This window comes from Kurthia huakuii LAM0618 (genome assembly GCF_000505545.1).
In the GTDB taxonomy this organism is placed as follows: domain Bacteria; phylum Bacillota; class Bacilli; order Bacillales_A; family Planococcaceae; genus Kurthia; species Kurthia huakuii.
In genome coordinates this window covers 115,343-173,013 of record NZ_AYTB01000007.1, presented here as the reverse complement: position 1 = coordinate 173,013, position 57,671 = coordinate 115,343, and the positions used below count along the sequence as shown (strand labels likewise).

At 40.9% G+C, this 57,671-nt stretch carries 61 protein-coding genes (2 of these 61 running past the window's edge); 16 read left to right on the top strand and 45 right to left on the bottom strand.

Annotation, left to right across the window (positions count from 1 at the left end):
* The 8 genes from V514_RS0102655 to V514_RS0102620 all read right to left on the bottom strand — a co-directional run.
* Positions 1–1,288: the 5' portion of a penicillin-binding protein gene (locus tag V514_RS0102655; protein WP_029498149.1), read on the bottom strand. Its footprint begins 917 nt before the window's first position; only the first 1,288 of its 2,205 coding nucleotides appear in the window; the start codon lies at positions 1,286–1,288; its stop codon lies off the left edge, out of view.
* Positions 1,285–1,671 (bottom strand): cell division protein FtsL, encoded by a 387-nt coding sequence (gene ftsL2 / locus V514_RS0102650; RefSeq protein WP_029498148.1) that lies wholly within the window; start codon positions 1,669–1,671, stop codon positions 1,285–1,287. The genes V514_RS0102655 and ftsL2 overlap by 4 nt, the downstream gene beginning before the upstream one ends.
* 15 nt (positions 1,672–1,686) lie before the next feature.
* Complete coding sequence (rsmH, locus tag V514_RS0102645) at positions 1,687–2,625, bottom strand: 16S rRNA (cytosine(1402)-N(4))-methyltransferase RsmH (RefSeq protein ID WP_029498147.1); 939 nt, start codon at positions 2,623–2,625, stop codon at positions 1,687–1,689.
* A 403-nt stretch (positions 2,626–3,028) separates the two neighbouring features.
* Complete coding sequence (gene bshC, locus V514_RS0102640) at positions 3,029–4,627, bottom strand: bacillithiol biosynthesis cysteine-adding enzyme BshC (RefSeq protein WP_029498146.1); 1,599 nt, start codon at positions 4,625–4,627, stop codon at positions 3,029–3,031.
* Positions 4,628–4,707: 80 nt separating this feature from the next.
* Positions 4,708–5,073, bottom strand: coding sequence for a DUF3397 domain-containing protein (locus V514_RS0102635; protein WP_029498145.1), 366 nt, complete (start codon positions 5,071–5,073; stop codon positions 4,708–4,710).
* Positions 5,074–5,218: 145 nt separating this feature from the next.
* Entirely contained in the window at positions 5,219–5,989 is a 771-nt protein-coding gene (locus tag V514_RS0102630; protein ID WP_029498144.1) for an enoyl-CoA hydratase/isomerase family protein, read from the bottom strand.
* A 254-nt stretch (positions 5,990–6,243) separates the two neighbouring features.
* A complete protein-coding gene (gene rpmF, locus V514_RS0102625) occupies positions 6,244–6,417 on the bottom strand; it encodes a 50S ribosomal protein L32 (RefSeq protein WP_029498143.1) in 174 nt (57 codons plus the stop codon).
* A gap of 23 nt (positions 6,418–6,440) precedes the next feature.
* Positions 6,441–6,971 carry a YceD family protein gene (locus tag V514_RS0102620; protein ID WP_029498142.1) on the bottom strand — a complete coding sequence of 177 codons (531 nt, stop codon included), beginning with the start codon at positions 6,969–6,971 and terminating at the stop codon, positions 6,441–6,443.
* 129 nt (positions 6,972–7,100) lie between these two features.
* On the opposite strand from V514_RS0102620, the gene V514_RS0102615 reads away from it, so the two are divergent.
* Positions 7,101–8,279 (top strand): nucleotidyltransferase, encoded by a 1,179-nt coding sequence (locus V514_RS0102615; protein ID WP_029498141.1) that lies wholly within the window; start codon positions 7,101–7,103, stop codon positions 8,277–8,279.
* 138 nt (positions 8,280–8,417) lie between these two features.
* Here V514_RS0102615 and V514_RS0102610 read toward each other — a convergent pair whose 3' ends face one another.
* The 4 genes from V514_RS0102610 to V514_RS0102595 all read right to left on the bottom strand — a co-directional run bounded on the left by V514_RS0102610 (position 8,418) and on the right by V514_RS0102595 (position 12,084).
* Complete coding sequence (locus V514_RS0102610) at positions 8,418–9,470, bottom strand: SepM family pheromone-processing serine protease (protein WP_029498140.1); 1,053 nt, start codon at positions 9,468–9,470, stop codon at positions 8,418–8,420.
* 114 nt (positions 9,471–9,584) lie between these two features.
* Complete coding sequence (gene coaD, locus V514_RS0102605) at positions 9,585–10,073, bottom strand: pantetheine-phosphate adenylyltransferase (RefSeq protein ID WP_029498139.1); 489 nt, start codon at positions 10,071–10,073, stop codon at positions 9,585–9,587.
* A 1-nt stretch (position 10,074) separates the two neighbouring features.
* The gene (gene rsmD, locus V514_RS0102600; protein WP_029498138.1) at positions 10,075–10,638 is read right to left on the bottom strand and encodes a 16S rRNA (guanine(966)-N(2))-methyltransferase RsmD; all 564 of its coding nucleotides are present in this window, start codon (positions 10,636–10,638) and stop codon (positions 10,075–10,077) included.
* Positions 10,639–10,653: 15 nt separating this feature from the next.
* The gene (locus V514_RS0102595; RefSeq protein WP_029498137.1) at positions 10,654–12,084 is read right to left on the bottom strand and encodes a hypothetical protein; all 1,431 of its coding nucleotides are present in this window, start codon (positions 12,082–12,084) and stop codon (positions 10,654–10,656) included.
* Between the two features lie 54 nt (positions 12,085–12,138).
* Between V514_RS0102595 and V514_RS0102590 the strand changes: the two genes are divergently transcribed.
* Positions 12,139–12,528, top strand: coding sequence for a DUF7147 family protein (locus V514_RS0102590; protein WP_029498135.1), 390 nt, complete (start codon positions 12,139–12,141; stop codon positions 12,526–12,528).
* Positions 12,529–12,719: 191 nt separating this feature from the next.
* Here V514_RS0102590 and V514_RS0102585 read toward each other — a convergent pair whose 3' ends face one another.
* Positions 12,720–12,992, bottom strand: a complete 273-nt coding sequence (locus V514_RS0102585) for a YlbG family protein (RefSeq protein WP_029498134.1) — start codon at positions 12,990–12,992, stop codon at positions 12,720–12,722.
* Between the two features lie 134 nt (positions 12,993–13,126).
* Here V514_RS0102585 and V514_RS0102580 point away from each other — a divergent pair, with 134 nt between their 5' ends.
* Positions 13,127–14,032, top strand: a complete 906-nt coding sequence (locus V514_RS0102580) for a glycerophosphodiester phosphodiesterase (RefSeq protein WP_029498133.1) — start codon at positions 13,127–13,129, stop codon at positions 14,030–14,032.
* 50 nt (positions 14,033–14,082) lie between these two features.
* Here V514_RS0102580 and V514_RS0102575 read toward each other — a convergent pair whose 3' ends face one another.
* The 7 genes from V514_RS0102575 to V514_RS0102545 all read right to left on the bottom strand — a co-directional run bounded on the left by V514_RS0102575 (position 14,083) and on the right by V514_RS0102545 (position 22,760).
* Positions 14,083–15,447 (bottom strand): diguanylate cyclase domain-containing protein, encoded by a 1,365-nt coding sequence (locus V514_RS0102575; protein ID WP_029498132.1) that lies wholly within the window; start codon positions 15,445–15,447, stop codon positions 14,083–14,085.
* Between the two features lie 126 nt (positions 15,448–15,573).
* A complete protein-coding gene (locus tag V514_RS0102570; RefSeq protein ID WP_029498131.1) occupies positions 15,574–16,023 on the bottom strand; it encodes a YlbF family regulator in 450 nt (149 codons plus the stop codon).
* Between the two features lie 36 nt (positions 16,024–16,059).
* On the bottom strand, positions 16,060–17,127 hold the full coding sequence (locus V514_RS0102565) for a CAP domain-containing protein (RefSeq protein WP_235073052.1): 1,068 nt from the start codon (positions 17,125–17,127) through the stop codon (positions 16,060–16,062).
* A gap of 69 nt (positions 17,128–17,196) precedes the next feature.
* Positions 17,197–17,658 carry a DUF420 domain-containing protein gene (locus V514_RS0102560; RefSeq protein ID WP_029498129.1) on the bottom strand — a complete coding sequence of 154 codons (462 nt, stop codon included), beginning with the start codon at positions 17,656–17,658 and terminating at the stop codon, positions 17,197–17,199.
* A gap of 131 nt (positions 17,659–17,789) precedes the next feature.
* A complete protein-coding gene (pyc, locus tag V514_RS0102555) occupies positions 17,790–21,227 on the bottom strand; it encodes a pyruvate carboxylase (RefSeq protein ID WP_029498128.1) in 3,438 nt (1,145 codons plus the stop codon).
* A 13-nt stretch (positions 21,228–21,240) separates the two neighbouring features.
* Positions 21,241–22,416 (bottom strand): putative lipid II flippase FtsW, encoded by a 1,176-nt coding sequence (gene ftsW / locus V514_RS0102550; RefSeq protein ID WP_029498127.1) that lies wholly within the window; start codon positions 22,414–22,416, stop codon positions 21,241–21,243.
* A gap of 62 nt (positions 22,417–22,478) precedes the next feature.
* A complete protein-coding gene (locus tag V514_RS0102545; protein ID WP_010286615.1) occupies positions 22,479–22,760 on the bottom strand; it encodes a YlaN family protein in 282 nt (93 codons plus the stop codon).
* Positions 22,761–22,937: 177 nt separating this feature from the next.
* On the opposite strand from V514_RS0102545, the gene V514_RS0102540 reads away from it, so the two are divergent.
* Positions 22,938–23,429, top strand: coding sequence for a hypothetical protein (locus V514_RS0102540; RefSeq protein WP_029498126.1), 492 nt, complete (start codon positions 22,938–22,940; stop codon positions 23,427–23,429).
* Between the two features lie 11 nt (positions 23,430–23,440).
* The gene (locus V514_RS0102535) at positions 23,441–23,644 is read left to right on the top strand and encodes a YlaI family protein (RefSeq protein ID WP_029498125.1); all 204 of its coding nucleotides are present in this window, start codon (positions 23,441–23,443) and stop codon (positions 23,642–23,644) included.
* 84 nt (positions 23,645–23,728) lie between these two features.
* On the opposite strand, the gene typA is transcribed toward V514_RS0102535, so the two are convergent.
* On the bottom strand, positions 23,729–25,573 hold the full coding sequence (gene typA / locus V514_RS0102530; protein WP_029498124.1) for a translational GTPase TypA: 1,845 nt from the start codon (positions 25,571–25,573) through the stop codon (positions 23,729–23,731).
* Positions 25,574–25,754: 181 nt separating this feature from the next.
* On the opposite strand from typA, the gene V514_RS0102525 reads away from it, so the two are divergent.
* Positions 25,755–25,940: a DUF5325 family protein gene (locus V514_RS0102525; RefSeq protein ID WP_029498122.1), complete on the top strand. Its 186-nt coding sequence runs from the start codon at positions 25,755–25,757 to the stop codon at positions 25,938–25,940.
* 185 nt (positions 25,941–26,125) lie between these two features.
* Here V514_RS0102525 and V514_RS0102520 read toward each other — a convergent pair whose 3' ends face one another.
* Positions 26,126–26,920: an inositol monophosphatase family protein gene (locus tag V514_RS0102520; RefSeq protein WP_029498121.1), complete on the bottom strand. Its 795-nt coding sequence runs from the start codon at positions 26,918–26,920 to the stop codon at positions 26,126–26,128.
* Between the two features lie 103 nt (positions 26,921–27,023).
* The gene (locus tag V514_RS0102515) at positions 27,024–27,221 is read right to left on the bottom strand and encodes a hypothetical protein (protein WP_029498120.1); all 198 of its coding nucleotides are present in this window, start codon (positions 27,219–27,221) and stop codon (positions 27,024–27,026) included.
* A 142-nt stretch (positions 27,222–27,363) separates the two neighbouring features.
* Between V514_RS0102515 and V514_RS0102510 the strand changes: the two genes are divergently transcribed.
* Positions 27,364–27,993, top strand: a complete 630-nt coding sequence (locus V514_RS0102510) for a YktB family protein (protein ID WP_029498119.1) — start codon at positions 27,364–27,366, stop codon at positions 27,991–27,993.
* Positions 27,994–28,690: 697 nt separating this feature from the next.
* Here the strand turns inward: V514_RS0102510 and V514_RS0102505 are convergent.
* The 4 genes from V514_RS0102505 to V514_RS0102490 form a co-directional block, all read right to left on the bottom strand.
* Positions 28,691–28,984: a UPF0223 family protein gene (locus V514_RS0102505; protein WP_029498118.1), complete on the bottom strand. Its 294-nt coding sequence runs from the start codon at positions 28,982–28,984 to the stop codon at positions 28,691–28,693.
* A 43-nt stretch (positions 28,985–29,027) separates the two neighbouring features.
* On the bottom strand, positions 29,028–29,705 hold the full coding sequence (locus tag V514_RS0102500; RefSeq protein ID WP_029498117.1) for an LrgB family protein: 678 nt from the start codon (positions 29,703–29,705) through the stop codon (positions 29,028–29,030).
* Positions 29,692–30,057, bottom strand: coding sequence for a CidA/LrgA family protein (locus V514_RS0102495; protein ID WP_029498116.1), 366 nt, complete (start codon positions 30,055–30,057; stop codon positions 29,692–29,694). The genes V514_RS0102500 and V514_RS0102495 overlap by 14 nt, the downstream gene beginning before the upstream one ends.
* 94 nt (positions 30,058–30,151) lie before the next feature.
* On the bottom strand, positions 30,152–33,286 hold the full coding sequence (locus V514_RS0102490; RefSeq protein ID WP_029498115.1) for an efflux RND transporter permease subunit: 3,135 nt from the start codon (positions 33,284–33,286) through the stop codon (positions 30,152–30,154).
* A gap of 132 nt (positions 33,287–33,418) precedes the next feature.
* Between V514_RS0102490 and V514_RS0102485 the strand changes: the two genes are divergently transcribed.
* Positions 33,419–34,261, top strand: coding sequence for a TetR/AcrR family transcriptional regulator (locus V514_RS0102485; protein WP_029498114.1), 843 nt, complete (start codon positions 33,419–33,421; stop codon positions 34,259–34,261).
* A 41-nt stretch (positions 34,262–34,302) separates the two neighbouring features.
* Here V514_RS0102485 and V514_RS20310 read toward each other — a convergent pair whose 3' ends face one another.
* The 7 genes from V514_RS20310 to pdhA form a co-directional block, all read right to left on the bottom strand.
* The gene (locus V514_RS20310; protein WP_161630161.1) at positions 34,303–34,467 is read right to left on the bottom strand and encodes a DUF4175 domain-containing protein; all 165 of its coding nucleotides are present in this window, start codon (positions 34,465–34,467) and stop codon (positions 34,303–34,305) included.
* Positions 34,468–34,478: 11 nt separating this feature from the next.
* Complete coding sequence (locus V514_RS0102475; protein ID WP_029498113.1) at positions 34,479–35,258, bottom strand: SDR family NAD(P)-dependent oxidoreductase; 780 nt, start codon at positions 35,256–35,258, stop codon at positions 34,479–34,481.
* Between the two features lie 84 nt (positions 35,259–35,342).
* On the bottom strand, positions 35,343–35,879 hold the full coding sequence (locus tag V514_RS0102470) for a TetR family transcriptional regulator (RefSeq protein WP_029498112.1): 537 nt from the start codon (positions 35,877–35,879) through the stop codon (positions 35,343–35,345).
* A 79-nt stretch (positions 35,880–35,958) separates the two neighbouring features.
* Positions 35,959–37,374: a dihydrolipoyl dehydrogenase gene (gene lpdA, locus V514_RS0102465; protein WP_029498111.1), complete on the bottom strand. Its 1,416-nt coding sequence runs from the start codon at positions 37,372–37,374 to the stop codon at positions 35,959–35,961.
* 5 nt (positions 37,375–37,379) lie between these two features.
* Complete coding sequence (locus tag V514_RS0102460; protein ID WP_029498110.1) at positions 37,380–38,684, bottom strand: dihydrolipoamide acetyltransferase family protein; 1,305 nt, start codon at positions 38,682–38,684, stop codon at positions 37,380–37,382.
* Between the two features lie 102 nt (positions 38,685–38,786).
* A complete protein-coding gene (locus V514_RS0102455) occupies positions 38,787–39,764 on the bottom strand; it encodes an alpha-ketoacid dehydrogenase subunit beta (RefSeq protein ID WP_029498109.1) in 978 nt (325 codons plus the stop codon).
* 3 nt (positions 39,765–39,767) lie between these two features.
* Positions 39,768–40,883: a pyruvate dehydrogenase (acetyl-transferring) E1 component subunit alpha gene (gene pdhA, locus V514_RS0102450; RefSeq protein ID WP_029498108.1), complete on the bottom strand. Its 1,116-nt coding sequence runs from the start codon at positions 40,881–40,883 to the stop codon at positions 39,768–39,770.
* A 323-nt stretch (positions 40,884–41,206) separates the two neighbouring features.
* On the opposite strand from pdhA, the gene def reads away from it, so the two are divergent.
* Positions 41,207–41,758: a peptide deformylase gene (gene def / locus V514_RS0102445; RefSeq protein ID WP_029498107.1), complete on the top strand. Its 552-nt coding sequence runs from the start codon at positions 41,207–41,209 to the stop codon at positions 41,756–41,758.
* A 152-nt stretch (positions 41,759–41,910) separates the two neighbouring features.
* Here def and V514_RS0102440 read toward each other — a convergent pair whose 3' ends face one another.
* A complete protein-coding gene (locus tag V514_RS0102440; RefSeq protein ID WP_029498106.1) occupies positions 41,911–42,690 on the bottom strand; it encodes a Cof-type HAD-IIB family hydrolase in 780 nt (259 codons plus the stop codon).
* Between the two features lie 220 nt (positions 42,691–42,910).
* On the opposite strand from V514_RS0102440, the gene V514_RS0102435 reads away from it, so the two are divergent.
* Positions 42,911–43,123: a DNA-dependent RNA polymerase subunit epsilon gene (locus V514_RS0102435; RefSeq protein ID WP_020189322.1), complete on the top strand. Its 213-nt coding sequence runs from the start codon at positions 42,911–42,913 to the stop codon at positions 43,121–43,123.
* A complete protein-coding gene (gene rnjA, locus V514_RS0102430; protein WP_029498105.1) occupies positions 43,124–44,791 on the top strand; it encodes a ribonuclease J1 in 1,668 nt (555 codons plus the stop codon).
* A 128-nt stretch (positions 44,792–44,919) separates the two neighbouring features.
* On the opposite strand, the gene ssuE is transcribed toward rnjA, so the two are convergent.
* The 10 genes from ssuE to aceA all read right to left on the bottom strand — a co-directional run bounded on the left by ssuE (position 44,920) and on the right by aceA (position 54,105).
* Positions 44,920–45,462 (bottom strand): NADPH-dependent FMN reductase, encoded by a 543-nt coding sequence (ssuE, locus tag V514_RS0102425; protein WP_029498104.1) that lies wholly within the window; start codon positions 45,460–45,462, stop codon positions 44,920–44,922.
* Positions 45,463–45,473: 11 nt separating this feature from the next.
* Positions 45,474–46,814 (bottom strand): LLM class flavin-dependent oxidoreductase, encoded by a 1,341-nt coding sequence (locus V514_RS0102420; RefSeq protein ID WP_029498103.1) that lies wholly within the window; start codon positions 46,812–46,814, stop codon positions 45,474–45,476.
* Positions 46,815–46,855: 41 nt separating this feature from the next.
* Positions 46,856–47,863 carry an ABC transporter substrate-binding protein gene (locus tag V514_RS0102415; protein WP_029498101.1) on the bottom strand — a complete coding sequence of 336 codons (1,008 nt, stop codon included), beginning with the start codon at positions 47,861–47,863 and terminating at the stop codon, positions 46,856–46,858.
* Positions 47,864–47,875: 12 nt separating this feature from the next.
* The gene (locus tag V514_RS0102410; RefSeq protein WP_020189314.1) at positions 47,876–48,688 is read right to left on the bottom strand and encodes an ABC transporter permease; all 813 of its coding nucleotides are present in this window, start codon (positions 48,686–48,688) and stop codon (positions 47,876–47,878) included.
* Between the two features lie 12 nt (positions 48,689–48,700).
* On the bottom strand, positions 48,701–49,489 hold the full coding sequence (locus V514_RS0102405) for an ABC transporter ATP-binding protein (protein ID WP_020189313.1): 789 nt from the start codon (positions 49,487–49,489) through the stop codon (positions 48,701–48,703).
* A 353-nt stretch (positions 49,490–49,842) separates the two neighbouring features.
* On the bottom strand, positions 49,843–50,502 hold the full coding sequence (locus tag V514_RS0102395; RefSeq protein WP_029498099.1) for a potassium channel family protein: 660 nt from the start codon (positions 50,500–50,502) through the stop codon (positions 49,843–49,845).
* 41 nt (positions 50,503–50,543) lie between these two features.
* On the bottom strand, positions 50,544–50,798 hold the full coding sequence (locus V514_RS0102390; protein WP_029498098.1) for a hypothetical protein: 255 nt from the start codon (positions 50,796–50,798) through the stop codon (positions 50,544–50,546).
* Between the two features lie 133 nt (positions 50,799–50,931).
* Positions 50,932–51,057 carry a hypothetical protein gene (locus V514_RS20190; protein ID WP_152528931.1) on the bottom strand — a complete coding sequence of 42 codons (126 nt, stop codon included), beginning with the start codon at positions 51,055–51,057 and terminating at the stop codon, positions 50,932–50,934.
* 20 nt (positions 51,058–51,077) lie between these two features.
* Entirely contained in the window at positions 51,078–52,673 is a 1,596-nt protein-coding gene (gene aceB, locus V514_RS0102380) for a malate synthase A (protein WP_029498097.1), read from the bottom strand.
* 160 nt (positions 52,674–52,833) lie between these two features.
* Positions 52,834–54,105, bottom strand: coding sequence for an isocitrate lyase (aceA, locus tag V514_RS0102375; RefSeq protein ID WP_029498096.1), 1,272 nt, complete (start codon positions 54,103–54,105; stop codon positions 52,834–52,836).
* A 201-nt stretch (positions 54,106–54,306) separates the two neighbouring features.
* Between aceA and V514_RS0102370 the strand changes: the two genes are divergently transcribed.
* From V514_RS0102370 to V514_RS0102350, 5 genes are all read left to right on the top strand, one after another.
* Positions 54,307–54,975: a LytR/AlgR family response regulator transcription factor gene (locus V514_RS0102370; protein ID WP_029498095.1), complete on the top strand. Its 669-nt coding sequence runs from the start codon at positions 54,307–54,309 to the stop codon at positions 54,973–54,975.
* 207 nt (positions 54,976–55,182) lie between these two features.
* Positions 55,183–55,725 (top strand): helix-turn-helix domain-containing protein, encoded by a 543-nt coding sequence (locus V514_RS0102365; protein ID WP_029498094.1) that lies wholly within the window; start codon positions 55,183–55,185, stop codon positions 55,723–55,725.
* A gap of 13 nt (positions 55,726–55,738) precedes the next feature.
* Positions 55,739–56,839, top strand: coding sequence for an ABC transporter ATP-binding protein (locus V514_RS0102360; RefSeq protein ID WP_029498093.1), 1,101 nt, complete (start codon positions 55,739–55,741; stop codon positions 56,837–56,839).
* Entirely contained in the window at positions 56,829–57,653 is an 825-nt protein-coding gene (locus tag V514_RS0102355) for an ABC transporter permease (protein ID WP_029498091.1), read from the top strand. The genes V514_RS0102360 and V514_RS0102355 overlap by 11 nt, the downstream gene beginning before the upstream one ends.
* Positions 57,640–57,671 carry the 5' portion of an ABC transporter permease gene (locus V514_RS0102350; protein WP_029498090.1) on the top strand. 760 nt of this gene lie beyond the right edge of the window, so 32 of the gene's 792 nt are visible here — the first part of the coding sequence; its start codon is at positions 57,640–57,642; its stop codon lies off the right edge, out of view. Before V514_RS0102355 ends, V514_RS0102350 begins: the two co-directional genes overlap by 14 nt.

The following is a 57,671-nucleotide window of genomic DNA, read 5'->3' as shown; positions in this document are numbered from 1 at the left end:
TAATTGGGTATTGGTTTAACAGCTTCCCAGCTACTTCACCCGGTAAATCAATGCCTGTTTTTGTACCGAATCCGAATGTTTTGAGCGAATCCATAAACGTTTCCGGTCCAATTTGTTTTAACAGATTGGCCATGCCGACGTTAGATGAGCGTTGAATCCCTTCTAAATACGTGATGCGTCCCCAACCTTGCTGATTGCTATCACGAATCGTCGCGTCATACACTTTGTATTGCCCTGATTGGAATGTCGCATTAGGTTCCCATTTACCTTGTTCAATCGCCGTTGCTAACGTGAACGTTTTCATTGTTGAGCCCGGTTCAATCGTTTGTTCTGTTAAATAGTTTGCCCAACTATTCTCCAACCCTTCGCGCGTTTTTAAGTTAAACGTTGGGCGCTGTGACATCGCTAAAATACGCCCCGTCTTCGGATCAGCAACAACGGCCATCATCGACTCCGGTTTGTATTTTTTTTGCACTTGCGACATCGAATCTTCTAAAAAGCTTTGAATCGTTTTATCGAGCGTCAAATAGATGTCTTGACCATCCTTTGCGGGGACGATTGTTTCATCTTTCATTGGCAATAAACGGCCCCAGAAATCACTTTGATATTCAAGTTTTCCGTTTGTGCCAGACAATTCATCGTTATACGTTCGTTCAATGCCCATCTCACCGCTTACTTTGCGCGTAAATAGCTGCGTTTCTTTATCGCGCACTTCCTCCTCTTTGACAATTCCTACAAGATTTGATGCAAAGATGCCATTTGGATAAAAGCGCACAAGCTGTGTTTCAAAATTAATACCTGGCAGTTTTTCCGCTTCAATTTGCTTTTTCACACTGTTCGGTAAATTGCGCCCGGCCTTATTAAATTCAACTTGATACTTATCTTCTTTTTGAGCTTTCACAATAATTTTACGAATTTCAGATTGTGATAAATCAATATATTTAGCAAGCACGCGTGCCGTCTTGTCAACGTCTACTACATGATAATTTTCTTTTAAGCCTTCTGAAATTTTTGGCGTAATAATCGCATAAACCTTGTAGCGTTGCTCATCCTCGGCAATAACTGAACCATTGTGGTCTAAAATCTTTCCACGCGTAGCGGTCAAGCTTTCTTGCTTCGTATGTTTTTCGGCTACAGTGGCTGCTAAGTTGCGCCCTTCCGCTGAACCAGTTGCTTGAATTAAGGCGATGCGTACAAACATCAATAGAAAAAGGAGCCCAAAAATGCCTAGCATTAAAAAGGCTCCCCATCGATTTCCGAATACACTTTGTCGTTTACGTTTTGTCATTCTCCTGACACTACCTTCACTTTCGAATCAGATGTTAGGCCTAACTCTTTTGCCTTCTTCATAATACGCTCAGGTGTTGACAAGCTGCTTACCTCATTTGATAATTCGCTATTTTCGAGTTTGATTGTGTCAATTTGTGCTTCTGTTTGACCAATCTTTACTGACGTCTCTTGAATCGATGATAGAGTGTTTAAATTCATCACAGCAAAAATCGCGATAATACTCATCATCACTACAAAACTCAACTTTTCTGCTTTTGACCATTTGAAAATTGAAATCTTTCGGCGGGCCGGTTGCTGTTTTTTCGGTTGCGGATTAAACGCTGGTTGTTGTTCAATATACGGTTGCTGTATGTAATCCTGCTTTGGTTTTGCTAATGCCATCTAAACGACTCCTCTCTAACCTTTAATACGTTCTATAATTCGCAATTTCGCTGAACGTGAGCGATTGTTCGCTTCTAGTTCCTCATCACTCGGCAAAATAGGTTTGCGCGTCACCAGTTTAAAGTCCGGCTGTAAATGCTCTGGAATTACTGGTAAACCTGGTGGTAAGTCTGGTAGCGATGACTTTTCTTTAAACAATGTCTTACATAGACGGTCTTCTAATGAGTGGAAAGTAATCACACTCACGCGACCACCAACATCGATTAAATCAAGTGCTTGTTGCAGCGAATCTTCGGCTGCACCTAATTCATCATTAACTGCAATACGGATTGCTTGGAATACGCGTTTTGCTGGGTGGCCACCTTTACGGCGCGCCGCGGCTGGAATGCCATTTTTGATTAATTCAACAAGCTCGCTCGTCGTTTCGATTGGAGCGTTTGCACGCGCTTCCTCAATTTTACGAGCGATTTGTTTTGAAAATTTTTCTTCGCCATAACGATAGAAAATACGAACAAGGTCCGAATAATCCCAGTCGTTCACAACGTGGAATGCTGTTAGTTCAGCGGTTTGGTCCATACGCATATCTAGCGGCGCATCTTGATGATAACTAAAGCCGCGCTCCGCCACATCAAGTTGTGGTGAAGATACTCCTAAGTCATATAGAATGCCGTCAACCTTCGTGATGCCGAGTGCTAACAATTCCTGCTGAATAAAGCGGAAATTGGCGTGCACAAACGTCACGCGGTCTAAATATGGTGCCAGTCTTTCTTTCGCATTGTCGATTGCAATTTGGTCTTGGTCAAAACAAATTAACCTACCTTCGTCCGACAGCTGACTTACGAGATATTCACTGTGTCCAGCGCCGCCGAGCGTACAATCTACATAAATGCCATCAGGACGAATGTTCAAACCATCGACTGTTTCTTTTAATAATACGGTTGTGTGATTGAACATCTTAAGTCCTCCAAAGTCAAAATATCTTTGTTATACGCATTTACTAAGCTAGTACCGCACGTACTGAAAAAGTAAACGCGTATAACAGGAAGTGGCAGCGTATACATGAACGTTTATTCCCTAATAATCTTCTTTTCAAAAGTTATTGTTAAAAAATATACCGTTAACCCTATAAACTATCCCACTTTATACAGTAAATGTACCACATTCACCGTTTTTACTCTACAAAATCCTGTATAATTGTCCAAAACGCCAAAAAAATAAGCATTTATTCCCTAGCAAATTCTTCAAATATAACAATTTTCACAGTCAGTCACTAAAAAAGTAATTGTTTCTACTACTTTTATGATTTATAGGACGCCGAAAACACAAAAAAGATGCCTTCTCAGACATCTTTTTTATATTATAAATAAACAATTTGATGGCGGCCATCAAGTATATATGGCAACGCTACTAAATCGTCAATCAATGTCATACCGTAATTATTCAAGTAAGGATATGGCGTATACGTGCGCTCTTGGAAGCTGCCAAGCGGTAATAAATCACGTTCAACATCACCAAAACGGCGCATCGCCACCTCATGTTTCGTCAATACTTCTTGTTCAATTTTACGCATCATAAAATCAAGCTGCGATTTATGGAAATTTAAATTTTTATCGACAAGCGCATTGACGTGTAAATCATGCGCAATTAAATGTTCATGTAATTCCGCATATTGTTGTTCAATTAGACGTTTTGTCGTTTCAAGCGTTTGCTGCGCTTCCTTGTCATACACTTGTGCTTTAAACGCCTCGCGCAGGTCATCGACTTTGCCTTCTAACGCTTCTTTTACCGTCAACTGCAAGCCATCAAGCAACGCTTGCGTATGCGATGTTACCATCGTAATGTTTAAGCGCGGTGTAAATACCGGCACTTTCATACCCAACACTTCAAAGCCTTCTTTTAGCGTTGACCAATAAGCGAGTTCACCAGGACCGCCAACAAATGACAATACCGGGAATACCATATCTTGCATCATCGGACGCGTCACGACGTTATTACTCAAGTGACCGGCTCGCGCCTCTGCTTTCATTTCTTCAATTGTGAAATGAACATTTGCCGCATGATTTAAAAATTTACCGTCTTTATGCACTAATAAGTAACGTGCACCGTCTTCTGTATAAAATAAATTTGCCGCATCCTCAGTCGCGCCAATTGGCATTGCATAGCCTAGCTCGACTAAATGTGTTTCGCGTGCGGTCACGACGTTGGCAATTTCCGCTGCATGATCGATTAATGCCTCAAAATAAGGTGCTTCATACAAACGTAACTTTTCGTCTGCCGCATCGATCATCAATAAGCCATGCTCTTTAAATAAGCCATGCATTAAGCGCACAAAGAAATCGGTAAACGTTGTCGCGCGCTCCACTTCAGCTAATACACCTGCTAATAACTCTTTCGTATAAGCCGTTTCGCCAAATGACGTAAAAATGTCTGTTACCCATGCAGCTAATGCGACGCGGTCAAGCGCGGTATACGATGCTTGTTTTTTATGTTTCGTTTTTTCGCCAAACGTCACTTTCTGTAACTCGCTCGTAAACGTATGGTTGATTTCATCGATGTCATGGTCTTCACCGGCAATCCAAAATACCGGTACAACGGGTACAGCTAATTTTTGACGCTGTTCATTCGCTAATGCGATGACCGTAATCGCTTTATGTACAGAATAAAGCGGTCCTGTTAATAGACCTGCTTGCTGTCCACCAACAACGGCTACGGCATTTTTTGCTAGCTCTGCTAAATGCTGCTCATCTTTTTGTGATAAGCCATATGGTGCCATAAAGTCGCGAATAATGTTTGATAGCTGTTCGCGGCGTACCGGATGTTGTTTTAAATCGTTAAGACGTTGCTCAAACGCTTGTTGTGTTTGTTCATAATGAAAAAAGGACACTAACTCCCCTTGCTGTTGATAGCTATTTAATAAAGGGTTCGCTGCCTTTAACTCAACTTGTTCCAATCTCATAGTCAATCTTACTCCTCTTCGAATGTTTCACGCATAGTAGCAGTATATCATTTCCTCGTTTGTGAAATATATAAATGTGCTTACGGCTTAAATAACTGAACTCCCCATAGCACAATGTAAATCAAGCTATATAATAAAAAGACGATGCGCCACGTGCGCTTTAATACGCCGGAAAATTTCAATTCTTCTTTCGTGCGCCATTCAATGGTCGTCATAATCATTAATAAAATGAGCGCGACAATCCATGTTAGTACGCCTAAATCGACGTCGAAAAATTGCTTTGCGAGCTGCGGTATGGAAAAAAGCAACAAAAACGTCGTCATATCCGCTGCCGCACCAAATGCACGATGTCCTTTTTTAACAAGCTTCATCACGAGCATGACAAGAATAAAAATCACCCACGGAAATTGCGCACATAATTCAAAAATGGTTGCTACGATGCTCATTCCATCCACCTCCGTTCGTTTTACCTTATGCAAGTATAATAATGTTTGAACTAAAAATGCAAATCGAATTCTAGCATGGCCAAACAAAAAAAACAAAGACTACGCGCAAATGCTAGCGAGCAGTCTTCGTTTATCATCAGGAACATTATTTTTTATTTTTTGATAAGAAACGATCGACCGCTGCTAAGTGCGGTTCTTGTTCCCACAGTACAGAACACGTAGCAACTTCTTCTTTAATGCGCTCATATAGCTTCGCATTTTTCCATTTGCGAATTTCCATCTCTTTATATGCTTTATGAACACCCGGCTCTACTTTACGCATGTCCTCGATAAATACCGACAACGCATCTTCCGGACGGCCATCAAAGACGCGCATTGCCCAACCGATATCATAAAGTTCACGCGCCGGATACACCGTCGCATCAACGAGCATTTTTAACGCGCGGTCGTGACGTAAGCCCCGTTCAAACAAGTACGTACCGCCACCCCAACCCGTCGTAATCGCCAGTGTTCCTTGGATAAAGCCGCATTTTGCATTCGATGAAACAAGACGGAAATCACATGCTGTCGCGATTTCGCAACCACCGCCTACTGCCGTACCATTAATTAATGCAATCGTCGGCACCGGTAGCGTCGCCCATTCATATAACAGCTCTGCCATCTTCGACAACATGCTTGACGCTTGTTCTGCGGTCGTTAACGCATGAAACTCTGATAAATCCCCACCAGAGCAAAACGCGCGGTCTCCAGCGCCTGTAATGACTAAAAAACGCACGGTGTCATGTGCATGTACATAATCAATAACCTCACGGAAGCCCTCCATTACATCACCGTTAATCGCATTGCGACGTTCTGGACGATCAATCGTAAACGTTAAAACGCCATCTACCTCTTCAAAAAAATACCCCTTTGTCATGTTCATCATCCTTTGTTTATTTTTTCGGAAACATAAATTTATGATAGCAATGTTTTAAGAAAGTTGGCAATAGTGGAAAATTTTTACGTCTTATAAAAAAAGAACGCGATGCCGAATAATCGGACACCGCGCTCTTTTCGTGTGTGTGAAACATAGTTTTTTTCCATGGAGCTACCGAGTTAGACACCCGATATTAAAAAGGCCGCCAAAGAGCCATGGTCTCTCTAGCGGTCTCTCTCAGTTAGAAACTGAAATTATTTGCTGATAACTTCTTTACCTTTGTATGAACCACAAGCTTTACATACGTGGTGAGCTAGTTTTAGTTCGCCACAGTTAGGGCAAGCTACCATACCAGGTACAGATAATTTAATGTGCGTACGACGTTGACGTTTCGCAGTTTTAGAAGTTCTTCTAAATGGTACAGCCATGAATGGCACCTCCTTACAGATTCTTATTCATCTGTTTGATCAAAAAACTTAGCTAAATCAGCTAGTCTTGGATCTACTTTTTGTTCGTCATTTTGTTTCTGACGAGTCAAATCTTCCTCCGACATAACAGACCAATGATCGTTTTTCGAATTCATGATTTGCGCATCTTCCTTATACACTTGCATCGGAATCTCTAATAAAATTAGTTCTTCCAATACGGGGTCGACATTGATTGTATCGCCCGTTACAGGGTGGATATTATCTTTTTCATCGTGCCCAGCCATATCTCCCCAGCGGAAAACTTCCACCATGTCGATGTCGATTGGGTAGATGACGTCTTCCCACGTGCGCGCACAAGGGAGTGTAATCGTCGTCGTCACGCGAAAATGACAATTCATTTGCTCCGAGCCGAACGTCGCTAAACCTTCGACATGTACAGGAGCAATTGCGCGGATGTCGCTATTGCGTTCCATTACGCTATCCAGTTGAACGTCAGCGTTCACTGGCATCCCGCTTTGGCGATATTTCGATAATTGTGGGATTGCCCATTTCATATATATTATCACCTCAAGACAACAAAATTGATTATATAATGTGAATAAATAGATGTCAAGATATTTTCTTGTCACTACTCGCAAAGTCGGCTTATAATCATTAATAGTTAGTATAAACGGAGTGATTCTATGAATGCAACAGGTATAATTGTTGAATACAACCCTTTCCATAATGGACATTTACATCATATCAAACAATCGCGCAATTTAACAGATGCAGATGTCGTAATTGCGGTCATGAGCGGACACTTTTTACAGCGCGGTGAACCAAGCTTCGCAAATAAGTGGCTCCGCGCAGAAATGGCGCTGAAAAATGGCGCCGATATCATCGTTGAATTGCCTTATGCTTTTGCAACCGCACCTGCTGTTGATTTTGCAAAAGGCGGCATTGCCATTTTAGCAGCGATGAACTGTCGCGCTGTTGCGTTCGGCAGTGAGCAAGGCCATATAGAGCCGTTTTTAGCTACTTACAACGCGATAGAGCACGACAATGAGACTTTCCAGAAAAATGTACAACAAGCAGTTAAAAGTGGTCTCAGCTATCCTAAAGCACTAAATATAGCCTACACACAACTCGTACAACATACAACGACACACTTTGCCGATTTAACGCAACCAAATAATATTTTAGGCTATCATTATGTCGAACAAATTTTTAAACAGCACACGCAGATGCAGCCTGTGACTATTCCGCGCATTGCGACCGACTATCACGACCATATTTTAGCTGGTACGACCATTCAAAGTGCGACCGGTATTCGCGAAGCTGTATTTGACGGTTCATTAAGGGATGTCGAAGCCTATATGCCGGCATCAAATTTTGAACTATTGCAACAGGCGACACTTATGAATTGGAACGTGCTTTATCCGACGCTACGCTATATGCTACTGCGCCTATCACCGGCCGAAATAGCGCACTATGCAGAAGTGACCGAAGGCATCGAATATTTACTACAAAAAGCAGCACGCACGAGCGACACCTTTGCCGCGTTTATGGCGCGCATCAAATCGAAGCGCTATACGTGGACGCGCTTGCAACGTATGCTAACGCATATTTACACCGGTTTTACGCACGCACAGCTTGCTGATGCGCAGATGCCGCGCTACATTCGTCTACTCGGCATGACCGAAGCTGGTCAGCGCTATTTATCCGCGCATAAAAAAGACTTTACGTTACCGCTTGTAAGCCGCGCCGCTGCCGTTGATGACGCGATGCTCGCACATGACATAAAAGCGACTGATTTATATATGCTCGCACAACAACAAGCGCCCGGCGAAGATTTTAGACGTCCGCCTATTCGCATGTAAAAAGAGGCTGGAATATACGTGTAAAAACACCATCTCAGACTGAGCATAAAAAAAACCGGAATCGCGCGGTGGCGCGGTTCCGGTTTTTTGTGGCGAATGCTAAAAAAGGAACATGAACTGTTTTGTAAAAGCCTCTTTTTAACTGGCTTTCTTCATCGTTTTTAAATAATCAAGCGCATCATCGACCGTTTTTACTGGTACGATTTTCATATCGCTATTAATTTTTTTCGCTTCAGCCGTTGCCTCATCGTAATTGGATTGAATTTTTAATGATGGCGCGACTTTTTTATAAACCGAAATATCATCATTTGGTGCAAAGAAAATATCAGCGCCTGCTTTATCAGCAGCAATCACCTTTTTATCAATACCACCAATACGGCCAACTGTCCCATCTTCATTCATCGAGCCGGTACCTGCAATATCATGCCCTTTTGCTAAGTCCCCTGACGTTAATTGGTCAATAATTTCAAGCGTAAACATTAAGCCGGCAGACGGGCCACCAATACTTTCTGAATCAATTTTCACTTTTGGTGTTGTCGTAATTGACTTACTATCGGTAAATGAAATACCTACGCCAACGCGACCATCGGCACCTGGAATTTCTTTTAGTGTAACTTTTTTCGTCATCGTTTTGTCATGGCGTTTAAATGTTAACTTAACCGTGTCACCCTTGTCTTTTTTCGCAATGTAATTGGATAATTCACCACTTTTAAGCAGTTTTTTGCCATCGATTTTAATGACTTCATCGCCGACTTTTAAAATGCCATCTGCGGCCGCTGTTGGAACGATAGATGCAACATAAATACCATCGTATTTCACACGGTATTCTTTTCCAGTTTCTTTAAACGCCACATATTTGGCATTAAAATGTGAATCGCTCATTAAATGTAGTTGGCGTTCATTATAGTCTTTGTTCGATTCGCTATCGCCAAGCACTTCTTTTTCAGTCATGATTTCTTGTGTATCATTTAGCTTTGCGTACAAGTACGTAAATGGTGTTGCCACGGCCATTGATATCGTCATCATATTTAATTTACCTGGGCCTGGCTCATCGCCACCCTCAACTTTTACGTAGTCCGATAGCTCATAGGCATTCCCTGGTTTCATAATGTAATAATTTAACGGAAACATAAAACCAAATGCTACGATGGCAATTATTGCCACCCACGCGAAAAAACGTTTTTTCTTCATCTGCTGGGCCCCTCTCTGTCGTGTAGACGTCTAATCTGTCATTATGTTACCGCTTTTTTGCTTTTTTTCACAACAAAAAAGACTGTTACAATACCTCAACAGCCTTTTTAGTAATTATTTTTTTATGTTGAATTTTTCATGAAGTGCATCTTCAATAATTTGTGGTACAAGCCCGTGAATATTTCCACCGTATTGTGCCACTTCTTTGACGATGCTTGAGCTTAAGAACGAATATTCATTCTTTGTCATAATGAAAAATGTCTCGATATGTTTATCTAAGAATCGGTTCATTGATGTAATTTGCATCTCATACTCAAAATCAGATACAGCACGCAACCCTCGAACAATCGCACTTGCATTTTTGCTTTGTGCATAATCTACAAGCAACCCCGCCGATTGTTCAATGCGTACATTTGGAATTTCCTTTGTCACTTCACCAATTAACGCAATGCGTTCTTCCACCGAAAATAGTGGTTTTTTTGATGAGTTGTTCAACACCGCAACATAAACTGTATCAAACACTTCTGCTGCTCGTTTAATGATGTCTAAGTGACCATTTGTTACCGGATCAAAACTTCCAGGCACAACCGCAACTTTCTCCAAACTATTCCCCTTCTTCCTCTAAGCGATAAAACGAAATAATCGTACTACCGTATTTTTCTTCACGATATTTCGTAAACGTAGCCATTTTCTGTGGCAAATCGAGTTGATTATCGTGTTCACACACTATAATACCATCTTTTGCCACAATTTGGTTTGCAATAATATCATCGATCATTTTGTAATAGCTATGCTTTGCGTAAGGTGGGTCTAAAAAAATTAAATTTGCTTGAACTTCGCGCTTAATTAGAAGTTTTAAAGCGCGTGTTGCGTCGTTGCGGTACGCTTCTGTCACGTCTTCATAGCGACATTTTTCAATATTTTCTTTTAAGTTTTGGTACGCCTTGCCATCCTTTTCAATAAAGATGGCTTGGTCCATACCACGGCTTAATGCTTCGATGCCTAATCCACCACTACCAGCGAATAAATCGAGCACGACACCGCCATTAAAAAACGGCCCTAAAATATTAAATAGCGACTCTTTTACTTTATCTGTTGTTGGGCGCGTCGTATTGCCATTGACTGCTTTTAGCGGCATTCCTTTACGTTCCCCTGCGATTACTCTCATAAATTTGATCCCTCATTATTTCAGCGCGTCATCGGAAATCGTAATATCAATACGTTTATCGGCCTTTTGGATATCAGCACCAAATAAGCGTAATAACCACGTTTCTTCGATATAATAATTGCCACTAATAACCTCAAATGGTTGCGAGGCAATATCGTAGCGCTTGTTATTATAAACATAAAATGCAGACGTCATCGGGAAGCGATAGCGTTGTGTTTGATTGCTAACATAATAGCCATTGCTACCTTCTTTCGCCGTATATCCTAGTGTATCAAATAATGACTCCGTAGCATATAATACGCGACCATCTTTTAAAATAACTTGCATCTCTTTTTGTTCGATTTCATTCACGTAAATGGTTCGACTATCTTCAAAAAGCAACGGTGCTACATTTTTAGTTTTGGCATTCATCGTGAAATAGCTTGTCGCAGAATCCAATGTTTTGCCTAGTAATCGATCGAGTTTCGCCGTTGAAATTTTTTGTCCTTCTAAGTTTTCAAGCCCTGTTTTCCAGGCTTGCTGCTGGGCATCGGTCATATAATCATCAAGTGTTGTAACCATTTCTTTCGTTTTCTGGTCACCGTATTTATCGCCCGTTAAAAACGACGCCACAACCGCTGGCAACCAAGACGTGCCGGTGAATGTATAATTTTGCTTCACTTGATTGACGGCAATCCGCTCCGCTAAACGCTTATCGTGAATATCTTTCACAAATAAAATACGATAGCCATTTTGGAGGCGATTTGTTTGAATAATATCGATATGATTCGAGTTGTTCATCGCCGTATTGCTGAGTGCTTTTTGCATTTTTTCATTGACGATGCCACGACCATAAATCGTCACCTCATCACTCGTAAACGCTTTTTTCATCGGTGTTCTTTGCCAGTACAGCTCATACGCTGCCCCGTCACCGCTGAAATATGAATAATTAATTAAATCGAGTTGTTTTGTTGCGACGTGTGGCAAGCCTGTAAACCATTGACCGCCGATACGCTGTTCATCAATAATATGAAGCTGTGTTTGCGTTACAACACCATGTTTTAATGTTGCAAAAATATCGGTCAATAGCTTTCCAGACGTCATACCTTTGTCTAACGGAATCGTATATTGTAGTTGCTGCGTCGTCGCTGTGCCCTTTTTAAATTGCGTCATCGTCTTATCTAAACGCGCGCAATCAACAGCATCTCCCGCCGCATTTTTCACGCACTTTTTGCCGGTATTATGATGCTTGGGCCATGAAATGGACACCGGCGACTCTGGCAAATTCATAAAGGTGTGCTTGATGATTAATTTATTGCCGCGATACGTCACATCAATCGTCTGACTATAATCGAATGATTGCGCCACATCATCTACTTTATCCGAGTAGACGTGGTATTGAAATGTCAACATAATTCCATTTACAAACACTAACAATGCAAATAAAATAATGGCTACTTTTTTCATGTGCTAATCCCCCTGCATCATGATAATATTTATAGGAAAGGATGTGTATTTATAATGATCGAACGCTTTATTGAATTAGGACAAGGTTATGGCGATTTGTATGAAATATTAGAGCTAATGCGAACAAATCAACATCGCATTCATAATACCTTCGTCTTCGTTTCCGAAAAAGATGGCAAACAAGTCGCTTCATTTGCTGTAGCAATGAAGCCGATTGGTGATAGCAAATTTATGCCAATCTACATATGCCGCGAAGGAATGCCTTACCATGCTGAAAAAACATCGCAGCGCTATGACCTTTTTAAAGAGTCCATCGAAGCTGCTAATAAAACATTGATTACACTAGAAGTAAAACACTCTTCTGCTTATGTAGAAACAACGCTTTACTATCAATATTTAATCGGGTTACTACGTCTGTACCATTACATTCCGAACCTAGGTTAACAACTTTTTAAACTAAGACTATTCGCATAATAAATAAAACCGCGCTGAGGCGCGGTTTTATTTATATCCCGGACCTCACCTTAAAAAGAAGGAGAAAAGAATTATGCTGTTCACTTAGTTTTATAGACTAAAAAGCCCATTTGTTTTATTATCGGCGCATATCATTCTTTTTTTATCATTTTTACGATAGTTTATAGCCCAGCTTTATAATCATATTCTTTTGCTTTATCTGGTTTGGCATTTTCATACTCAGTTTTTACAAATGGACGGAAAGATGGTAATACTTTTTTGACGAATGGTAGACGCGTTAATTTATTCGTCATAGCATCGATGTTGTCCATATCACAATACATCACAACATATTTTTGTCGGCGCGATATGTAATGCACATGACCATAGCGGCGTAAAGATTTCGCTTGTTTTAAATGGTGTACATATACGATTAGTCCTTGTCTCTCTCTCACGAAAATCCCCTCATTTCTAATTCAAAGCATACCATAGCGCGAATTTTTTCCGCAACCTACGAAGGCTGACAGGAGTCCTATGTTTCGAGTATAATGAACAAAAGAAGTCTGCAAACTTGGAGGATGATTTATTTATGGGAAAAAAAGCAAAAATCGCCGTAGCAATCGCCGCTGCAAGCGCTGCTGCTTGGGCAGGTACAAAAGCAATCGCTACACCCCAGCGCCGCGAGAGTAAAATAGCGCTCGAATACGATCGACCAATTGTGTTAGCACATCGCGGTGGTTCGCATTTAGCACCCGAGCAAACGATGGCGGCGTTTAAAAATGCAGCAGAGCTTGGCGTAGATGGTTTTGAAATCGATATTCGCTTAACAAAAGATGAAGAAATCGTTGTTTTCCACGATGAATATGTAGACCGTACAAGTGAAGGTAGTGGTCGCATCGCAGACATGACCCTTGCGCAATTGCAAGAACTCAACTTCGGCTATCAATTTGTTGATTTAGAAGGTCAATTTGCCTATCGCGAAACACCTGAACATATCGTGACATTAAAAGAATTGTTTACTGCATTCCCATCGATGTTCATTAACATTGACATGAAAGACGCACCGGATACGTATGAAGGTGGGCTTATGCCGTCAAAATTATGGCGCTTGCTTGAAGAATGTGATGCAACCGAACGCGTTGTCATTACGAGCTTCCACGATGAACAAATCGACCGTTTCAATTTGTACGCGCAAAATAGCGTCGCGCTTGGTGCTGGTAAAAATGAAGTCACAAAAGCATATACGGCATTTACGAGCCAATTCAAACATCTATACAACCCAAAAGTTGATGTATTCCAAATCCCTCGCAACTATAGTAGCGTCATCGCACTTGATACAAAAGGTTTTATTCATTTCCTTGATCAACTAAACATTCCCGCACACTATTGGACAATTGATGATCCATTTGAAATGAAAGAATTAATAAATCGCGGTGCACGTGGCATCGTTACCGATCGCCCTGACATCGCCATGCAAATTATTAACGAACGTTAACAAACTTAAAAGGAGTCAGCGCACAAGTGGCACTGACTCCTTTTTCTATTTTATGAATGATGTACGACTTCCATCTGAGCAACATCCATCATATGTTGTTTTGCTTGCTCGATTAAATTCGACAATATTAAGCTATCACGTTTTTTAAAGCACATAATACTAACGACAACGCGCACCGATAATTGCATCAAAATTTGCTGTAACTCATCAATCATTTGCAGATTTTCGTGACCATCACATGATACAATGCCACAAAAAGCAGCATTTTGATAACGCGCAAACAAGCCGCCATGCGTCGTGAAAAATGCATTGACATCTGTCGCTAATGATTTTAGCACATCATCGCTCGCAAGCTGACCGTGTGCTTCATTATAGTGTTTAAAATCGACGATATCCATATAAAAGAATAAATGCTGTTGCCCTTTTAAATGACTATAATACGAACGCTCAAAATACTTGCGATTATAAACTTTCGTCAATGGATCCGTCGACATGCGATGTTCAGTTGATAAACTGCTTAAACGATCATTTTGCATTAAATGCATTTTAAATTCACGCTGCTGTGATTTTTCTAGCACATCAATATAGATCGCTTGTGTCGCGATAATTTGTTCGACATCGTTCGCTGTGCGGTAAATGCTTAATAACTCTTTTAAAATTTCGATGCTGTTTGTTGTAAAATGCTGTTGCAGCGCTATATCACGCGCTTCGATTAAAATCGCATATTGTTCATCTAATCGCAGTTGCTTTTTACGGACTTTACTTAACGTAAACAATAAATTCAATTTCGAAAGAATGCGTGTTTGCGGCAACATTTCAAAGCCGCGCTGAATGACACGTTCACATTCTTCTAAGCGATTTTGATGTTCTAAAATGATCGCATAATTAATAATAGGTGGCATATAATCTGTTGGTGATAATTTTGTAGCCATATCAACTTCTTCTTTTAACAATTCATGCGTTTCAAGTGCATACGCTTCTGCTTCATCAAAATGTCCGGTCGTAATATTTAAAGCCGTCAAATTATTAAGCACTTTGCGCAGCATTACATCGTATTTCCCTTGTCTAGCTAACGGCAATGCCTGATAAAGAAATGCACCCGCATATGCTCTATCACCTGTTTCATCCCAATAAATGTATGACAAAATTAAAAAATAAATATAATCTTCTTCTGAGCCATATTCTTCAATCATTTTTTTCAGTGGGACCAATTTTTCGATGGCAATCTCAACGTGACCTAGTTGATAATAACATTCCGATATTTGGCGCATAATTAACATAATTTCTTCATACGCATGAAGCTCTAGCCCAAGATCGATGACCGGCTCACACAGTTCTAAATATTCAATATATTTAGCTTCAGCAATTAGTGCGTCCAACGTGAGTACGAGTTCGTTAAATTCCTCTTTGTCCATAATTCTCCACCTAATTTTTATCGTTATTTCTTTTTTATTTTATCAAAATAATAGATTAGTGGCAATAAATCCCTGCCATTAAAAAGAAACGAACAAAGCAAGTTGCTGCCTTGTTCGTTTCATCATTTAAGCGCTACATGAACAGCTACCACCACTGCTACAACCACCTGTAGAGCATCCTGTATCACTTGCGAAGAATGGATTGCTAACCGGCACCTTTACCGATTCAGAAACCGTCTTAGCGATAATAAGCGTCACTTCATCAACTAAATCTTGATAGTTATTTTCAGCAAAGCGAAGTGCCCCGATGCGGTCATCTAAATCTAATGTCCGCTTCATCTGGCGAATATCTTTCATCACCGTTTTATAATCCGGATGATATTTTCCAAAGCGTTGCACTTCTTCGTATTGCTCTTTCATGCGATTGAATGCATCAATTTGCGCGACGAGTACCGCATCGCTATAGACATGCTGATGCGCATCTTGCAATGCTTTATAGGTTGCTGACTGGTGCAACATCTCGCTTAATTCATCGACGTCATCGAGAATCATCGCCCATTCAGATGTCATCATCATACGCATTCCCCCCCAACATCATTATCATAGCAAATTTTATTCGGAATCGCTCGCAGGTTCGCTTGATTCAATAAAAATTTGCACATAGTTTTTCGCATAGGCACCCGTACCAAGCGCCGTAAATACTTCATCAAGCATCGTCGTACGGTGTTTGTCAGAATTAATAAAACTATGAATCGCTTCTGGTGCATCTACATAATCTTCGGCTGCATTTTCAGCAGCACTCTCAAAGGGAATGCCCTCATTTTTTAAATTTTGCTTTAAGCCGCTACCTTCTTCAGCATTACCGCGCGCAAAGGCATGGCTTTGGCTTGCCGCAAGACCGTTCGCCTGCTCATTAAATACGAACGCCGGCAAATCATGATGCGTTCTAAACATATTCGTTAACTCGGCTAGTTGCAACGCATTTTCATCGTTGATTTTTTGCTGTACGAATGATGACGGCGTTTTTGGCTCAATCATATCGCCAACATACGTCATATCATATGGTTGTGTCTTGACGAGCGTTTCGCCATCTAAATAGCGCACTGCCTCAAGTTCCCCTTCGATACCATCAAAAAATAGCTGCGCATATACGCCATCATACATGACAAGTAGACGCGTATATAAATCCGCTTCGCTCAACATAAACGTATACGTGCTATCTGCAATTTTAACGTGCACTTCGGTATCGGTAATCGTATTACGATATAAATCTTCAATCGTTTGCCCCATATTAAACGGTGCAGCATCCGCCTGTTCCCCCGTTATATACACTTGCACGACCTTACCTTTTTCTACACCAACTAATAAATATTCGTCCGGTTGTTGGTTATAAACCCACCATTTAAACCCATACGCAGATGGTCCAATACGATCCGGTTTTCCTAACTTTTTCTCAAGCTCGCTCGCTTTTTTGCCAACGTATGTTGAAAAACCTGTCTTCGGACGTGGCATCACATCGGAGCTCGTCTGTGGCACCGTCTGTTCAGGATATGTTTTACTTGGTGATTTCAATAATTCATTTTCTTTTACGGATGTATTCGTATAAAAAAATACGACGAGTAAAATCGCAAATACAAATAAAATTTTATACAATGCTTTCAAATCGTTTCTCTCCATCATCTATAATACTCTTCATTATAGCCCAAGATGAAAAAAAACCAAAACGCTTGATACGCTTTGGTTTTTTCACTACGGATTAATAATCGCTTTGAACACAGACGTTGTAACGCCGCCTTCGTAAAATACGTACAATAACAAGTAAACAATGACACCGGTAATTGCTGTAAAGAACCAAATGATACTTGTCACGGGGCCAATCTTACGGTGTTTTTTATAGTTTTCCTTAAAGCCAAGCCATAAGGTAACAAGACCAAATACCCCACCAGATGTTGCTAAAATAATATGGAATACAAGGAATGTTGTATAATATTTTTTCAGTTCATCGGGGCCGCCAAATGCGGTATTCCCGACGAAAACTGTACGCGATGCGTAAATAATAAAGAAGGTTAATGCTGCAATAGCACCTGCGATCATGACTTTTTTATGTGCTTCGATTTTACGTTGTTTAATTAAAATCCAGCCAATTGCAATCAATACGGCACTGAGCACGATAAAGAAAGTACTAATCGTCGGTAAAAACGGTAAATTCATACGTTAAAACTCCTTATACGTTCGATTCATTCCTTCCCATTATAGCAAGACTGCCTAGAAAATGGCATGGATAAATCGTGAACAAAAAAACGAGCATGGCTCATTGGCCACACCCGCTTGTTCTGCTATGATTAGTCTGCCATTTCGATGAGCAAATCACCCGTTGAAATGGCATCGCCAGCGACGACATAAATTTCTTTAATCGTGCCATCTTTTGGCGCTTGCACAGTCGTTTCCATTTTCATGGCTTCGGTAATTAATAAATGCTCGCCGCGTTTTACAGGGCTGCCTTTTGATACGACGACTTTTAATACCGTTCCCGGCATCGTCGCTCCGATTTGATTCGCATCCGTTGGGTCCGTTTTACGCTTCGCATCGCCCGATACTTCGACCGTTAAATCTTGTACCGTAATTTCACGCGGCTGACCATTTAGCTCAAAATAAACGACGCGTGTCCCATTGTGCTGCGGCTCCCCAATCGCTACTAACTTAATAATTAACGTTTTCCCTTTTTCAATTACCACTTCAATTTCTTCGCCTAGACGCAGGCCATGTAAAAACGTTGGCGTGTCGAGTACCGAAACATTTTCGAATAAATCAAATGTCGTCATGTACTCTTCAAACACTTTTGGGTACAACACATGCGCAAGTGCATCTTGTATCGTCATCAAACGGTCGTATTTCGTACATAACTCCTCACAACGAGCTTCAATGTCGATATCTTCAAGCAATTCTCCTGGGCGCACCGTAATCGCTTCGCGGTCTTTTAACACAACTTTTTGAAGTTCTTTCGGAAAGCCACCATAAGGTTGACCTAAATACCCTGCGAAAAATTCAATAACGGAATCTGGGAAGCTTAATGTTTCACCGCGCGTAATAACACTTTGTTCATCTAAGTCGTTTTGTACCATGAACAATGCCATGTCACCAACGACTTTTGATGATGGTGTTACTTTAATAATATCGCCAAACAGCATATTCACACGTGAATACATCGCTTTTACTTCTTCCCAGCGATCGCCAAGGCCAACGCCTTTTGCTTGTTGCTGAAGATTTGAATATTGGCCACCCGGCATTTCGTGTACATAAACTTCTGAATGTGGGCTATTCATGCCACTCTCAAAATCTTTATAGTACTTACGAATATCTTCCCAGTAGTATGAAATTTTTTCAACACCATCAATATTCATACGAAGATTACGCTCGCTACCCTTTAATGCGTAATACAAGCTATTCGCACTCGGTTGCGATGTTAAACCTGACATAGAGCCAACTGCCGTATCAATAATATCAACACCCGCTTCGATTGCTTTGGCGTATAAATAAATGCCATTACCACTCGTATCATGCGTATGCAAATGAATTGGTAAATCTGTTGCCTCTTTTAATTCACTAACAAGTGCGTATGCTGCATTTGGTTTGAGGAGCCCTGCCATATCTTTAATAGCGATAATATTGGCGCCGGCATTTTCTAATTCCTTCGCCATTTTCTTGTAGTAAGCAAGCGTATATTTCGAACGACTGTCGTCCAAAATATCGCCGGCATAGCACAATGTTGCTTCGGCTACTTTCCCTGCATCACGCGCTGCATCAATCGCTACTTGCATACCTGGTAACCAGTTTAAGCTATCAAAAATGCGGAACACATCAATGCCCTCATTTGCAGCTTCGCGGACAAATTCTTTAATGACGCTATCTGGATAATTCGTATAACCAACTGCATTGGCACCGCGCAGCAGCATTTGGAATAACGTATTTGGAATTAACTGACGTAAAAAGCGTAAACGTTGCCACGGGTCTTCTTTTAAAAAACGATAGGCTACGTCAAATGTCGCACCCCCCCACATTTCAAGTGAGAAGAAGTCGCCGCCCATAATCTTCGCCGTCGCGTCAGCAATTTCATACATATCATGTGAACGCACACGCGTTGCTAGTAACGATTGGTGTGCATCACGCATCGTTGTATCGGTTAACAACACATCATCTTGTTCTGTAATCCATTTCGCTAAACCATCTGGACCACGCTCATCTAAGATTTGCTTTGTCCCCGCTGGAATCGATTGATACAACTTTAAATCCGGTTTATGCGGTTTTGGATAAATCGGCTTTGTACGCGACTCAATGCCCGGGAAGCCATTGACTGTCACATTGCCAATATAACTTAATAATTTCGTACCGCGGTCACGTGGCACGCGGAAGTTTAATAATTCTGGGTTTGAATCAATAAAGCTCGTATTGAAATCACCACTAATAAAATCTTTGTGGCGCACAACATTTTCAAGGAATGGAATATTCGTTTTCACACCGCGAATACGAAATTCCTGCAAGTTACGGTCCATTTTTTGCGATGATTCTTCAAACGTATTGCCCCACGTACATAACTTCACGAGTAATGAATCGTAGTGTGGCGAAATGACGGCACCTTGGAAGCCATTCCCAGCATCCAAACGAACACCAAAACCACCGCTAGAGCGATATACGCTTAAACGCCCCGTATCTGGCATAAAATCATTCGCCGGATCCTCGGTCGTAATACGCGATTGAATCGCAAAGCCATCTAATGGAATCTTTTCTTGTGCTGGAATTTTCATGACCTCATCATGCAATGTATGTCCTGCGGCAATATTAATTTGCGCATGGACAATATCGATGCCTGTCACCATTTCAGTAATCGTATGCTCTACTTGAACACGAGGGTTTACTTCGATGAAATAAAACGCATCATCCGCTACTAAAAATTCCACCGTACCTGCATTGACATAATTCACATTTTTCATTAACTTCACAGCCGCATCACAAATACGACCGCGTAGCTCATCAGATAGCGCATTTGACGGTGCGATTTCCACAACCTTTTGATGACGGCGTTGAATCGAACAATCACGCTCATATAAATGCACGAGATTGCCTTGTGTATCCGCTAAAATTTGCACCTCAATATGCTTTGGCTTATCGACGAATTTTTCGACGTACACTTCATCAGAACCGAATGCAGCTTTAGCTTCTGACTTTGCACGTTCATACGCTGACTGCACTTCCTCCTCATTATGTACAACACGCATTCCTCGACCACCGCCGCCAAGTGCTGCCTTGATCATTAATGGATAGCCATGCGTTTCCCCAAACGCCTTCACTTCTTCAAGTGAATCGACTGGTCCATCCGTTCCTGGAATGACTGGAATATTTGCTAAAATCGCTTGTTCACGCGCCTTTACTTTATCGCCGAACATATCTAAGTGCTGCGGTTTCGGGCCGATGAAAATAATGCCCTCTTCCTCACAACGCTTTGCAAATTCTAAATTTTCTGATAAAAAACCGTAGCCAGGGTGGATAGCATCCGCACCTGACTCTTTTGCAATACGCAAAATATCTTCTATATCTAAATAAGCATCAATTGGCTTCTTCCCATCCCCCACGAGATAAGCTTCATCTGCTTTATAACGGTGATATGAGCCGCTATCCTCACGTGAATAAATCGCAACAGTGTGTAGTTTCATTTCTGTACATGCACGGAACACGCGAATAGCAATCTCGCCGCGGTTCGCTACTAAAATTTTGTTTATTGTCATAAACAAATTCCCCCTAAGCTTGTCGTTTTAAATGCTTGGACTTTACATCTTTTGAAATATTGGCGACAACACCTAATGCTATTGATAATAAGAGAATCGATGTCCCCCCATAACTAATGAAAGGAATCGGTACCCCTGTTAACGGGATTAAACCAGAAAGTCCGCCGATATTGACGAATGTTTGTAGGCCAATCCATGTTGCCACACCTGTGCAAATCATACGAGCCATACTATCTGTTGAACGAATACCAATTAATAAAATACGGGCAACTAAAAAGAATAATCCCCCTAGAACGATAATGATACCCATAATCCCAAGTTCTTCAGCAATAATCGGCACGATAAAATCCGTTTGAGGCTCTGGCAAATACCCAAGCTTTTGAACAGAATTCCCTAATCCGACACCTTGTAACCCACCTGCACCAATCGCATAATAGCCATTGACGATTTGATAGCCATAATGTTGTTCATCTTCAAATGGATTTAAAAACGCCGAAATACGCCCTACACGCTTCTCACTTAAAAATAAATCAGAAAACTTCAAAACAATTATCATTCCAACAGCGCCAAGTGCAAACACTGGTGCTGCAATACGGAAAAACGTTTTCGGTCGAATCCCACTCGTCAAGACAACCGACAACGTGATACAAAGGACCATCATTGCATTCCCGAAATCAGGCTCCTTTAAAATAAGCAACACAGCAGCTCCGAGCACGATAAACGGCGGTAAGTACCCTTGTTTAAAGCTCGTTAATAGCTGTTGCTCTTCTTTGCGCTTTAAAATCGCCGCAAAATAAATAATAAAGGCCAGCTTCGCTACTTCGGACGGTTGTAAGTTCATAAAACCTAAGTCAATCCAACTTTTAGCATTGGAGTTCCCTGGTGCATAACCAATCAATTTTACAAGTAACAGTAATGCAAATGTGACGAATAAAATGATTGTATACCATCGTTTCTTTCTATAATTGCGATAAGGAATCGCCGTTACAACGAAAAACGCGATGAATGCGAGCGTTAAATTTATTAATTGTCGTACAAAGAAGTAATTTGGTGCTTGACCGAGCTTTTCTACTGCCCAAACCATGCTCGCACTATAAATCATAACAAGTCCAAACAAACATAGCAAAATATATGTAACAAATAATGGATAATCGAAATTTTTAAAAATATTTTTTACGTTTTTTTTCATCTTTCCAACCCTCACTAACCTATTAAGCAAAAAAACTCAAACAAGATGTTTGAGTTTTTGTGTTATTTCTTCGTGAACGCGTCGTGTAATGCCGATAATTCTTTCTCTAATGAGTCCAAAATTTCTCGGCCTTTCTCGCGCTCTAAAAGACCCAATTTAACAGCAAAATCGATTTCTCGAGATAAGCCGAACATTTGAGTATCTAAAACTTCCTCGTACAATGGACACTGTGGCATCGTTAAGTTTTCCATTTGTACTCGAATAAGTTGTGCAATTTTATCCGCATCGGCAATTAGGAGTTCTAATGCCTTCTCCTGATACGAACTTTGAGATTTTGTATCCATGAGGACGCCCCCATTACCTGATATTTCTTATCGTTCTATCATATAGATTTTAGCTTTTACAATGGAAAAATGCAAGCATCTACTTAGCAAATTTATGATTCAATCAAAATCTTTCCTCAACAAATAGAAAAAAGGTTATACTGTTAGGTGGAACGTTATGTCAAGGAGGCAACAACAATGGACACTATTATCCAAGTTACAGGAAACGTCAATTTTGCGATCACGCTCGATGCCAGCACATGGATTTTCGACGACCGTAAAGTTGATTTAAACACATACTTTACAGAAGAACACATCGCTGTAGATGCCGATGAAAAATACGTCGAAGAGGCAGGGAAATTCTGGTCTCGTGAAATTATGGAAGGCGCCGTATTCCCTCCGACACTACAAACAGAAAAAAAATATACGCACAAAGAAATGCGCACAGGGACTTTTGCGATTGCGGTCGCACCATTTTTAAAAAATGCACAGCCAAAAGCCGAAGCAACACAAGCTGTCTTTATCGATGCACAAGGTACTGAATATGCTTATTCATTAGAACAAGCGAATACATTACTATTCAAATTCAGCCAAGACGGTAGCATGCTTGAAAATGGCCCTGTATACATCTTAGACGCCGATGGTAAAAACGAGCCAATTCAAGGAATCGTTCGCATCGACGTACGTTAGGAGGCAGTTACATGCGCGTACAATGCGTTATTTGTGATGAAATCCATAATATTCCGGACTTCTCGCCGGAAGCCAAAAAGTTACGCAATCGCCCAATTCACACGTATATGTGCGATGAATGCTACGAGCGCGTAACCGAAAAAACGCTACAACGCCTTGCAACAGGTCATTTCGAGTTTCGACGAGGCAATCATAGCGTAGAAGAAGAATTTTAAGCACGAAAAGGATCGCTTTATGCGGTTCTTTTTTTTATGCATCAAAAAAGGCCTAGCATCGGCTAGACCTTTTAACGCGACAAATTATTTATCTGCAGCGCGGTGTTTTTTCGAAACTTTTTCACGTTCGTTTTTGTTTAAGATTTGTTTACGTAAACGAATTGATTCTGGAGTTACTTCTAAGTACTCATCATCATCTAAGAATTCTAACGCTTCTTCAAGAGTTAAGATTTTTGGCGTTTTGATTACGTTTGTTTGGTCTTTGTTAGAAGAACGAACGTTTGTTTTAGCTTTCATTTTTGTTACGTTTACTGTGATATCGTTGTCACGAGTGTTTTGACCTACAACCATACCTTCGTAAATTTCAGTACCTGGTTCAATGAATAATGTACCACGGTCTTCGATTTGCATCATACCGTAAGTCGTTGCTTTACCAGTTTCCATAGATACTAAAGCACCGTTACGACGGCCACCTACACGACCAGAAACAACTGGTTGGTAAGAGTCGAATGTGTGGTTAAGAATACCGAAACCTTTAGTTAAAGACATGAATTCAGTTGTGTACCCAATTAAGCCACGTGCTGGTACCATGAATACTAATTTAACTTGGCCATTGCCTTCGTTAACCATATCTAGCATTTCACCTTTACGTTCACCTAAAGATTCAATAACAGAACCTACAGCATCTTCTGGTACGTCAATTTGAACGCGTTCGATTGGTTCAGATTTCACACCGTCGATTTCGCGGATGATAACTTTTGGTTTTGATACTTGTAATTCAAAACCTTCACGACGCATGTTTTCAACTAAGATAGAAAGGTGAAGTTCACCACGACCAGATACAGTCCATGCATCTGGAGAATCAGTTGGTTCTACGCGTAAAGATACGTCCGTTTGTAATTGAGATAGTAAACGTTCTTCAACTTTACGAGATGTGATCCATTTACCTTCGCGACCTGCAAATGGAGAGTTGTTTACTAAGAACGTCATTTGTAATGTTGGTTCGTCAATACGCATTGGTGGTAGTGGATCTACGTGGTCTTGTGGACAAACTGTTTCACCAACGTTGATTTCTTCCATACCTGAAACGGCGATTAAGTCACCTGAGTATGCTTCTTGGATTTCTTCACGTTTTAAACCGAAGAAACCGAAGATTTTTGTTACACGGAAGTTTTTCACAGTACCATCTAATTTAGAAAGTGATACAGATTGACCAACGTGGATTTTACCGCGGAATACGCGACCGATACCAATACGACCTACGAAGTCATTATAATCAAGTAATGCTACTTGGAATTGTAATGGTTCGTCGCGTGTATCAGCTGGTGCTGGAATGTGTTCGATTACTTTTTCAAATAAGCATTTCATGTTTTCTTCTTGGTTCGCTGGGTTTGGATCAAGAGATGCCGTACCGTTTACGCCTGAAGCGTATACTACTGGGAAGTCTAATTGATCTTCGTCTGCGCCAAGTTCGATTAATAAGTCTAATACTTCATCGACTACTTCTTCTGGACGAGCTGAGTCTTTATCGACTTTGTTTACTACTACGATTGGTGTTAAGCCTTGTTCTAAAGCTTTTTTCAGTACGAAACGAGTTTGTGGCATACAACCTTCGTATGCATCGACAACTAGTAGTACGCCATCAACCATTTTTAAGATACGTTCTACTTCACCACCAAAATCGGCGTGTCCAGGTGTATCAAGGATGTTAATTTTTGTATCACCGTAATGTACAGCAGTATTTTTAGCTAAAATTGTAATACCGCGTTCACGTTCGATGTCATTAGAGTCCATTGCGCGTTCTTCAACATGTTCGTTTGAACGGAATGTACCTGATTGTTTTAATAATTGGTCGACTAAAGTTGTTTTACCATGGTCGACGTGGGCAATAATTGCAATGTTTCTTAAATCTTCACGTAAGTTAGTCATTGTTCCACTCCACTTTTTTTATTTCGAGTCCATAACTGTGCTATTATAGCACAATTCGTTCTATTTGGCGATTTTTTATGGCTCGTGTCATTTTTTTATAAATTATACTCCGAAAACCTTGCGAAAAAACGTTTTTCGTTCCACAATAAAGGAAGAATCCACAATTGGAGGTTTCACTAAAATGAATAAAGCAAAATTAGTTATGTCGGTCCTTGCACTTGCAGGTGTTCTTTCGATGTGTTCAATTGGCATCTCAGTTGCTGAAAAAAGCGTCTTTGGCGTAATCCTTGGCATCGTGCTTGTATTCGCAGTGTTCGGATACGCATTCAGCCTAAAACGCAAATTCCGTGAACGCGGTCTACTATAATCTTTTAAAAAGATGCACATTCCAAGCGAATGTGCATTTTTTTAATACATTATAGGTCGCCAACATTTTTCACAAGTTTTATAGTAGCACTGACAAGCCTTTTTATACAATAGAGTTGCTCAACTTTTTACAAAAAAATATAAAAAAAGACGTTACCATCATTTCCTAGCAACGTCTTCAGTCGTTTATTTTAGCGTAATGTAATCGCCTACAAGTTTTTTATGAATACTTGGGTTCGCAACGACAAATGTATCTTGTGTTAGCAAATTCACGTCGCGACAATCCAGCGTACTCGAAACGGCACCGACTTCATTTGCAATAATAATGCCTGCTGCAATATCCCACGGCGACAAACGAAGCGATAAATACGCATCCATACGCCCCGTTGCAACCGCCACAATTTCAAGCGTTGCAGAGCCAAGTGAACGCGTCCCACGCAATGTACGAATCAATTGAATAATGCCCTCATGTTCAACGTGCGGGTTTGGGGTTGCCCACACTGCATTCATTCCAACAATTGCCTCATTTAATGGTAATGCTTCAAGTGGGCTCAAACGTTGCCCGTTCACATACGCACCCTGTCCTTTAAGCGCATAATACAGTTCATCGGCCACAACATCATATATGTATCCCGCTTGCCCGATTCCATCAACATAAATACCAATCGAAATGGCAAAATTGCGATGTTGGCGTACAAAATTCATCGTGCCATCGATTGGGTCGACCATCCAAACAACACCATCGAGTGAGGTTATTTGTTCCTGAGCCATTCCCTCTTCACCTAAAATGCGAAACGTTGCATCATAGGCACGAATTTTTTTCACAAGAAATGCTTCTGTTTCTTTATCGATGTTCGTCACTAAATCATTAGCACCCGACTTTATTTCAATTTGCATCGTTTCAAAAAACGACTTACGAATGCGCTCCCCCGCTTCTTTAATGATTGTTACCGTATAATCATGCACTGCCTGTATGTCCATCAACGCCACCCCTTCTCAGTCACTTTTCTTTTAGTATAACAAAAAAACACCCGCTACTCACTTCGATAGCTAGGTGTCTTATAGGTCAATTTTTAGACGATTTTTAAGCCAGCGCATGCAGAGCCTCCAATTCTGAGTGAATTTCACTCAATCGTGCCTTGCTAATCGCGATTTGCTTATCATCATGAGCATTCATCGCATCAAATAACGTTGCTAATTCGTAGTCTAACTCGAGCTTTAGGCCATTCACATATTTACGTTCAAAATCCGTTTTGCGTACAATATTCATAACTTGTTTCATCTTGATCATCTCCTTAAAGTAGGCGGTCATCAAGAACTTTTTTAACTTTTGCATGTTCTAAACGTTGCTAAGCTCTTGTACAAGAAATTTTCCCGTATTTCATCTAAAATAAACCTATAATTATTTTTGGAGGAATTTTTTTATGACAACTGTTCAATGGACAAATCAAGATTTTGACGTTTTTACAATCGATGGTTTAGAACCGCGTATGGAAGCACTAATTAATCAAGTGCGCCCCAAATTTAACGAACTAGGCGATACATTCGCACATTACTTCACTGTCGAACTTGGCGAAGAATTTTTTGCGCACGTTGCTAAACATGCTCGCCGCACCGTCAATCCACCGCATGATAGCTGGGTAGCCTTCGCACCAAATAAACGTGGCTACAAAGCGATGCCCCATTTCCAAATTGGCCTTTTTGAAAGTCATTTATTTATTAACCTAGCTGTCATTTATGAAGCGCCACAAAAAAATGATATGGCTGCTCGCCTATTAGCACAACCTGAACTCTTTCATGCACTACCAAAAAATTTCTATGTAGCAGGCGACCATATGTCACCTGTCACGCAAAATATTACTGAAGCGATTGAAAAACGCGACATTGAGAAATTATTAACGCGTCTACAAACTGTTAAAAAAGGTGAATTTATTGTTGGACGTACGTTATCACGTGAAGAAACGATTGGACTTTTACCTACAGCTTTTAATAACGTTGTCGAAGAAACATTCGATGCACTACTACCAATTTACAATGCCATGTTCAATCGCTAATTAGCACTTAGGCCACAGCTCGTTGAATATTCAACGAGCTGTGGCTTTTTAGCATTCAGAAATCGCTCATCAGCTCAAATAGCGTGTTTTCGATACAACATATTTTTGAATATGCGTCACTATTAAGACATAAGGCCCTTAAAATTAATAATGATTTGTGCGCAACGTTACAAACAGCAAATCATTATTAAACATCAATGATTTTTTACGATAAGTTGTTACTCCAACTTTTAAAAATCCAACAAAAAAGGCCCGTTACAACTCATTTTTCACACTATTTTGCTAACTTTTGGGCCAAATAACATTTATTAATCCATCGTAAGTAGCGTTGATCATCACGCAGCGTGATTTTTCACTATTTTTTCTATTAACGCACTTTTAGCAAGACGATTTTAGCCCAAAAACGATAAAAGACAGGCCAAAATCAGCCTCTAAAGGGCTATTTTTGCATGTTTTATAAAAAATTTATTACTAAGTAATTGTATATTTCTACGATATCTTTCATAGTTATTTGCGTTTCTCTATTTTTTTGTGCAAATAACTACAAGCTATCTAGTCTATTTCCACTACAGCTGTCGCTTAATTAAAAATATGTTGTATCAAAACCCCGCTCCTCGGCGTCATAAGCAATTTCTGACAGCTCAAAAAAAATTCGACATGTCATGATGAAATGATCCATGCCGAATTTACGCATCGCCTATTTACGTTGCTTTCCTTGAAGCTCACCTTTAATAATTGCTTTCGCTGGCGCCTCTTTCGCTTTTTTCACAATGCGATACGCCGTGTAGCCACTTTCTTGTTCAAATTCGCGACAATATGTTTTTTCTTCAGACATCGCTGGTACAATTTCCTTGAAGCGACGGTATGCTTCTAGTACTTCCTCACGCTTCACGCCTTTTTCGTACGCTTTTTCAATCGCTTGGAAAAATGCGATGACGTCGACGATTTCTTGTGATGACCATTCTAATGAAAATGGATATGAATATTCCATACAATTCCCTACCTTTTTTTACGTTGTATCGCTATTGTACACGTTAAAAGAGCAACCAAGCAACAAGCGGGCAAAGAAGCGCACCTAAAATGGCACTCAACGTCATCGATACCGAGCCAATCGATAATGTTTGCTCACCGTATTCTGTTAACTTGCTGACGCCAATACCGTGAGAAGCGCTCCCCATCGATACGCCACGGCTGACAGGTGTATCAATGTGGAACAAACGATAGCACAATGGTCCGCAAACTGCCCCAACAATGCCGGCAACGATAACGAAAAACACCGTAAATTGTGGAATGCCACCAATTGTTGCACTAATTTGTAGCGCGACGGGTGATGTGATCGATTTTGGTAAATAGCTCAACATCACCTCATCTTCTAAATTTACGAGCCATGCCATCAGCAAGACGGTAATCATGCCCGTTATCATGGCAACCGCGACACAACTCAAAATAATTTTACGATTTTTCATAATCGTGTCCCACTGTGTGTAAAGTGGATAGGCCATCGCAACAACGGCGGGTCCGAGTAACCAGTTAATAAATTTTCCGCCTTCCATATATGTACTATACGGTATATTTAGCACTACTAGCATAACGATTAAGACGATTGTTGACGTTAAAATTGGAAATAAAAATGAAATACCTGAACGCTTATACAACCACGTCATAAACATAAAAATCCCAACTGTCAGCGCAATAAAACTAATTGCAATCATCTACCTTCCCCTCCATTCGACGTGCAAGCTTACCGGTTAAAATGAACGTAATAAGCGTGCTGGCGGTCACGATAATAACGAGTACGACCCCATAGCCCGACAGCAATTGTGGGTAGTTCATAATGCCAACTGTTGCTGGAATAAACAGCAACGTTAAAATTGGTAATAAAAAACCTGCACCTTCTTTCACAAATTTTGCTGGCACAATTCCACTCAATAAACATCCTAATAGTAACAGCAAACCAATAATGCTACCGGGTAACGGCATATGTAGCCAAGTAACGAGCACTGTTCCGACCCAACAAAATGCATACAGCACAAAAATTTGAACAACAATAAGCAAATATTTCATTTTAGCACCACCTTTTCCAACAATTGTATATTTAAATACCTCAATGCGTCAAAAAAAGAAGCTAAGGAACTGAATCCTAGCTTCTTTCAAATTGCTAAATGTCTTTATTTTCGTGTGCACGATCTTTTTTCAATAATTTAGAAAGCAGCTCGTAAACAAGTGGCACGACAATTAATGTTAATACTGTCGAACTAATTAAACCACCGATTACAGTAATACCCATCCCTTTTGAAATAAGACCAGCGCCCTCGCCACCGATTGCTAGTGGAATTAATGCTGCAATTGTCGCAATCGCTGTCATTAAGATTGGGCGTAAACGTGTTGCTCCCGCTTCAAGAATCGCTTCTCGTAAGGATAAACCGTCATGTTCCATATGGATGATACGGTCCACTAATACGATGGCGTTCGTCACAACGATACCAACGAGCATTAAGACCCCAATGAGCGAAGATACACTAATTGTTTCACCGGCAATCCATAATGCGACAAGCGCACCGATGACGGTAAATGGTAATGAGAATAAAATAGAGAATGGTGCAAGACCTTCACCGAATGTCACAACGAGTACGAAATAAACAATCGCAATGGCTGCGGCAATCGCAAGACCAAGTTGAGAGAACGTACTGGCGATATCTTCAGTTACACCACCAGCGTCAATTGTGACACCATTTGGCGTATCGATTTTATCAATTTGTTGTTGTACTTCTGAACCAACGCCAGTAATATCTTTCGCCGTTACGGTTGCTGTCACCGTTGCGTAGTATTTACCGCCGCTACGTGAAATTTCTGTTTGCGTTTTGTCATTTTTCACATCGACTACTTCGCTTAATTTCACTTTTTGACCTGTTGGCGTTGTAATTTTTTCAGCTAATACTTTTTTGAATGTATCTGGGCTTGTTGTAGCTGTTTTGAGTTCAACATCGATTGTTTTGCCATCTTCTTTAACAGTTGTTAATGTCGTAGCTTGAACATTCGGGTTGATAGCCATCGCGATTTGGCCGGTTGTTAAGCCAAGCTCATTCGCACGTTTTTGATCGACGACTAATGTTTTTTCATCATACTCTTCAGATAACGATGATTTAATATCTTTTAAATCATCATGCTTCTTCATTGCAGCTTCCATGTCTTTAATAACCGGACGCATGTCTTCGATTGTATTACCATAGACAGAATATGATAATTCGCTATTTGATGACCCAGAGAAGTTTTGTTCTTTCCATTCACCTGGTACATCAATTGCTTGAATTTCTTTTACTAAAGTTGTTTTCTTATCGGCAAAGTTCTCGGTATCTGGGTCATAAATAATATACACTAACCCACCGTTACCGCCGCCACCCATCATCGGGTTTGAACCGCCAATAGATGATTGGATTGTTTGAACATCCGGTGCATCTTTAATGATTTTTTCAGCTTTTTCAATATCTTTTACAGCTTGGTCACGCGTTTGACCTGGCTCTGGTGTATACGTTAAATAAGCCATTTTTTGTTCATCATCTGGTAGGAAGCTGAATCCTACTAATGGCGCTAAGAATAGACTCCCTACAAGCAGCGCCACAGCACCAATTGATGTTACCCATTTATGGTCTAATATCCATTTCAGTGCACGTTTGTAGCCGCGTGCCATTTTGCCATGTTCTTCTTTTTTATGTGCACGTTCTGCAGGCTCTTTGTAAAGTTCCTTTTTGAACAATGTGTGTGCTAATACTGGTACAACGGTAATTGCTACTAGTAATGATGCAAATAGCGCAAAGCCCATTGTAAGTGCGAATGGTAAGAATAATTCGCCGACCATGCCACCTACTAAACCGATTGGTAAGAATACTGCTACTGTAACGATTGTAGATGCTAAAATCGGGCGGAACATTTCAAGTGTTGCTTCACGAATTAATGCGCGACCACTTAATTTTTCGTCTTTTGAATACAAGCGACGATAGATGTTTTCGACGACGACAATCGAGTCATCGATAACACGTCCAATCGCTACGGTCATCGCACCAAGCGTCATCATATTCAGCGTAATATCCATTTCTTTTAAGAAGATAACGGCGATTAATAATGACAGCGGAATCGAGATAATCGAAATAATCGTTGAACGAATATTACGCAGGAATAGCATAATGATAACAACCGCTGCTAAAGCACCGAACAATGCCTTTTCGAGCATCGTATTCACTGATTTTTCGATTGGTTCCCCTTGGTCTAATGTAATGTCGATTTTGACATCGGGATTTTCTTTTTCAAACGCTTTGGCAGCATCTTTAACTTCTTGTACAACATCGACTGTGTTCGCATCTTGTGCTTTCACAACTTGTACCGCAATGGCATCTTTACCATTTGTACGAGAAACCGATTCAACTTCTCCAACTAATTTCAGCTTCGCGATGTCTTTTAACTTCACTGTCGTTGGTTGTAGTACTTGTGGTGTTGCAGCTGCTTGGTCCGCCCCTTGCGCTTGAGATGCGCCAGCTTGTCCAGAAGTTGCATTTGCTTGTACGGGGATTTCTAAGTTTTTCAGCTCTTTTAGCGTTGTCATTTTACCATCGACAACAACCGATTGTTCCGAATCTTTAAACTCAAACATCCCAAGTGGAGCTGTTGTATCCATCGCTTGAATAAACTGCTTCACAGAGTCTTGCGTTAAACCATTAGCCGCAAGCTTTTTATCATCGAATTCTAACTCGACTTTTTTCACTTGTTGGCCAGATAACGATACCGACGAAACGCCATCTAATTGCTCGATTTTTGGTTGTAAATAATCTTCAGCTGTTTTCGTTAAATCTGCAATGTCTTGATCTGTTGATGACACGCTCAGTGCCACAACTGGGAACGCATTGAGTGATAGACGGTCAATCGTTGGATTTTCCGCCGTATCTGGTAATTCGACCTTTTCTAATGCTTCTTTGATGTTTTGACGTGCCTCTTTCATATCCGTACTATAATCGAACTCTACTTGCACATTCGACATATTGGAGTATGAATTTGAATAAACCGTCTTAACACCTTCTAAGTTTGCTACAGCTTTTTCATAGGGGGTCGATATATCTTCCTCCACCTGTTCTGGAGTAGCACCCGGATAAATCGTCGCAATCGAAATGATTGGTACCGAAATATCTGGAATTGATTCACTCTTCATCTTTAGACCTGAATAAACGCCTGCACATGCTAAAATAATCGTCATTAGCCAAACAGCCAGCTTATTCTTCAGGACAAACTTGACAAAGCCATTCAAAGTAAAACACCGCCTCTTTTACAAAATTGACTAAGCGGTCATGATTCATTATAATAATGACCAGCTAGTCACTAACGTTAATATTAATGACCGTATAGTCAAAAGTCAATTTTAAAGGGAGGTTGTGATGCAATGATGTCGAAAAAAGAATTGATCTTGCAAAAATCCAAAGAGTTATTCTCGACAAAAGGGATTGAGCAAACTTCCATCGAAGATATTACAAAGGCTTGTAAAATATCCAAAGGTGCTTTTTATTTATCATTTAAATCAAAAGATGAGTTGCTACTCGCCATCGTCGATAGTATTATTCGCGATGTCATCGTTTATATCCAGCAGCTAAACGATGAAGATATTTCCTCACATGAGCGTTTAGAGCGCTACTGCGCCTATAATTTTTCGGTGTTAGAACAACATGCCCCGCTCGTTATTATGTATTTACAAAATCAGCCTGCTGCAATGAATGATGTGTTATTTGAGCATATTTCACAGTTTGGTCTACAAATTGAAAAATATGTTTTAACGTTTTTAGAGGATAGTTATCCAATGGTTCCTGCTGAAAAGGTGTATGACTTATCGATTTATTTCAATGGCTTAATCAAAGGCTTTGGGGAATTTTTCTTTAACAAGCGCATTCCATATCAATTTTCAGTTGTTGCGGCGCACATTATGCAATGCCTCGACCAGCTTGCGAGCGCGTCGTTGCCGGTATTTGTAACAGAAGAACTCTATGAAAATAATCGCCAATCGCCGTTTCATTTTAAACCTGCTGAAATGATTGCGATTGAATTAGAAGAAATCGAGCGCTGTCTTAAACTATATGACGACCATGCATTTTATAACGAAACGCTCGTTATTTTAAAAGAAGAGCTGCAACGTGACGAACCGCGTAAAGCACTACTAGCGGGCATGTCCACGATTTTAATGCAGGAAAATGAGCTGCAATGGCTCGCCACATTAATTAAACAAACGTTATAACAAAAAGAGCTTGCAGCATGATGCCGCAAGCTTTTTTTTATCTAACTTCGTACTTTTTTATAGATTGTCCAGCCAAAACCAACAGCGACAATTAACAACCACACTAAAATAAATGCTAGGTGTTGGAACTTCGCTGTTAAAAATGTTGCTAGGAATGTAACAATGGCTAGAACGATAAAGATTAGCCACAATTTACCAGTATTCACAAAATCTCCTCCTATAATGAAGATGCCTTCCCGCCGTCAATATTGACCGCGGTACCTGACACATATGAAGCTGCATCGGATACGAGGAATGTAATGACATTCGCTGCTTCGTGCGTATGTCCGATGCGCCCTAAAGGGATATCCTCGCCCATTTTAGCAGAAAATTCATCCCATGTTAACGTTGGATACAATTGTTCCCAAATTTGTTCGATTTGCGCGCTACGAATAAACCCGATGCATACCGTATTGACGCGAATATTGTATTTGCCTAAATCTTTGCTCGTCGCATTCACAAGCGCTTGCCCTGCTGCGCGACTCATAGACGTCGGAAGAGACTGCGCACCCGGCGTTTTACCGGCAATAGCTGTGACGTTGACGATAGCGCCACCACGCGTTTTCATATGAGGTACTGCAATACGCATCGTATAGATTGCTGCAAATACCTTTAATGCAACATCATGTTCCCAAAGCTCCTCGGTGACATCATCAAAGGCGTGTGCTGCTGCCGTTCCTGCATTGTTAATCAAAATGTCTAGCTGACCAAAATGCGTTACGGTTTCCGCGACAAAGCGCGCGCAATCCGCCTTATTGGTCATATCTGCGACAACGGTGAAAATTTCTTTGCCCGTTTCATTGAAAATATAATGCTTTGCTTGTTCAAGTCCTACTGCATCACGCGCACAGATAGCGACGCGTGCCCCTTCTTGCGATAACTGTAGTGCTGTTTGAAGTCCGATGCCTTTGCTACCACCTGTAATCATAGCGACTTTACCATCTAAACCTAGCTGCATGTACAGTCTCCTCCTTCGTTTGCTTCTATTATAGCAAATGAACGTGGAGAAGTTGTGAAGGAACGTTGGACGAACTTCGTCAGTTTAGCGTGGGACGAGCTCTAGCAGCTTGTTTGCTACGCTTTGTGCATAGTCCTCGGCAGGCGCTGTGCCGTTTGTATCCCACTCTACATACGCCCCGTACATGCCCCAACTTAGTAAAATGGCATCCAATTTATGACCCTCTAGTAAACTTTCAAAAATGCGTTCTAATTGCGCTTTCACTTTTTCCTCAATCATGTGCGTAAACGTATTATAACCTCGCCTGCAATGCGTATTAAACGCATGATGAATGTCGACAATTGACAAAAACATACGCTTCATTAAATCTTCGCTCAATGGCTCTTGGCACGTAAAATACGTTTTCATGACCTCACTCGTTTCCTCGGTCAACACGACATCTAGCAAGTCATATTTATCGACGAAATGGGCATAAAAGGTCGCACGATTAATCGTTGCAAGCCCAGTAATATCCTTCACTGAAATTTGGCCAAAATTTTTCATTTTAATTAATTGCGTGAAAGCATCGACAATTAATTGACGCGTGCGAATCGCGCGTGGGTCGGTCGTTTGTGTTGGCACCTGAATCACCCTTTCATTCATAATATAATACAAAAAACCCCTCGACACGATTATCGAGGGGTCTAACATTAGCTAAAAATTATTTTTTACCTAAAATATGGATTGGGTTACCAAGCGCTACTTCAGCAGCTTCCATTGTGATTTCACCTAAAGTTGGGTGAGCGTGGATTGTCATAGCGATATCTTCTAATGTCATGCCGCCTTCGATAGCAGTAGCCATTTCAGCGATCATATCAGAAGCGCCAACACCAACGATTTGAGCGCCGATTAATAAGCCGTCTTCTTTGCGACCTACTAATTTTACGAAGCCTTCTGTTTCGTTAAGTGCTAATGCACGACCGTTTGCGCCGAATGGGAATTTACCTGTTACAACGTCGAAGCCTTCAGCTTTCGCTTCTTCTTCGTTTAAGCCAACAGTCGCCATTTCTGGATCTGTGAAGCAAACAGCAGGAATTGCTAAGTAATCTACGATTGATGTTTCGCCAGCGATTGCTTCAGCAGCGATTTTACCTTCGTAAGATGCTTTATGTGCTAATTGTAAACCAGGTACGATATCACCAATCGCATAAATGTTCGGTACTGATGTACGGCCTTGGTTATCAACTTTTAATAAACCGCGTTCGCCGTATTCAACGCCAACTTCTTCAAGACCCATTTCGTCAGTGTTTGGACGACGACCTACAGTTACTAATACGTAATCAGCTTCAACAGCTTTTGCTTCGCCGTTTACTTCGTATTTTACGGTAACGCCCGTTTCTGTTTCTTCAACGCCTTGTGCAAGAGCGCCAACTTCAACAGTAACACCTTTCTTTTTAAGACCTTTTTTCACGATTTGAGTCATTGCTTTTTCAAAGCCAGCTAAAATGTCTTTACCGCCTTCAAGGATTGTTACTTCAGAACCTAAGTTTGCGTATGCAGAACCAAGCTCAGTACCGATATAACCGCCACCGATTACTACTAGTTTGCCTGGTAGTTCAGTAAGGTTCAGTGCACCTGAAGAGTTAAGAACACGTTTAGAGAATTTGAACGTTGGGATTTCAACTGGACGTGAACCTGTAGCTAGGATTAAGTTTTTGAAGTTGTAATGTTGTGAACCCGTTTCAGTTGCCACTGTTAATGAGTTTGCTGAGTTTAAGTAAGCTTCACCCATAACAACTTCAATACCGTTACCTTTTAATAAACCAGAAACACCGCCTGTTAATTTCTTAACAACGCTTTCTTTGAATGCTTGTGCTTTCGCGAAGTCAAGTTGTACTTCTGGCACGATAACGCCCATGTCAGCTGATTCTTTAGCGTGTACATAGCGGTGACCTACAGAGATCATTGCTTTAGATGGGATACAACCTACGTTTAAGCAAACGCCACCTACATATTCTTTTTCAATAACTGTTACTTTTTGTCCTAGTTGCGCTGCGCGAATTGCTGCAACGTAGCCACCAGGGCCAGCACCAATTACAATTGTATCTGTTTCGATTGGGAAATCTCCTACTACCATTTGTTTTACGCCTCCATTAATAATAATTCAGGATCGCTCAATAAGCGTTTGATTTGATTCATAGCATTTTGAGCAGTAACCCCGTCAATCATGCGATGATCGAAGCTCAATGATAATGCTAACACAGGTGCTGCTACAATTTCACCATCTTTGATAACTGGTTTTTCCGCAATGCGGCCAACACCAAGAATAGCAACTTCGGGATGGTTGATTACCGGAGTAAACCATTGACCACCTGCAGAACCGATATTAGAAATCGAGCATGATGCACCTTTCATCTCATTCGATGCTAGTTTACCATTTCTCGCTTTGTCTGCCAATTCGTTAATTTCATTTGAAATCGCGAAAACAGATTTGCGATCCGCATTTTTCACGACCGGAACGAGTAAGCCACGATCCGTGTCTGCTGCGATACCTATATTATAATAATGTTTCGTAATAATTTCCTCTGTTTCGTCATCAAACGAGCAATTTAATGCCGGGAATTCACGTAAAGTGCTCACAAGTGCTTTTACAACATAAGGAAGGTATGTTAACTTAATGCCTTTTTCTGCGGCCACTGCTTTAAATTTCTTACGGTGTGCGACAAGTGCTGTGACATCCACTTCATCCATTAATGTTACGTGTGGCGCCGTATGTTTTGAATGAACCATCGCTTTGGCAATCATGCGACGCATCGCAGAAATTTTTTCGCGTGTTTCTGGGAATTCACCTTCAGGAACAGCTGGTGCTTGCGGTGCTGCCGCCTCTTGTGGCGCTGCAGTTTCTTCGACCGGTGCCGCTTCCGCTGTTGTTTGACCACCATTTTTAAACGCTTCGATATCTTCTTTTAACACGCGGCCGTTTTTGCCAGTGCCGGTTACTTGCGTGATATCTACGTCGTTTTGACGCGCAAATTTACGCACAGAAGGCATCGCAATAACGCGGCTTGTACCTGCTGGTTTTGCTGCTTCTTTTTGCGGCGCTTGTTCTGTTGGTGCCTCTGGTGCAGCTTGTTCGGCTGTTTGTTGAACTTGCTGCTCCGTCGTATCCTCATCGTCTTTATGACCGTGAAGCTCTAAATCTTCGTATCCTGGTGCATCGATTTCAAGTAAAATCGTTCCAACGGTTGTCAGCGTACCTTCTTCTACAAGCACTTTTTCGATTGTCCCTTCTACTGGAGATGGGATTTCAACGACTGCTTTATCATTTTGAACTTCAGCTAAAATTGTATCCTCTTCGATTTTATCGCCTGGTTTAACGAACCATTTAACGATTTCTCCTTCGTGAATACCTTCACCGATGTCTGGTAAACGGAATTTATATGCCATGTGCAATTCACCTTCCTAATATCTATTTTCAAAAAATGTTTATTTTTCATGATAATAGAGAAACATTTACATAGCTTGCGCAAATGCACCCTGTTATTTTGATTAGAATTCTAAAACTTTTTTCGCTGTTGCTACCACATCTTTGTAGTTTGGTAACCAAACTGACTCAGCTTGTGGGAATGGATAGATTGTGTCCGGTGCTGCGACACGTAATACTGGCGCTTCTAATGATAGAATGGCACGCTCGTTAATTTCGGCCACAACTTGTGCTGCGACACCTGCTTGTTTTTGTGCTTCTTGTACAACGATTGCGCGGTTTGTTTTTTCAACTGATGCAATAATCGTCGCAATATCAAGTGGTTGAATCGTCCGCAAGTCGATTACTTCTACTGAATGACCTTCTTTTTCTAATTCTTCCGCTGCTTTTAATGATTCGTGAACCATTGCACCGTACGTGATGATTGACAGGTCTGTACCTTCGCGTTTCACATCCGCTTTACCAAGTTCGATTGTGTATGATTCTTCCGGCACTTCTTCACGGAATGAACGGTATAATTTTAAATGCTCTAAAAAGACAACGGGATCATTGTCGCGGATTGAGGCGATTAATAAACCTTTTGCATCGTATGGTGTAGATGGTACAACAACTTTAATACCTGGTTGTTGTGCCATTAAACCTTCTAAGCTATCTGAGTGCATTTCGGGTGTATGCACGCCGCCACCAAATGGAGAACGAATTGTCACGGGCGCACTTAAGTTGCCACCTGAACGGTAACGCAGACGCGCTAGTTGGCCAGAGATTGAGTCCATTACTTCATAAACGAAGCCGAAAAACTGAATTTCAGGAACAGGACGGAAGCCTTCAAGCGCTAAACCGATTGCTAACCCACCAATACCTGATTCTGCAAGTGGTGTATCGAATACGCGGCCTTCGCCAAATTCTTTTTGTAACCCTTCAGTAGCTCGGAATACACCGCCGTTTACGCCGACGTCTTCACCGAATACTAATACGTTTTCGTCGTCTTTTAACTCACAACGTAGAGCATCTGTAATTGCTTGAATCATTGTCATTTGTGCCATAGGTTATTTCGACTCCTTCTCTGCGTAAAGTTCATATTGTTCTTTTAAGTTAACAGGCATGCTATTGTCGTCATGCATAATTGAAATTAAATCCGTTACTTTTTGTTTCGGAACGCTATCTGCTTCTTTAATTGCTGCTTTGATTTGCTCTTTTGCATCGGTAATCACCGCTTCTTCTTTTGTTTCGTCCCATAAGCCTTTCGCTTCTAGGTATTTGCGGAAACGAATGATTGGGTCTTTTTTGCCCCACTCTTCATCTGTTTCAGACGTACGGTAACGTGTCGGATCATCACCAGCCATCGTATGTGGGCCGTAACGATAACATACTGTTTCGATTAATGATGGGCCTTCACCTTTTACGGCGCGTTCGCGAGCTTCTTTTGTTGCCATGTATACTGCTAATGGGTCCATACCGTCAACTTGAATGCTTGGAATACCAGCGGCAACACCTTTTTGCGCTAATGTTTTCGCACCTGTTTGTAAATGACGCGGTGTTGAAATCGCAAATTGGTTATTTTGGATAATGAAGATTGCCGGTGATTTGAATGCACTTGCAAAGTTGATGCCCTCGTAGAAGTCCCCTTGTGAAGAACCGCCATCACCTGTGTATGTGACAGCAACAGCTTCTTTACCGCGTTTTTGTAAACCTAGCGCGACCCCTGCAGTTTGGACATATTGTGCACCGATAATAATTTGTGGTGATAATACGTTGACGCCTTCTGGTGATTGTCCACCTGCGAAGTGACCACGTGACCATAAGAACGCTTGTGATAATGGTACGCCATGCCAGACGATTTGTGGCACATCACGATAACCGGGTAAAATCCAATCCGCTTTTTCTAACGCATAATGCGAAGCGATTTGTGATGCTTCTTGACCTGCTGTTGGTGCGTAAAATCCTAGACGACCTTGACGGTTTAACGAGATTGAACGTTGGTCTAAAATACGTGTGAACACCATACGACGCATTAATTCGACTAATTCATCATCTGAGAGTTTTGGATCTAAATCCGGACTAACGATTTCCCCTTCTTCGTTCAAAATTTGAACCATTTCAAACGTTTCTTCGATTTCTTGTAAGTTTTTTACGGCATCGAAAATTGATTTGTTTGCTGACATTCTCTCACATCTCCTTTAAAACTGTATTATATTTAAAGCTTGTTTTTATTAGTACAACTATTTTATGAACTTAGTATACATAATAGAATTTCGTTAGTCAATCATATAGTTAGCTTATTTTTCAAACTTTCTTCTCACTATACTATAAAAATTCTATTGATACTGTATTACATTAATCTATGACACTGTACTATATCAGGGCTAATTTCTGTCCCGAAAAAGGTAATACAGCATTAGTACACAAATCGTCAAGCTTCCGTTATTGCACGATAGCGTGAGTCATGTATACTAAAAATATAGAGAAACGAAAGGAAGAACGAACGATGATTTTAATGAAAGATATTATCCGCGAAGGTCACCCGACTTTACGCGCAAAAGCTACAGAACTAGCATTCCCTCTTACAGATGACGAAAAACAATTAGGTGAGGACTTATTACAATTTCTTATTAATAGCCAAGACCCTGAATTAATGGAGAAATACGATTTGCGTTCAGGTATTGGCATTGCCGCACCACAAGTAAATGTCAGCAAGCGTATGTTTGCGCTGCATTTACCAGACGACAAAGGTAATTTAATTAGCATGGTCGTTATCAATCCGAAAATCGTCAGCCATTCTGTTGAAAAAGCGTATTTACCATCTGGTGAAGGTTGTTTATCTGTTGACCGTGACGTACCTGGTTACGTGCCGCGCCCGCAACGCATTACCGCAAAATTCTTTGATTTAGACGGTAACGAACATAAAATGCGCTTGAAAAACTTACCCGCAATAGCATTCCAACATGAATTAGACCATTTAAATGGCGTGATGTTTTACGATCATATCAACAAAGAAAATCCATTCTTTGAAGAACCAAACGCACATCCATTAGATTAAGTTTTATCTATATAAAAGGAGACTGGGCAAAACAGTTCATGTTCCTTTTTAGCGTTCGCAACAAAAAACCGGAACCGCGCCACAGCGCGATTCCGGTTTTTCTTATGCTCATCTGAGAGGGTGTTGTTACACGTATGTCCCAGCCTCTTTTTTTAAATTAACCCGATTTTTTTCATCGCTTTTGCGAGACCATCCTCATCAACGTGGTCGGTTACAAACGTCGCTACTTCTTTTGCTGCATCGACACCATTGCCCATCGCAACACTAATGCCGCGCTCCGCAAATTCTTCAAGCATTTCTTTATCATTTAAACCGTCGCCAAACACGACGACATCTTGTGCTTCAAAATCGGTATGTTTTAAAAATTGCTCGATGCCATACGCTTTTGAAACACCTTTGTTAATAACGTCTAATGAATACTCATGCCAACGAATAAAATGTAGCTCCGGAAAGGCTTCGCGGTAATCTTTTTCGATTTCGTTATCGCCGTACAATAAAATTTGATAAATCGGCTTTAAGCTATACGCTTTGGGTGCTACTGTTGGCATCGGATAAAACAATGAATCCATGCTCACTTTCACTTCATGTGTATTAATAGTAGAAGACATTTTTTCATCATCTAAAAAAACGAGTGGACTATCTTCTTTATACGCCATATCGACCATACGCTCCATCGTTTCAAGAGGTAGTGGATTTCCTGAAATTAACATTCCTTTATAAACAACATATTGGCCATTAAAACTAACATAGGAATCGATTGCTAAATCTTGTGCCACTTTTTCTAAAAAATACGGTGAACGCCCCGTCGCAATCGCAATTTCATGACCATTGGCGCGCGCTGCATCAATCGCCTCACGCGTTGCTTGCGGCAATTCTTTCTTCGTATTGTATAGTGTTCCATCGATATCAAAAAATAAAATTTTCTTATTCATCTGGTACGCTCCCTTTAAGTCGATATGCTCTTTACATTAAAAAAGTTTTTCTGTAAAATATTTTACTGAATTATTAGCGTAAAATGGCTAATAACATTGAGCAAACGTTTCATGCGCCCTGGCCATTTTTATGGAGGGCTTTTCTTTATTTTAAAGGACTAACATGATAATATAAAGGAAATGCAATTATTTTGAACGTATTAAAGGAGACAATAACACAATGATTTACAAAGTTTATTACCAAGAAAACAAGCTTGAGGTACCAGTTCGCGAAAATACTAAAAGCCTATATCTTGAAGCTGTTGACGTACGTGAAGTACGTGAAAAACTTCAAGATCGTAACTACAATATCGAATTAATTCAATTGCTTGAAGGTAACTACCTAGAATATGAACAAGCAAGTGAAAACTACCGTTTGGAGAAATTTGACTAAATGAAATTTGTCAAAAACGACCAAACTGCTGTATTCGCACTCGGCGGACTGGGCGAAATCGGCAAAAACACGTATGCTATTCAATTCCAAGATGAAATTATCTTAATTGATGCAGGAATTAAATTCCCCGAAGATGATCTTCTAGGAATCGATTATGTTATTCCTGATTACACGTATCTAAAACGTAATGTTGATAAAATCAAAGGTTTATTCGTAACACATGGCCACGAAGACCACATTGGTGGTATTCCTTATTTATTACGCCAAGTGAACATTCCCGTTTACGGTGGTAAATTAGCACTTGGTCTTTTACGCAACAAACTAGATGAACATGGTCTACTACGTTCGACAAAATTAATTGAAGTCGCAGAGGAAGATGTTATTAAATTCCGTAAAACATCGGTTAGCTTCTTCCGCACAACGCATAGTATTCCAGATGCTTTAGGTGTTGTTGTTAAAACACCTCCTGGTAATATCGTGCATACAGGTGACTTCAAGTTTGACTTTACACCAGTTGGTGAGCCTGCTAACTTAACAAAAATGGCTGAAATCGGGAAAGAAGGCGTTCTTTGCCTGCTATCTGATAGTACGAATGCTGAGCGTCCCGAGTTTACAATGTCAGAACGTAAAGTTGGCGAGTCAATCGACGAAATCTTGCGTAAAGTGGAAGGTCGTATTATTTTTGCGACATTCGCATCAAATATTCACCGCTTAAAACAAGTCACAGATGCTGCTGCAGCTCACGGTCGTAAAGTTGCAGTATTTGGCCGTAGTATGGACAACGCGATTACAATCGGTCGTGAACTAGGTTATATTACTGCACCAAAAGAAACATTTGTTGATGCGCAAACAATTAATCGTTTACCAGCGAACGAAGTGATGATTTTATGTACCGGTTCACAAGGTGAGCCAATGGCAGCACTTTCTCGTATCGCAAACGGTACACACCGTCAAATTCAAATTCAACCAGATGATACAGTCGTATTCTCTTCTTCACCAATTCCAGGGAATACAACAAGCGTCAACAAAATCATCAACTTGCTCTATCGCGCAGGTGCTGACGTTGTTCATGGCGCTATTAACAACATTCACACATCTGGGCATGGCTCTCAACAAGAACAAAAATTAATGCTACGCCTAATCAAGCCTAAATTCTTCATGCCAATCCATGGTGAATACCGTATGCAAAGTATGCATAAGCAATTAGGCGTTGATTGTGATATTCCAGAAGATAATATCTTCGTTATGGAAAACGGTGAAGTATTAGCATTAAGCGCAGACTCTGCACATGTTGCAGGTCGTATTCCATCAGGTGATGTTTACATCGATGGGAACGGTATCGGTGATATCGGTAACATCGTTCTACGTGATCGCCGCATTCTTTCTGAAGAAGGCTTAGTCATCGTTGTTGTCAGCATCGATATGAATACAAAACGCATTGTATCTGGTCCTGATATTATTTCGCGCGGTTTCGTTTATATGCGTGAATCAGGATCAATGATTAATGAGGCACAGCAAATGCTGAACCGCAACTTGCAACAATCACTGCAAGAAAAATCACCACAATGGTCTGAACTTAAAAATGAAATTACGGATATTTTAACGCCGTACTTATTTGAAAAAACAAAACGTCGTCCAATGGTCTTGCCGATCATCATGGAAGTCTGATTATAATAAAAAGGCTTGGAATATAGATTCCAAGCCTTTTTTGTTGCGAAAAAAACTTATAATTATTCCTTATTTTGCAAAATATATGGTCACAGATGTTTAGGTCAGTTCTTTTTTTCAGCTTCTTTTTACACGCGCGTGGCAATTTGTACATGCTGTGCAATATAAGTAGCCTGATGTGCGATACGTTCACGTGCCGCTGCATCCACCTCGTAATGACCATCCGCTAGCTTTGTCACTTGCTTGTCTACTACAAAGACGGTATGCGCAATATGTGTTGCACCAAGCACTGTCACAACGGGCTTCAGTGCATAATCAATCGCTAGTAAATGCCCAATAGAGCCGCCAATCGCAATCGGCCACACTAGCTTTCCTTCTAAGCCCTTTTGCGGAATCAAATCCAGGAAGGTTTTTAAAATTCCCGTGTACGCTGCCTTATAAATCGGCGTTAAAATGACGACAATATCTGCCGCTTCGACCTTTGCAGTCGCCGTCTTAATCGCCTCACTACCAAAATTCGCTAAAATTAAATCCTCTGCCGGTAGCTGATGGACATATAAGATTTCTGTGTCAATGCCCTGTGCCTGCAAAGCCTGTTCCGCCTGCTGCTGCACCCCGGTTAAACGTGAATAAACTGTATTGCTGCCATTAATTAAAATTGCTTTTGTCATGTATAGCCCTCCTATTGTGTAACTGCACCTAAAACATCAGCTGCAGTGGGTGTTTTCAAGCCTAAGTTTCCACGTAATGTTGTGCTCTCATACTCTGTACGGAATAGTCCGCGGCGCTGTAATTCTGGAATAACAAGGTCAATAATATCGGTAAAACCTTCTGGGAAATGAGGTGGCATAATATTAAAGCCATCCGCAGCGCCATTTACAAACCATTCCTCTAGCTGATCGACAATTTGCGTTGGCGTTCCGACAATTTCTCGGTGTCCACGAGCACCAGCTACGCGCTCATATACCTCACGAATCGTCACAAGATTTTCTCGAACCGCTAAATCTCGAATGACATGATAGCGCGTCTGTGGATTAGATGCGTCCGCATTCGGTGCATCAAGTGGAAAGGCATCATCAATGTCATACTGTGAAAAATCAGAATCGGTCACACCAGATAAATACTTTAAGCCGACCTCTGGCAAAATATACGAGCTGAGCTGCTGTTGCTTAGCCCGCGCCTCTTCTTCTGTTTTCGCTACTGTAATAAATACACCCGGCATCACTTTTAAATCATCCGCATGACGACCATATTTTGCGAGGCGTCCTTTCACATCTGCATAAAATTGCTGCCCTGCTTCCAGTGTTTGCCAAGCTGTAAAGATGACTTCTGCGGTTTTTGCCGCAAACTCTTTTCCTGCTTCTGATGAACCCGCCTGCACAAGCACTGGATGCCCTTGTGGTGTTTCCGTCTGATCCAAATAGCCCTCCACATCAAACCATTCGCCATGATGCTCGACGCGATGCGTTTTTGCTTTATTTAAAAATTGGCCACTTTCTTTATCTAAAACGAGCGCTTCTTTTTCAACAGAATGCCAAAGCTTTTTGGTCACTTCTACAAACTCTTCTGCACGTTCATAGCGACGCGCATGTTCTAAATGATGGTCTTTACCAAATAAGGAAGCTTCTTTGCCATTCGATGATGTGACGATATTCCATGCGGCGCGACCACCCGATAAGTGATCAATGGAGCCAAATTTGCGCGCAAGATGGAAGGGCTCATTATAAGTTGTCGTTGCCGTTGAGACGAAGCCAATATTTTTTGTCACAGCTTGCAGCGCTGAAATTAATACAATCGGATCAAATTTCAAGCCCGAGCGGTCATTTTCAACAATTTCTTCACCAAAAACATCGGCGAAAAACACCATATCAAATTTCGCCTTTTCGGCTAATTGCGCCTGCTCTTTAATAAAATCAAACGTAAACGCTTCGTTTGTTTTAGCTGATGGATAGCGCCATGACGCCAAATGATGTCCTGGTAAAAAAAAGAATGCCCCTAGCTTCATTTGTTTGGTATTCCCCATATTCAACATCTCCTATTTATTTACTTGGTATTAAAACATACTTAATACGGATTAAATTCATTCGTATACATCGATTTCGTATCAATATTCCCTGCTGGTAAATCATCTACACGCTGTAATGGCTCAATCCAGCGACTGAAGTCCTCATCCGTAAATGTACCACCCTTTGTCGCAATACCTGTGCCACTCCAATATTGTAAATTTTCAATTGGCTCATCACGATCACGTTTTTCCATAATCGATTCTAAGCGCTCGACCACTTTATCGCGCTCAGTCGTATTCATCCACTCGATGGCCTTCGCCACACCTTGTGTAAAATCTTTTACCTCATCTGGATTCTCTTTAATAAACTCGGTCGTAAAGAAGTAGCTACCGGCATTATAAGCCTTTGAAAAAGCATCCATATCACGGAAAATGAGTTGCGTTTTTTTACGCTCCACTGCCTTATCACGAAATACACCATTCAGTGCGGCGACATCGACCTGCCCGTTAATAACGGCCTGCTCCGCATTCACTTGTGGCATCGTCACGAACTCAATTTTTTCAATATCCGCATCACTAACGCCCGATGTATGTAAGTATTCTCGAATGGCCATCTCATAATGCGCTCCCCGAATATTAACGGCCACTTTTTTACCAATCAAATCTTCGGGCTCTTTAATCGTTGTGCCCTTTTTGCCGAAGAAGCCAAGAAAGACTTTTTCATTACTACCATACGATGTCACGACCGATTTCACTTTGACACCCTTGGCGATGGATTTTAAAATCGCGCCGTTAAAGGACATCCCGTAATCTAACTGCTTCGTCGCCACAAATTGAATGCTTTCCGGTCCACCCGTATAAGCTCCCTGATAATCGAGCGACACTTTTTTAAAGTAACCTAAATCCTGCGCCACCTCTGCTGGATTCACAATGCCTGTCTCTCCTTGATAACGCAGTGGATATTTACCATCCGCCGCCTTTGATGTAGCGTCCTCTGTCTTGTCACTACAAGCGCTAAGTGACACCGCCACTACTGCTGCGCTCAGCAATGCTGCAAATTTTTTCATTATTGATTCCCCCTATTTCACTGGTTGTTTCCATTTTGAAAAATGCTTTTCGATTGCAAGTAATGTTTGGTTAATGACAATTCCTAAAAGTGAGATTGTTAAAATTCCCGCATACATCTCAGGAATTTGGAAATTGTATTGTGTGAAGGTGATATAATAGCCAAGCCCCGCCTTTGCGCCAATCATCTCTGCGGCGATTAGTACGAGGATGGCCCCTGTCCCTGCCATGCGAATGCCCGTAAAAATCGTTGGCACAGAGGCTGGTAAAATGACTTTTTTAAATAACTGAAAATCCGATAAATTCATCGATTTTGCAGATTTAATATACAGCGGGTCGACATCACGTACCGCCGCAATCGTATTTAATAAAATCGGCCAAATACATGCGAAAATAATAATGCCCACTTTTGATACTTCACCGATGCCAAGTAATAAAATAAAGACCGGTAATAGCGCAAGTGCTGCCGTATTACGGAAAAGCTCAAGCACTGGATTAAAGAGTTCACGTGCTAGTGGATACCAACCAATGAGTAGTCCAAGTGGTACCGCAACTGCAATTGCTATAAAGAAGCCAAGTGCTGAGCGCACAATACTCGCGCTAAAATGCTTCCATAATTCGCCGCTGACAAGTAACTGCCACCACGTTTTTGCGATTTCAGAAAATGGCGGGAAAAACACGCGGTCCACTAAACCAATACGCGGTGCAATCTCCCATAAAGCAAGTAGTACAACTAATACAATGGATTGCTTAAATAGCTTTGTGCCTATCGTAAATCCGCTCGTTTCCTGCGCTGGTTTTGCGATAGCTTTTTTAATCGTAACCATCCAATTCCTCCTTTAAATATAAGCCCCCTGGTATTCCTTCTCATGCAGCTCACTCCATACCTGATGACGAATGCTTGAAAATTCACTGCTTGAACGAAAATCAGCATCTTGTAGTCGGTGCTTCGTATCATTATCGATTATCGTTTTGACCTTTCCTGGATTCGCTGACAGCACCGCAATACGCTGACCTAAATACACTGCCTCATCAATGCCATGTGTAATAAAGACAATCGTTTTTCCAGTCTTTTGCCAAATACGCACAAGCTCCTCCTGTAGATTTTCACGCGTTTGTGCATCAAGTGCCGCAAACGGTTCATCCATTAATAGCACCTCCGGATCATAGGCGAGGCTTCTCGCAATCGCGACGCGCTGCTTCATACCGCCTGATAATTCATTCGGATAATGATCATAAAATTGCTGAAGACCGACTAAATCCATATAATATTTTGCCTGCTGTAGCCGTTCTTTTTTCGAAATGCCCTTCGCCTCTAAGCCAAACGCCACATTTTGTAGTGCCGTACGCCAAGGATACAAAGCATATTGCTGAAAAACGATAGCACGGTCTAAACCCGGTCCTGTAATTTCCTGCTCGTTAATTAAAATGCGTCCTTTCGTTGGCTTCGTTAAACCACCTAGCATATCTAACAATGTCGACTTCCCACAACCCGAAGGCCCTACTACTGTTAAAAATTCACCTTCGCGAACTTTTAAATTTACATCTGACACTGCTGTGAATGGTGGTTTGCCGTTTCGTGCTGGAAATGTTTTTTCGACAAACTCAAACGAGATTTTATTTTTCATCGACATCGCCTTCCTTATAATTCTTAGTGGTTTAATAGGTATTGAGGTGTAAAAAAAGGCTTCCGTGCCCGAAGAAATTATTCTTCCGGTACGAAAGCCTCTGGTTGTCCAGTGAGCATTTTTTAAACGCTAAAGCCTATTAACTTGATAGGAATACTTTAACAGCTATTCCTTTTTTGCGCAAGTAGTTTTCTGAATATTTTAAATTCGTATTAAAAAAGTGACTGGGCCAGAATACGTTATTTTCCTTTTTTAGCGTTCGCAACGAAAAACCGGAACCGCACCACAGCGCGATTCCGGTTTTTCTTATGCTCATATGGGAGGTTGTTTTTATACATATGTCCCAGCCTCTTTTAATGCATCATTTTTTTCTCAAAACGATTAATATCTGCATCTGCACCAATAACGATTAAAATATCACCTTCATGAATTTCCTCTTCCGCCTGTGGTGACACGATAACATCATTACCTCGCTTGATGGCCATAATGTTAATACCATAGCGTGCGCGGATATCCATACCAATAATTGTATGACCCTCTAAATGATGGGTCGCCTGAATTTCGACGATTGAGTGCTCATCCGATACTTCTAAATAATCTAATACATTATTTGATAGCATATTATTTGCGACACGAATCCCCATATCACGCTCTGGGTGGACAACATGGTCAGCACCAATTTTACGTAGCACTTTTTCGTGATAATCATTTTGTGCCTTCACCGTAATTTTTGGTACACCGATTTCTTTTAAAATAATCGTCGTTAAAATACTCGCCTGAATATCATCACCAATCGCGACAATCACATGCTCAAAATTACGAATACCTAATTGTTTTAATACGGTTTCATCGGTCGTATCTGCAGTCACAGCTTCCGTTGCAATTTGTGCAAACTCATTGACACGCTCCGAAGATTTATCAATCGCCATGACATCAGCACCTTGATTGACAAGTTCATTGACAATACTGCCTCCAAAGCGGCCTAAGCCAATGACAACAAATTCCTTTTCCATGAAAATCCCTCGATTCTACACTTTTTTTCATTGTAAAACGTCTATTCAGAACGACGATGTTGCTCATTACCACACTCATCTAAAGGCTTTTCCGGGCGATGCTGACATGACTCACATGTCGGATCAGCACATGTTACTTCGACCCACTCATTACAAGTGGCACAGTACAATGCATCATAATCATCCGAAAAGCGCAGTAGCTGTACACATATCGGACAATAATCACGTAAGTCCTCGATGTCAATGAGACGGCGGTCCATCGCTAAAAAAGTCCCTTCAATCGCTGCACGATCCAACGCTAACTCCCCCTTATTTGTCCCTATAGTATAGCATAGAAAAAAACAAGGAGTTGTCTAAAAGCCTGAAATAATCAGGTGCTAGACAACTCCTTGCTGACGTTAGGAAAGTGTTCATTTTTATATGAAAACGCTATGATTGATGCTCATCATCACGACCAATACAGCGCTCACATTGCGTATGAATTGATTCTACTTTTTCTCGGATTTCACTACCACATTCACAACAAATTTTCGGTTCTCTTTGACGTTTTTCCATCAAAATCCCTCCATTTTTTGTTAAGCTAGTTGTTTATATCCCGAAAGCGTAAGGAACTCTTCAAAGTCATCTTGCTGTACTAAATCTTTAAAGATTTGTACCGCTTCATTGAATTTCGATGCATTGTACGCTTCTTCACCAAATTGGTCTTTTAGCTTTTGCATCTCTTCTTCAATCGTTTGTTCGACTAATGCTAATGTAATGTCGCGACCATCGTCTAGTTTACCAGCTTCTAGACGAATCCACTGCCATACTTGTGTACGAGAAATCTCAGCTGTTGCCGCGTCCTCCATTAAATTATTAATCGGTGCTGCCCCTTGACCGCGAAGCCATGACGCAATATATTGAATGCCGACGCTACAGTTGACACGTAAGCCTTCTTCTGTAATCGTACCTGCTGGAACTTCTAACAAATCTTCTGCCGTTACTTGAACGTCCTCGCGTTTTTTATCGATTTGGTTCGGATTAGGCATATATTTATCAAATTGCTCCATCGCTACTGGCACTAAGCCTGGATGCGCTACCCATGTGCCATCATGACCATCCATCGCCTCGCGTTTTTTATCTTCGCGTACTTTCGCAAAGGCAATGTCATTTGCAGCTGGATCATCTTTAATTGGAATTTGTGCCGCCATCCCACCAATTGCTGGTGCGTTGCGCTTATGGCATGTTTGGATACATAGCGACGTATACGCACGCATAAATGGTGATGTCATTGTCACTTGACCGCGGTCTGGTAAAATAACACCGTCTTGGTTGCGTAGACGTTTAATATAACTAAAAATATAATCCCATCGACCGCAGTTCAGACCCGCCGAATGCTCGCGTAATTCATACAGAATTTCATCCATTTGGAATGCCGCTGTAATCGTTTCGATCAGTACGGTCGCTTTAATTGTACCGCGTGGAATTTCTAAAGCATCTTGCGCAAAGTTGAAGACATCATTCCACCAACGAGCTTCTAAATGATGCTCTAGTTTCGGCAAGTAGAAATATGGACCTGTGCCGCGTTCGATAGCTTCCTTCGCGCTATGGAAGAAATACAAGCCGAAGTCGAAAAGACTCCCAGACATTGGCTCGCCATCGATTTCTACATGCTTTTCAATATAGTGTAAGCCACGAGGACGTACTAATAATGTCGCATGTTCTTTATTTAGGCTATATTCCTTGCCTGCATCATTCGTGAATGAAATCGTTTCACGAATTGCATCAGCCATATTGATTTGTCCTTCAATCATATTCTCCCACGTTGGACTTGTCGCATCCTCGAAACAAGCCATAAACATTTTCGCACCAGAATTCAATGCATTAATCACCATCTTACGATCAACCGGTCCTGTGATTTCTACACGACGGTCTTGCAAGTCTTTTGGTAACGGTGCAATCGTCCAATCCCCTTCACGAATGCTTTTCGTGTCATCCAAAAAGTGCAGTTGCTCCCCAGCATCCAGACGCGCTTGTTGTTCTTCACGCGCTTTCACTAATTCAATACGGCGCTCATTAAAGTTCTTTTGTAGTAACGCTAAAAACTGTAATGCCTCAGGCGTTAGTACGCGTGCTGTATTGTCATTTTGTTCCCCTGTAATACGGATATGTGCAGTCGTTTGTTGTTGCATGTGAATTCCCCTTCCCCAATGTGAAATATAAAAATAATCTATACTGCGGCTGTAAGCGATTTCCTTCATTGAGTTAGACATCACGATACGGAGGCGCCCATATCGTGATAACCTACGTGCCAAAAAATTTAATCCCGCAGTATAGATCAGTTATGAAAAATTAGAATTGTGCCGTTTCAGTTGAACCAGCCATTGCCGTTGTAGAAGATGTACCGCCAGAAATAACTTGTGATACTTCATCAAAGTAACCTGTACCTACTTCACGTTGGTGCTTCGTCGCTGTATAGCCTTTAGACTCTGATGCGAACTCAGCTTGTTGAAGTTTAGAGTATGCTGCCATACCGTTATCTTTGTAGTCATTTGCAAGCTCGAACATTGAGTGGTTTAATGCGTGGAAGCCAGCTAATGTTACGAATTGGAACTTGTAGCCAAGTTTGCCTAGCTCACGTTGGTATTCAGCAATTTCATCTGTTGAAAGATTTGCTTCCCAGTTGAATGATGGTGAGCAGTTGTATGCTAACATTTTTCCTGGGTATTGTTCGTGAATTGCATTCGCGAATTGACGCGCTTCTTCTAATGATGGTTTCGATGTTTCACACCATACTAAGTCAGCGTAAGGCGCGTATGCTAAACCACGAGCGATTGCTTGGTCGATACCTGGATTTGTACGGTAGAAACCTTCTGGTGTACGTTCGCCCGTTAAGAACGGTGCATCGTATGGATCGATATCAGATGTAACCATGTCTGCTGCGTCTGCATCTGTACGTGCGATGATGATTGTATCAACGCCCATTACGTCTGCTGCTAAACGAGCTGCTACTAAGTTACGTACCGCTGTTTGAGTTGGTTGTAATACTTTACCACCTAAGTGACCACATTTTTTCTCAGAAGCTAATTGGTCTTCTAAGTGAATACCTGCTGCACCAGCTTCGATCATGCCTTTTACTAATTCGAATACGTTTAGTGGGCCACCGAAACCAGCTTCTGCGTCAGCTACGATTGGTGCAAACCAGTCGAATTCGCCGCCGCGACCTTCAGCTGTATCAATTTGGTCAGCGCGTTGTAACGTTTGGTTAATACGTTTTACAACTTGTGGTACAGAGTTTGCTGGGTATAATGATTGGTCTGGATACATTTGACCTGCAATGTTGGCATCTGCTGCTACTTGCCAGCCTGATAAGTAAATCGCTTGTAAGCCTGCTTTTACTTGTTGCATTGCCTGGTTACCAGTTAAAGCACCTAATGCGTTGATGAATGGCTCAGAGTGTAGTGAGTTCCATAAGCGAGCTGCACCGCGTGTTGCTAGTGTTTGTTCAACTAATACAGAACCACGTAATTTTAAAACTTCTTCCGCGTTGTAAGGGCGTGTTACACCTTCGAAGCGAGCCTCTTTCCATTGTTGCTCTAATTGTTGTGCTGTTTGATTTGTCATTATAATTCCTCTCCCTCTATCTGATAAACTTAACAACAATGTTCTGTTTCCGTGTTGCATAACAGTTGTTGTTTGTTGTAAACTACTATATAACAAAGAGTGAATTTTTGTATTATTTTTTGGATAAAATACCCATTCTTCAAGATAAAACGGTATAATGCTAGATGAAACCGTTTTAATTCTACTTCAGGAGGTAATGAAATGACTGTAACAGCTACACAACTACATGATGTATTAGTACAATATCAAGTTTTATGGGAAGATTGGATGCCAAAAGATGCCACGATTGCCTTAGCGTATGAGGAACAATATATTTATTACGCCCCAAAGCATTATGATATACAGGTTCAACTCGGCTCAAAACCAAGTGAAACGAGCATTGCTTATCAAACGATTACGCAAAAACAAAAAATTGCACAAATTATTAACGACCCACATACCGGTACGTCCTACTATGGTGTGGGCTATCCGATTACGATTCAAGAGCGCGATGCGGCGTTAATTGTCGTCTTACCTCCATCTTATGCTAAACATAAAAACCCCATGCTCAAGTTTGTCACAGGTCGCCTTGAAGACGAGTGGATGCCTGTCGCTGTGTCAACCATTGCCTATTTTGAAAGTTATAATAAGAAGAATTGGTTTTATTTAGATAATGAACAATACCAAGTATCGTTAACAATGAAAGAATTATCCGAGCGATTACCTGAAGAATTTATTCGGATTCACCGTTCATTTATCGTTAATATTCATAATATTTCAAAAATATCACGTGATGTCACATCGAACCTTGTTATTGTGACACGCTCCGGCGATCATTTGCCCGTTAGTCAAAGCTATGTGGCTGATTTACGGAAAGTACTCGAATTTTAATATTTTCTTAGCGAGAAATCGTGCTACGGCGCGGTTTCTCTTTTTATTTTCATAAAAGAGTTGAAAATTCACGTCAATTTTATATAATAAATAACGTTTGAGTAAACTTTAAGTTTGGTTAAAGTAAACTTTCTTTACTAGAAGTATGGTTAAAGTAAACTTTCTTCACTCAAAGTTTACTTATAGTAAATGACGAGGAGCAACGATATGCAAATCGGAAAAAAAATAAAACGTCTGCGCCTGAAAAAAGGCCTCACGCAAGAGGAACTTGGTGAACGCACAGATTTAAGTAAAGGATATATTTCGCAACTTGAACGCGATTTAAATTCCCCATCTATTGAAACACTTTTTTCATTATTAGAAGTACTTGGCTCAACGCCAAAAGAATTTTTTGATGATGATGCGACCGAGCAAAAAGTCGTTTATATGGAAGAAGATCAAACATTGTATACCGATGAAGAAAAAAACTTCCATTTACAATGGCTCATTCCAACATCGAATGAAAAAGAAATGGAGCCGGTGTTGTTAACATTTGACAATCACGGTGAGTTCAAATATTTTGAGCCATCGCAATCGGAAACATTTATTTATGTAATGGAAGGTCGCCTACGCCTTGAGCTTGGCAAAGAGCATTATGTCGCAACAAAAGGTAATGCACTTTATTTTGAGGCTTCCGACCACCACCAATTATTCAATGACTATGCTGGGCAGACGAAAATTTTACTCGTCGCAACAGACTCATATTTGTAATTAGGAGGATCTTATGGACACGATTATTCGTTTTGACAACGTATCAAAAGCATATGACGACGGCACAGTCGTTTTAAAGGACATCAGCTTCGAAATGGAGCGCGGAAAATTCTATACATTACTTGGCCCCTCTGGCTGCGGGAAAACGACAATTTTACGTTTAATTGCCGGCTTCATGGAACCATCACAAGGTGGTATTTATTTTAACGGCAATAAGATCAACAACATTCCTGCCAATGAACGCCAAGTGAATACCGTTTTCCAAGACTATGCACTATTCCCTCATTTAAATGTTTTTGAAAACGTTGCATTTGGTTTACGTATTCAAAAAATCAAAGAAAAAGACATTAAAGAACGCGTCGAAGAAGCATTACGTTTCGTCAACTTAGCAGGCTATGGTACACGAGAAATTCAAGAAATGTCTGGTGGTCAGCGTCAGCGTGTAGCGATTGCACGCGCGATTGTTAATGACCCTGAAATCATTTTATTAGATGAACCATTATCAGCGCTTGATTTAAAACTGCGTACTGAAATGCAATATGAATTACGTGAATTACAACAACGCCTCGGTAAAACATTCGTCTTTGTCACACATGACCAAGAAGAAGCACTCGCAATGAGCGACGAAATCTTCGTCTTAAACCAAGGTACAATTCAACAAAGTGGCTCACCCGTTGATATTTATGATGAACCAATCAATCGCTTCGTTGCCGATTTCATTGGGGAATCAAACATTGTCGAAGGAACGATGGAACGCGATTTTGAAGTATCCTTTATCGGCAAAACATTTGAATGTGTAGACCAAGGACTAAATCCACATGAAAAAGTAGATGTTGTCATTCGCCCTGAAGATTTGGAAATTACAACCGTTGAACATGGCAAAATTACGGTCACCGTTGATACGCAACTATTCCGCGGCGTTCACTACGAGTTATCGACCTATGATGATAATGGCAATGAATGGCTCATTCACTCGTTGAAAAAAGCTGATGTTGGTGCAAAAATCGGCTTAGACTTCGAACCAGATGCGATTCATATTATGCGTCTGAATGAAACAGAAGAAGAGTTTGATGCACGCCTTGAATCATATGGAGACGAAGAACATGCAAAATAAGCGTAGCGGTAGTATCACGCTCGTACCTTACTATGTCTGGATTGCCCTCTTTGTTATCGCACCAATCGTCTTAGTTGGCTACTATTCACTACTCGATTTAGAGGGTAATTTTACGCTAGAAAACTATAAAAACTTTTTAACACCCGTCTATTTAAAAATGACGCTAAGCTCGTTTTGGTATGCATTTTTAATTACCACTGTCTGTTTAGTCGTTTCGTATCCAGCAGCATTTATTATTTCACGCTTAAAAAACAAACAGCTCTGGCTCATGTTAATTATTATTCCATCATGGATTAATCTACTATTAAAAACATACGCATTTATCGGAATCCTTGGCCAAAGCGGTCCTATCAATGCCTTCCTAGCATCAATAGGATTTGAAAAACAGCAAATGCTCTTTACAAGCGCAAGCTTTGTCTTTGTATCTGTCTACATTTTCATTCCGTTTATGATTTTACCGATTTTCAATTCAATCGATAAATTAAGCCCTGCATTGTTAGATGCCTCTCGCGACTTAGGAGCATCTCGCCTTTATACATTGCGCCGCGTCATGATTCCGCTAACGATGGATGGCATTAAAGCTGGGATTCAAGCCGTTTTTATCCCGGCCTTATCACTATTCATGATTACACGCCTTATCGCTGGTAACCATGTCATCACGCTTGGTACAGCGATTGAGCAGCAATTCCTCGTGACGCAAAACTGGGGTATGGGTTCTACGATTGCGGTATTCTTAATCATCTTTATGTTTATCATCATGGCCTTTACCGGCGAAAAGAAAAAGAAAGGAGCATCTCGCCGTGGCAAAAATTAATACGAGCTCTAAAATTTA

Excerpts from the sequence above, each read along its gene's own strand:
- ftsL2 (WP_029498148.1), bottom strand. The coding sequence starts at position 1,671 with ATGGCATTAGCAAAACCAAAGCAGGATTACATACAGCAACCGTATATT.
- rsmH (WP_029498147.1), bottom strand. The coding sequence starts at position 2,625 with ATGTTCAATCACACAACCGTATTATTAAAAGAAACAGTCGATGGTTTG.
- bshC (WP_029498146.1), bottom strand. The coding sequence starts at position 4,627 with ATGAGATTGGAACAAGTTGAGTTAAAGGCAGCGAACCCTTTATTAAAT.
- V514_RS0102635 (WP_029498145.1), bottom strand. The coding sequence starts at position 5,073 with ATGAGCATCGTAGCAACCATTTTTGAATTATGTGCGCAATTTCCGTGG.
- V514_RS0102630 (WP_029498144.1), bottom strand. The coding sequence starts at position 5,989 with ATGACAAAGGGGTATTTTTTTGAAGAGGTAGATGGCGTTTTAACGTTT.
- rpmF (WP_029498143.1), bottom strand. The coding sequence starts at position 6,417 with ATGGCTGTACCATTTAGAAGAACTTCTAAAACTGCGAAACGTCAACGT.
- V514_RS0102620 (WP_029498142.1), bottom strand. The coding sequence starts at position 6,971 with ATGAAATGGGCAATCCCACAATTATCGAAATATCGCCAAAGCGGGATG.
- V514_RS0102615 (WP_029498141.1), top strand. The coding sequence starts at position 7,101 with ATGAATGCAACAGGTATAATTGTTGAATACAACCCTTTCCATAATGGA.
- V514_RS0102610 (WP_029498140.1), bottom strand. The coding sequence starts at position 9,470 with ATGAAGAAAAAACGTTTTTTCGCGTGGGTGGCAATAATTGCCATCGTA.
- rsmD (WP_029498138.1), bottom strand. The coding sequence starts at position 10,638 with ATGAGAGTAATCGCAGGGGAACGTAAAGGAATGCCGCTAAAAGCAGTC.
- V514_RS0102595 (WP_029498137.1), bottom strand. The coding sequence starts at position 12,084 with ATGAAAAAAGTAGCCATTATTTTATTTGCATTGTTAGTGTTTGTAAAT.
- V514_RS0102590 (WP_029498135.1), top strand. The coding sequence starts at position 12,139 with ATGATCGAACGCTTTATTGAATTAGGACAAGGTTATGGCGATTTGTAT.
- V514_RS0102580 (WP_029498133.1), top strand. The coding sequence starts at position 13,127 with ATGGGAAAAAAAGCAAAAATCGCCGTAGCAATCGCCGCTGCAAGCGCT.
- V514_RS0102575 (WP_029498132.1), bottom strand. The coding sequence starts at position 15,447 with ATGGACAAAGAGGAATTTAACGAACTCGTACTCACGTTGGACGCACTA.
- V514_RS0102570 (WP_029498131.1), bottom strand. The coding sequence starts at position 16,023 with ATGATGATGACATCTGAATGGGCGATGATTCTCGATGACGTCGATGAA.
- V514_RS0102565 (WP_235073052.1), bottom strand. The coding sequence starts at position 17,127 with ATGATGGAGAGAAACGATTTGAAAGCATTGTATAAAATTTTATTTGTA.
- V514_RS0102560 (WP_029498129.1), bottom strand. The coding sequence starts at position 17,658 with ATGAATTTACCGTTTTTACCGACGATTAGTACTTTCTTTATCGTGCTC.
- pyc (WP_029498128.1), bottom strand. The coding sequence starts at position 21,227 with ATGACAATAAACAAAATTTTAGTAGCGAACCGCGGCGAGATTGCTATT.
- ftsW (WP_029498127.1), bottom strand. The coding sequence starts at position 22,416 with ATGAAAAAAAACGTAAAAAATATTTTTAAAAATTTCGATTATCCATTA.
- V514_RS0102545 (WP_010286615.1), bottom strand. The coding sequence starts at position 22,760 with ATGGATACAAAATCTCAAAGTTCGTATCAGGAGAAGGCATTAGAACTC.
- V514_RS0102540 (WP_029498126.1), top strand. The coding sequence starts at position 22,938 with ATGGACACTATTATCCAAGTTACAGGAAACGTCAATTTTGCGATCACG.
- V514_RS0102535 (WP_029498125.1), top strand. The coding sequence starts at position 23,441 with ATGCGCGTACAATGCGTTATTTGTGATGAAATCCATAATATTCCGGAC.
- typA (WP_029498124.1), bottom strand. The coding sequence starts at position 25,573 with ATGACTAACTTACGTGAAGATTTAAGAAACATTGCAATTATTGCCCAC.
- V514_RS0102525 (WP_029498122.1), top strand. The coding sequence starts at position 25,755 with ATGAATAAAGCAAAATTAGTTATGTCGGTCCTTGCACTTGCAGGTGTT.
- V514_RS0102520 (WP_029498121.1), bottom strand. The coding sequence starts at position 26,920 with ATGGACATACAGGCAGTGCATGATTATACGGTAACAATCATTAAAGAA.
- V514_RS0102515 (WP_029498120.1), bottom strand. The coding sequence starts at position 27,221 with ATGAAACAAGTTATGAATATTGTACGCAAAACGGATTTTGAACGTAAA.
- V514_RS0102510 (WP_029498119.1), top strand. The coding sequence starts at position 27,364 with ATGACAACTGTTCAATGGACAAATCAAGATTTTGACGTTTTTACAATC.
- V514_RS0102505 (WP_029498118.1), bottom strand. The coding sequence starts at position 28,984 with ATGGAATATTCATATCCATTTTCATTAGAATGGTCATCACAAGAAATC.
- V514_RS0102500 (WP_029498117.1), bottom strand. The coding sequence starts at position 29,705 with ATGATTGCAATTAGTTTTATTGCGCTGACAGTTGGGATTTTTATGTTT.
- V514_RS0102495 (WP_029498116.1), bottom strand. The coding sequence starts at position 30,057 with ATGAAATATTTGCTTATTGTTGTTCAAATTTTTGTGCTGTATGCATTT.
- V514_RS0102485 (WP_029498114.1), top strand. The coding sequence starts at position 33,419 with ATGATGTCGAAAAAAGAATTGATCTTGCAAAAATCCAAAGAGTTATTC.
- V514_RS0102475 (WP_029498113.1), bottom strand. The coding sequence starts at position 35,258 with ATGCAGCTAGGTTTAGATGGTAAAGTCGCTATGATTACAGGTGGTAGC.
- lpdA (WP_029498111.1), bottom strand. The coding sequence starts at position 37,374 with ATGGTAGTAGGAGATTTCCCAATCGAAACAGATACAATTGTAATTGGT.
- V514_RS0102460 (WP_029498110.1), bottom strand. The coding sequence starts at position 38,684 with ATGGCATATAAATTCCGTTTACCAGACATCGGTGAAGGTATTCACGAA.
- V514_RS0102455 (WP_029498109.1), bottom strand. The coding sequence starts at position 39,764 with ATGGCACAAATGACAATGATTCAAGCAATTACAGATGCTCTACGTTGT.
- pdhA (WP_029498108.1), bottom strand. The coding sequence starts at position 40,883 with ATGTCAGCAAACAAATCAATTTTCGATGCCGTAAAAAACTTACAAGAA.
- def (WP_029498107.1), top strand. The coding sequence starts at position 41,207 with ATGATTTTAATGAAAGATATTATCCGCGAAGGTCACCCGACTTTACGC.
- V514_RS0102440 (WP_029498106.1), bottom strand. The coding sequence starts at position 42,690 with ATGAATAAGAAAATTTTATTTTTTGATATCGATGGAACACTATACAAT.
- V514_RS0102435 (WP_020189322.1), top strand. The coding sequence starts at position 42,911 with ATGATTTACAAAGTTTATTACCAAGAAAACAAGCTTGAGGTACCAGTT.
- rnjA (WP_029498105.1), top strand. The coding sequence starts at position 43,124 with ATGAAATTTGTCAAAAACGACCAAACTGCTGTATTCGCACTCGGCGGA.
- ssuE (WP_029498104.1), bottom strand. The coding sequence starts at position 45,462 with ATGACAAAAGCAATTTTAATTAATGGCAGCAATACAGTTTATTCACGT.
- V514_RS0102420 (WP_029498103.1), bottom strand. The coding sequence starts at position 46,814 with ATGGGGAATACCAAACAAATGAAGCTAGGGGCATTCTTTTTTTTACCA.
- V514_RS0102415 (WP_029498101.1), bottom strand. The coding sequence starts at position 47,863 with ATGAAAAAATTTGCAGCATTGCTGAGCGCAGCAGTAGTGGCGGTGTCA.
- V514_RS0102410 (WP_020189314.1), bottom strand. The coding sequence starts at position 48,688 with ATGGTTACGATTAAAAAAGCTATCGCAAAACCAGCGCAGGAAACGAGC.
- V514_RS0102405 (WP_020189313.1), bottom strand. The coding sequence starts at position 49,489 with ATGAAAAATAAAATCTCGTTTGAGTTTGTCGAAAAAACATTTCCAGCA.
- V514_RS0102395 (WP_029498099.1), bottom strand. The coding sequence starts at position 50,502 with ATGGAAAAGGAATTTGTTGTCATTGGCTTAGGCCGCTTTGGAGGCAGT.
- V514_RS20190 (WP_152528931.1), bottom strand. The coding sequence starts at position 51,057 with ATGGAAAAACGTCAAAGAGAACCGAAAATTTGTTGTGAATGTGGTAGT.
- aceB (WP_029498097.1), bottom strand. The coding sequence starts at position 52,673 with ATGCAACAACAAACGACTGCACATATCCGTATTACAGGGGAACAAAAT.
- aceA (WP_029498096.1), bottom strand. The coding sequence starts at position 54,105 with ATGACAAATCAAACAGCACAACAATTAGAGCAACAATGGAAAGAGGCT.
- V514_RS0102370 (WP_029498095.1), top strand. The coding sequence starts at position 54,307 with ATGACTGTAACAGCTACACAACTACATGATGTATTAGTACAATATCAA.
- V514_RS0102365 (WP_029498094.1), top strand. The coding sequence starts at position 55,183 with ATGCAAATCGGAAAAAAAATAAAACGTCTGCGCCTGAAAAAAGGCCTC.
- V514_RS0102360 (WP_029498093.1), top strand. The coding sequence starts at position 55,739 with ATGGACACGATTATTCGTTTTGACAACGTATCAAAAGCATATGACGAC.
- V514_RS0102355 (WP_029498091.1), top strand. The coding sequence starts at position 56,829 with ATGCAAAATAAGCGTAGCGGTAGTATCACGCTCGTACCTTACTATGTC.